This window comes from Arthrobacter sp. Soil_N43 (genome assembly GCF_057655195.1).
This window is the reverse complement of record NZ_JBDGML010000048.1, coordinates 1-40,788: the sequence shown is the minus strand read 5'-3', so window position 1 is coordinate 40,788 and position 40,788 is coordinate 1. Positions and strand designations below refer to the sequence as shown.

The 40,788-nt window shown below is 66.3% G+C and carries 39 protein-coding genes and 3 tRNA genes; 12 read left to right on the top strand and 30 right to left on the bottom strand.

What is annotated here, in order from left to right:
* The 3 genes from AC3A3W_RS03565 to AC3A3W_RS03555 form a co-directional block, all read right to left on the bottom strand.
* The coding region (locus AC3A3W_RS03565) for an NAD(P)-binding domain-containing protein (protein WP_487440503.1) at nt 1-403 on the bottom strand (403 nt) is incomplete at its 3' end.
* A gap of 97 nt (nt 404-500) precedes the next feature.
* Complete coding sequence (locus tag AC3A3W_RS03560; protein WP_487440498.1) at nt 501-1,574, bottom strand: enoyl-CoA hydratase/isomerase family protein; 1,074 nt, start codon at nt 1,572-1,574, stop codon at nt 501-503.
* The gene (locus AC3A3W_RS03555) at nt 1,574-3,073 is read right to left on the bottom strand and encodes a CoA-acylating methylmalonate-semialdehyde dehydrogenase (RefSeq protein ID WP_487440497.1); all 1,500 of its coding nucleotides are present in this window, start codon (nt 3,071-3,073) and stop codon (nt 1,574-1,576) included. Before AC3A3W_RS03555 ends, AC3A3W_RS03560 begins: the two co-directional genes overlap by 1 nt.
* 166 nt (nt 3,074-3,239) lie before the next feature.
* Here AC3A3W_RS03555 and AC3A3W_RS03550 point away from each other — a divergent pair, with 166 nt between their 5' ends.
* Nucleotides 3,240-4,046, top strand: coding sequence for an exodeoxyribonuclease III (locus AC3A3W_RS03550; RefSeq protein ID WP_487440496.1), 807 nt, complete (start codon nt 3,240-3,242; stop codon nt 4,044-4,046).
* 16 nt (nt 4,047-4,062) lie between these two features.
* Nucleotides 4,063-4,959 carry a DUF8083 family protein gene (locus AC3A3W_RS03545; RefSeq protein WP_487440495.1) on the top strand — a complete coding sequence of 299 codons (897 nt, stop codon included), beginning with the start codon at nt 4,063-4,065 and terminating at the stop codon, nt 4,957-4,959.
* 30 nt (nt 4,960-4,989) lie between these two features.
* Here AC3A3W_RS03545 and AC3A3W_RS03540 read toward each other — a convergent pair whose 3' ends face one another.
* From AC3A3W_RS03540 to AC3A3W_RS03520, 5 genes are all read right to left on the bottom strand, one after another.
* Nucleotides 4,990-6,042, bottom strand: a complete 1,053-nt coding sequence (locus AC3A3W_RS03540) for a LacI family DNA-binding transcriptional regulator (protein WP_487440494.1) — start codon at nt 6,040-6,042, stop codon at nt 4,990-4,992.
* Nucleotides 6,043-6,127: 85 nt separating this feature from the next.
* Nucleotides 6,128-6,394: a hypothetical protein gene (locus AC3A3W_RS03535; protein WP_205653815.1), complete on the bottom strand. Its 267-nt coding sequence runs from the start codon at nt 6,392-6,394 to the stop codon at nt 6,128-6,130.
* The gene (locus AC3A3W_RS03530; RefSeq protein WP_487440493.1) at nt 6,391-7,278 is read right to left on the bottom strand and encodes a carbohydrate ABC transporter permease; all 888 of its coding nucleotides are present in this window, start codon (nt 7,276-7,278) and stop codon (nt 6,391-6,393) included. The genes AC3A3W_RS03535 and AC3A3W_RS03530 overlap by 4 nt, the downstream gene beginning before the upstream one ends.
* Nucleotides 7,275-8,312, bottom strand: coding sequence for a carbohydrate ABC transporter permease (locus tag AC3A3W_RS03525; RefSeq protein WP_487440492.1), 1,038 nt, complete (start codon nt 8,310-8,312; stop codon nt 7,275-7,277). The genes AC3A3W_RS03530 and AC3A3W_RS03525 overlap by 4 nt, the downstream gene beginning before the upstream one ends.
* A 7-nt stretch (nt 8,313-8,319) precedes the next feature.
* Nucleotides 8,320-9,606 carry an ABC transporter substrate-binding protein gene (locus AC3A3W_RS03520; RefSeq protein WP_487440491.1) on the bottom strand — a complete coding sequence of 429 codons (1,287 nt, stop codon included), beginning with the start codon at nt 9,604-9,606 and terminating at the stop codon, nt 8,320-8,322.
* Nucleotides 9,607-9,735: 129 nt separating this feature from the next.
* On the opposite strand from AC3A3W_RS03520, the gene AC3A3W_RS03515 reads away from it, so the two are divergent.
* Nucleotides 9,736-11,661, top strand: coding sequence for a glycoside hydrolase family 13 protein (locus tag AC3A3W_RS03515; RefSeq protein WP_487440490.1), 1,926 nt, complete (start codon nt 9,736-9,738; stop codon nt 11,659-11,661).
* Nucleotides 11,662-11,751: 90 nt separating this feature from the next.
* Here the strand turns inward: AC3A3W_RS03515 and AC3A3W_RS03510 are convergent, their stop codons facing one another.
* The 11 genes from AC3A3W_RS03510 to AC3A3W_RS03460 all read right to left on the bottom strand — a co-directional run bounded on the left by AC3A3W_RS03510 (nt 11,752) and on the right by AC3A3W_RS03460 (nt 17,948).
* Complete coding sequence (locus AC3A3W_RS03510) at nt 11,752-12,066, bottom strand: hypothetical protein (protein ID WP_487440489.1); 315 nt, start codon at nt 12,064-12,066, stop codon at nt 11,752-11,754.
* Nucleotides 12,067-12,219: 153 nt separating this feature from the next.
* Nucleotides 12,220-12,831, bottom strand: a complete 612-nt coding sequence (locus AC3A3W_RS03505) for a hypothetical protein (protein ID WP_487440488.1) — start codon at nt 12,829-12,831, stop codon at nt 12,220-12,222.
* Entirely contained in the window at nt 12,828-13,475 is a 648-nt protein-coding gene (locus AC3A3W_RS03500; protein ID WP_487440487.1) for a hypothetical protein, read from the bottom strand. Before AC3A3W_RS03500 ends, AC3A3W_RS03505 begins: the two co-directional genes overlap by 4 nt.
* Entirely contained in the window at nt 13,472-13,852 is a 381-nt protein-coding gene (locus AC3A3W_RS03495; RefSeq protein WP_487440486.1) for a hypothetical protein, read from the bottom strand. Before AC3A3W_RS03495 ends, AC3A3W_RS03500 begins: the two co-directional genes overlap by 4 nt.
* The gene (locus AC3A3W_RS03490) at nt 13,849-14,040 is read right to left on the bottom strand and encodes a hypothetical protein (protein ID WP_205653806.1); all 192 of its coding nucleotides are present in this window, start codon (nt 14,038-14,040) and stop codon (nt 13,849-13,851) included. The genes AC3A3W_RS03495 and AC3A3W_RS03490 overlap by 4 nt, the downstream gene beginning before the upstream one ends.
* A complete protein-coding gene (locus AC3A3W_RS03485; protein ID WP_487440502.1) occupies nt 14,037-14,492 on the bottom strand; it encodes an Asp23/Gls24 family envelope stress response protein in 456 nt (151 codons plus the stop codon). Before AC3A3W_RS03485 ends, AC3A3W_RS03490 begins: the two co-directional genes overlap by 4 nt.
* A 99-nt stretch (nt 14,493-14,591) precedes the next feature.
* Nucleotides 14,592-15,047, bottom strand: a complete 456-nt coding sequence (locus tag AC3A3W_RS03480; protein ID WP_487440485.1) for a hypothetical protein — start codon at nt 15,045-15,047, stop codon at nt 14,592-14,594.
* Between the two features lie 294 nt (nt 15,048-15,341).
* A complete protein-coding gene (locus AC3A3W_RS03475; RefSeq protein WP_487440484.1) occupies nt 15,342-16,937 on the bottom strand; it encodes a glycoside hydrolase family 68 protein in 1,596 nt (531 codons plus the stop codon).
* Nucleotides 16,938-17,573: 636 nt separating this feature from the next.
* Nucleotides 17,574-17,649 (bottom strand) — tRNA-Phe (locus AC3A3W_RS03470).
* A 48-nt stretch (nt 17,650-17,697) separates the two neighbouring features.
* Nucleotides 17,698-17,771, bottom strand: a tRNA-Asp gene (locus AC3A3W_RS03465).
* A 104-nt stretch (nt 17,772-17,875) separates the two neighbouring features.
* Nucleotides 17,876-17,948: transfer RNA gene (locus AC3A3W_RS03460), tRNA-Glu, on the bottom strand.
* Between the two features lie 238 nt (nt 17,949-18,186).
* Between AC3A3W_RS03460 and AC3A3W_RS03455 the strand changes: the two genes are divergently transcribed.
* From AC3A3W_RS03455 to AC3A3W_RS03440, 4 genes are all read left to right on the top strand, one after another.
* Nucleotides 18,187-19,230, top strand: a complete 1,044-nt coding sequence (locus tag AC3A3W_RS03455) for a DMT family transporter (RefSeq protein WP_487440483.1) — start codon at nt 18,187-18,189, stop codon at nt 19,228-19,230.
* A 10-nt stretch (nt 19,231-19,240) separates the two neighbouring features.
* Nucleotides 19,241-19,669: a metallopeptidase family protein gene (locus tag AC3A3W_RS03450; RefSeq protein ID WP_487440482.1), complete on the top strand. Its 429-nt coding sequence runs from the start codon at nt 19,241-19,243 to the stop codon at nt 19,667-19,669.
* Between the two features lie 9 nt (nt 19,670-19,678).
* A complete protein-coding gene (locus tag AC3A3W_RS03445; RefSeq protein ID WP_487440481.1) occupies nt 19,679-20,599 on the top strand; it encodes a cation diffusion facilitator family transporter in 921 nt (306 codons plus the stop codon).
* Between the two features lie 228 nt (nt 20,600-20,827).
* Nucleotides 20,828-22,360, top strand: coding sequence for a C40 family peptidase (locus AC3A3W_RS03440; RefSeq protein ID WP_487440480.1), 1,533 nt, complete (start codon nt 20,828-20,830; stop codon nt 22,358-22,360).
* A gap of 37 nt (nt 22,361-22,397) precedes the next feature.
* Here the strand turns inward: AC3A3W_RS03440 and AC3A3W_RS03435 are convergent, their stop codons facing one another.
* The 3 genes from AC3A3W_RS03435 to AC3A3W_RS03425 are packed head-to-tail and all read right to left on the bottom strand — an operon-like array spanning nt 22,398 to nt 25,433.
* On the bottom strand, nt 22,398-23,264 hold the full coding sequence (locus AC3A3W_RS03435) for an ABC transporter permease (protein ID WP_487440479.1): 867 nt from the start codon (nt 23,262-23,264) through the stop codon (nt 22,398-22,400).
* The gene (locus AC3A3W_RS03430) at nt 23,251-24,285 is read right to left on the bottom strand and encodes an ABC transporter ATP-binding protein (RefSeq protein WP_487440478.1); all 1,035 of its coding nucleotides are present in this window, start codon (nt 24,283-24,285) and stop codon (nt 23,251-23,253) included. The genes AC3A3W_RS03435 and AC3A3W_RS03430 overlap by 14 nt, the downstream gene beginning before the upstream one ends.
* Nucleotides 24,282-25,433 carry a LolA family protein gene (locus AC3A3W_RS03425; protein WP_487440477.1) on the bottom strand — a complete coding sequence of 384 codons (1,152 nt, stop codon included), beginning with the start codon at nt 25,431-25,433 and terminating at the stop codon, nt 24,282-24,284. Before AC3A3W_RS03425 ends, AC3A3W_RS03430 begins: the two co-directional genes overlap by 4 nt.
* A gap of 158 nt (nt 25,434-25,591) precedes the next feature.
* Here AC3A3W_RS03425 and AC3A3W_RS03420 point away from each other — a divergent pair, with 158 nt between their 5' ends.
* A complete protein-coding gene (locus AC3A3W_RS03420) occupies nt 25,592-26,242 on the top strand; it encodes a DedA family protein (RefSeq protein ID WP_487440476.1) in 651 nt (216 codons plus the stop codon).
* 35 nt (nt 26,243-26,277) lie between these two features.
* Here AC3A3W_RS03420 and AC3A3W_RS03415 read toward each other — a convergent pair whose 3' ends face one another.
* Nucleotides 26,278-28,977: a PEP/pyruvate-binding domain-containing protein gene (locus tag AC3A3W_RS03415; protein ID WP_487440475.1), complete on the bottom strand. Its 2,700-nt coding sequence runs from the start codon at nt 28,975-28,977 to the stop codon at nt 26,278-26,280.
* 3 nt (nt 28,978-28,980) lie between these two features.
* Complete coding sequence (locus AC3A3W_RS03410) at nt 28,981-30,018, bottom strand: universal stress protein (RefSeq protein ID WP_487440474.1); 1,038 nt, start codon at nt 30,016-30,018, stop codon at nt 28,981-28,983.
* A gap of 452 nt (nt 30,019-30,470) precedes the next feature.
* Between AC3A3W_RS03410 and AC3A3W_RS03405 the strand changes: the two genes are divergently transcribed.
* The gene (locus AC3A3W_RS03405) at nt 30,471-31,100 is read left to right on the top strand and encodes an FAD-binding protein (RefSeq protein ID WP_487440501.1); all 630 of its coding nucleotides are present in this window, start codon (nt 30,471-30,473) and stop codon (nt 31,098-31,100) included.
* 25 nt (nt 31,101-31,125) lie between these two features.
* Here the strand turns inward: AC3A3W_RS03405 and AC3A3W_RS03400 are convergent, their stop codons facing one another.
* Nucleotides 31,126-31,752: a copper resistance CopC family protein gene (locus AC3A3W_RS03400; RefSeq protein ID WP_487440473.1), complete on the bottom strand. Its 627-nt coding sequence runs from the start codon at nt 31,750-31,752 to the stop codon at nt 31,126-31,128.
* 107 nt (nt 31,753-31,859) lie between these two features.
* On the opposite strand from AC3A3W_RS03400, the gene AC3A3W_RS03395 reads away from it, so the two are divergent.
* The gene (locus AC3A3W_RS03395) at nt 31,860-33,302 is read left to right on the top strand and encodes an NCS2 family permease (protein ID WP_487440472.1); all 1,443 of its coding nucleotides are present in this window, start codon (nt 31,860-31,862) and stop codon (nt 33,300-33,302) included.
* Between the two features lie 112 nt (nt 33,303-33,414).
* Nucleotides 33,415-34,443 (top strand): formimidoylglutamase, encoded by a 1,029-nt coding sequence (gene hutG / locus AC3A3W_RS03390; RefSeq protein WP_487440471.1) that lies wholly within the window; start codon nt 33,415-33,417, stop codon nt 34,441-34,443.
* Here hutG and AC3A3W_RS03385 read toward each other — a convergent pair.
* A complete protein-coding gene (locus AC3A3W_RS03385) occupies nt 34,440-36,608 on the bottom strand; it encodes a transglycosylase domain-containing protein (protein ID WP_487440500.1) in 2,169 nt (722 codons plus the stop codon). The two genes, hutG and AC3A3W_RS03385, sit on opposite strands and share 4 nt — an antisense overlap.
* Before the next feature lie 169 nt (nt 36,609-36,777).
* Nucleotides 36,778-38,082, bottom strand: coding sequence for a cation:proton antiporter (locus tag AC3A3W_RS03380; RefSeq protein ID WP_487440470.1), 1,305 nt, complete (start codon nt 38,080-38,082; stop codon nt 36,778-36,780).
* A 194-nt stretch (nt 38,083-38,276) separates the two neighbouring features.
* Between AC3A3W_RS03380 and AC3A3W_RS03375 the strand changes: the two genes are divergently transcribed.
* On the top strand, nt 38,277-38,537 hold the full coding sequence (locus AC3A3W_RS03375; protein ID WP_487440469.1) for a hypothetical protein: 261 nt from the start codon (nt 38,277-38,279) through the stop codon (nt 38,535-38,537).
* Between the two features lie 106 nt (nt 38,538-38,643).
* On the opposite strand, the gene AC3A3W_RS03370 is transcribed toward AC3A3W_RS03375, so the two are convergent.
* The 3 genes from AC3A3W_RS03370 to AC3A3W_RS03360 all read right to left on the bottom strand — a co-directional run.
* Nucleotides 38,644-38,880 (bottom strand): hypothetical protein, encoded by a 237-nt coding sequence (locus tag AC3A3W_RS03370; RefSeq protein ID WP_487440468.1) that lies wholly within the window; start codon nt 38,878-38,880, stop codon nt 38,644-38,646.
* 163 nt (nt 38,881-39,043) lie between these two features.
* Nucleotides 39,044-40,636: a histidine ammonia-lyase gene (hutH, locus tag AC3A3W_RS03365; protein WP_487440467.1), complete on the bottom strand. Its 1,593-nt coding sequence runs from the start codon at nt 40,634-40,636 to the stop codon at nt 39,044-39,046.
* Nucleotides 40,637-40,638: 2 nt separating this feature from the next.
* Nucleotides 40,639-40,788: hypothetical protein (locus tag AC3A3W_RS03360; protein ID WP_487440499.1), on the bottom strand; the 150-nt coding region annotated here is incomplete at its 5' end.

The following is a 40,788-nucleotide window of genomic DNA, read 5'->3' as shown; positions in this document are numbered from 1 at the left end:
CCTCGGGCAGCCCTCCCACCATGAAAGTCAGCGTGCCTGCCTCGGCTCCCACCACGCCGCCGGAGACCGGCGCGTCCACCGAGCGGTGCCCGGCGTCGAGGGCCAGCCTGGCCGCTTCCCTGGCCTCATCGACGTTGATGGTGGAGCAGTCAAGGAACATGGTGTTCGGGCCTGCAGCTGCCAGCAGTCCGGGCTGTCCCTCCGCGCCCCGGTAGGCGTCCAACACGTGCTGTCCGCTGGGGAACATGGTGAGGACCACGTCCGCTCCCGCCACGGCCTCGGCGGCGCTGCCGACAGTGGGCACGCCGTGCTCACGGGCGGCGTCCAGGGCCGCGGGCACGACGTCGAATCCTGCCACGGTGTAGCCGGCCTTGACGAGGTTGACCGCCATGGGTCCGCCCATGTGCCCCAGCCCCAGGAACGCAATGTGCTCCTTCCTGGCCTCTGCACTGCTGGCCGCAGAATCGTCTGCGGCTCCCGCAACGTCCGGTGTCGCTTCGTCAGGCATGATCGGTCTCCCTTTCCAACAGAACCAGTTCCCTGTCCCCCAGCGGGGCGAAGTACCGCTCGACGTCGTCCGCGTGCACTTCCGGCAGCGTGGGCGGCCGCCACTGCGGCGAGCGGTCCTTGTCCACCACTTGGGCGCGGATCCCTTCACGGAAGTCATGTCCGCTCAGGCAACGCAGGCCCACCCGGTATTCCTGCGCCAGGGCCTCGTCCAGGCTCAGCTCCCCGGCCCGGCGCAGCGATGCCAGGGCCACCTTCACCGCCGTGGGCGATTTCGCCTCGATGGTATCCGCGGCCTCGGCCGCCTCACCTCCGGCGGCCCGGAGCCTCCGGAGGATTTCGCTGGCGTCGTCGGCCGCGTAGCAGGCGTCGATCCAGTCCCGCTGCGCCTCCAAAGCGGATACGGGCGGCTTCTCTGCGAAGCGCCCGACGGCGGCTTCCGCGGTTTCGCTTTCCAGCGCCGCCGCCAGCTCAGCGAGCCTGCCGGACGGAACAAAGTGGTCCGCAAGGCCCAGGAACAGCGCGTCGGCTCCGCTCAGATGTGCTCCGGTCAGGGCCGCATGCGTGCCGGCCTCCCCCGGTGACCGCGCGAGCAGCAGAGTGCCGCCGACGTCGGGCACAAATCCGATGGTGGTTTCCGGCATTCCGGTCCTGGTCCGCTCGGTGACGACGCGCACGGAACCATGGGCGGAGATGCCCACGCCGCCGCCCAGGACCAGCCCGTCCATGAACGCCACATACGGCTTGGGGTAGCGGGAAATGAGTGAGTTCAGCCGGTATTCCGCCTGCCAAAAATCGGCGGTCTCCTGCCCGCCCGCGAGGATGTCGCGGTAAATGGCCACGATATCCCCGCCGGCGCACAAGCCCCGCTCACCGGAACCCTGCACCAGAACGGTTGCCACGCCGTCGTCGTCCGCCCAGGCGGCGAGCCGCTCCAACATGGCGGCCACCATGCCGGCGTTGAGCGCGTTGACCGCCTTTGGGCGGTTCAGCGTGATGACGCCGACGCGGCCGCGCTGCTCGAACAGCACCTCATCCGTGGGACCCTCTATCGTTTCAGCAGTCATCAGCTTCCTTCCGGCATGATGAAGCTGGCGCCCTGGCGGATACCGGAGGGCCAGCGGGTGGTCACGGTCTTGGTCTTGGTATAGAAGCGGAAGGCATCGGCGCCGTGCTGGTTGAGGTCGCCAAAGCCTGACGCCTTCCACCCGCCGAACGTGTAGTAGGCAATGGGCACCGGGATGGGCACGTTGATTCCCACCATGCCCGCCTGGACCCGGCTGGCGAAGTCGCGGGCCGCGTCCCCGTCGCGGGTGAAGATGGCCACGCCGTTGCCATACTGGTGCTCGCTGCAGAGACGGAGGGCTTCGCCGTAGTCCGAAGCGCGAAGGACACTGAGCACCGGGCCGAAGATCTCCTCCTTGTAGATCTTCATGTCCTTGGTGACGTTGTCGAAGAGGGTGGGCCCGATCCAGAAGCCGCCCTCGTAGCCGTCGACGGTGAGCCCGCGGCCGTCGGCCACCAGCGTCGCGCCGTCGTCGACGCCGGACTGGATGTAGTTTTCGATCCGCTCCTTGGCAGCTCCCGCTACCACCGGCCCGAAGTCCGAGTCCTTGTCCAGGCTGTGGCCGACCTTCAGGTGCTTGACCCGGTCTTCCAGCTTGGCAACCAGGGCGTCGGCGGTGTTCTTGCCCACGGGAACCGCCACGGAGATGGCCATGCAGCGTTCCCCGGCGGATCCGTACCCGGCGCCGATGAGGGCGTCGGCAGCCATGTCCAGATCGGCGTCAGGCATGATCACCATGTGGTTCTTGGCGCCGCCGAAGCACTGGGCACGCTTGCCGTGGGCGGCGGCGGTTGCGTAGATGTACTGGGCGATGGGTGTGGAGCCCACAAAGCCGATGGCCTTGACGCGCGGGTCCTCAAGGAGCGCATCCACGGCTTCCTTGTCGCCGTTGACCACGTTGAAGACGCCGTCCGGCACGCCGGCCTCCGTATAGAGCTCGGCCAGCCGGAGGGGCACTGACGGGTCACGTTCGGAGGGCTTGAGGATGAAGGCGTTGCCTGCGGCAAGCGCCGGTCCGGACTTCCACAGCGGAATCATGGCAGGGAAGTTGAACGGCGTGATCCCGGCAACCACGCCCAGCGGCTGGCGCAGGGAATGGACGTCAATGCCGGAGCCGGCGCTGTCAGAGAACTCGCCCTTGAGCAGGTGCGGCGCCCCGGCGGCGAATTCCACCACTTCAATGCCGCGCTGAATGTCCCCCTTTGAATCCGCGACGGTCTTGCCGTGCTCCGAGGACAGCAGCCTGGCAAGCTCGTCCAGGTTCTCGTTCACCAGGTCCACGAACTTGAGCAGGATGCGCCCGCGCCGCTGGGTGGTCATGGCCCCCCACTCCGGCTGGGCCTTCTCTGCGCTGCCAATGATGTTGCGGACTTCCTCCGCGCTCGCGAGCGGAAGCCTGGCCTGCACCTCCCCGGTACAGGGGTCATAAACGTCGCTGAACCGGCCGGAGGTACCGTCAATCCTGTGGCCGTCAACGTAGTGGGACAGTTCGCGCACCATGATGGAATGCTCCTTTGCATGTGACCCAGGTCATCTTGGAGCTGAATATACTCGGACTTCCTACTAAATTCCAGAGTCCGAAGTCCGCACCAAGTGACCCTGGTCTGCGGGCACTGCCCCGTTGCGCCCCGTTCATCCCGGGCCCAAGTTCGGTAAGTTAGGAACTGTGAAGATAGCTACCTGGAATGTGAACTCGCTGCGTGCCCGTGCCGACCGTGTGGAGGCTTGGCTGCAGCGCTCTGACTGCGATGTCCTTGCCATCCAGGAAACCAAGTGCAAGGACGACAACTTCCCGTGGGAGCTGTTCGAACGGATGGGCTACGAGGTGGCCCATTACGGCCTCAACCAGTGGAACGGCGTGGCGATTGCCTCCCGGGTTGGACTCGAGGACGTCGAACGCGCCTTTGTGGACCAGCCCGTATTCGGCAAGGCAGGTTCGGACCCCATTCAGGAAGCCCGTGCCATGGCCGCCACATGCGGCGGCGTCCGGGTCTGGAGCCTGTATGTCCCCAACGGCCGGGCCCTGGACGACGAGCACATGCCCTACAAGCTCAAGTGGCTGGACGGCCTAAAGAACCAGGCCGCCGGCTGGATCGCCGAAAACCCCGAGGCGCAGATCGCCCTGATGGGTGACTGGAACATCGCACCCACGGACGACGACGTCTGGGACATCGACTTGTTCCTGACGCAGGGCCTGACCCACGTCAGCGAACCGGAACGCGCCGCCTTCCGCGCCTTCGAGCAGGTCGGATTCTCGGACGTGGTGCGCCAATACACCCCGGGTCCCGGCGTCTACACGTATTGGGACTACACGCAGCTGCGCTTTCCCAAGAAGGAAGGCATGCGGATTGACTTCATCCTGGCTTCGCCTGCCCTTGCCACCCGGGTCACCGGCGCCTCCATTGACCGTGAGGAACGCAAAGGCAAAGGTGCCTCCGACCACGCGCCCGTGCTCTTGGAGCTGGCCGACTGATGAGGGCTGAACACTCATGACGGGCAGCCTCTACCGCGGGCAGGCCGGGTTGCCGTTCTCGTCCACGCTGCGGGTCTACGAGCCCCTGGACGCTTTCCCCGAGGACCAGCGTCCGGCGCTCAAGGCTGCCGGTGAGCGGGCGGTGTCCCGCGCTGCCGTCGAGAACGCCGAGCTGCTGGCTTCCCTGGGGCGGATCACCCGGCCCGGCGGCGATCCGTTCCCGACCGGCCGGACCGATCTGGTGCGGGTCATGCGCCACCTTGGGCTGCCGGCCCCGGACGAATCCAAGGATTCGGACGCTGCGGATGCCGACGGCGACGCCCTCCTCTATTGCCCCAGCCAGCTAGTGCTGCGGGCCGGGCTGGCCGCCAATGCGCTGATGGAGGGCATCCACGGACCGCTGGCTGAACTGCTGATTCCGGAAGAGCAGCGGGACCGGCACCAGGAGCGGATCGACCTCGTCAGCGCCCGCGAAGGTGCCACCCGGGTCCACACCCGGGCATCCACCTGGGGCATCCCGTTCAGCTGGTTCTCGCTGTTCTTGGAGTCGGACCCCCAGGAAGTGGTCGAGGCCGGGGGCCGGATCCTCACTGTCCGGGTTCTGGCGCCGATTACCGAGGCCCTCGACCGGGTGCGCTACGCCGTGGCCAACCTCGCGCTGGCCGCGCCGGATCTCGACATGCTTGACGACCTCACCCAGCTCACCGAGTGGCTGGAACTGTTCCACGCGGAGTCCATGGTGGAGCTGGATTACGGTGCCGTGGCGGACAAGGTGTATCCGGATGACTCCCCCATGGATGTCCGCCTTGGCATCGAGTGCCTCGCCGAGGGTGACATGACCGGCGCAGCCGCCGCCTACCGCCGGCTCGCGTCGCGGTGGATTCCCATCCGCCAACTGGCCCGGGCATCCTGATCCCTTGACCCGCGCTGCGTTTCGTTCCCGCTAAGACCTGGGCGGCGCCGTGGTGCGCCGCACGATCAGGCGGTGGGGCGCGACGGCGGACTGCACCGAGCCGGTGATGCCGAGGAGTTCATCCAGGAGCATCTTCGTCCCCAGTTCCGCCTGTTCGTCCGGGCGCTGGCCCACGGTGGTCAAGCCCATGGCGTCGGAAAAGTCGTGGTCGTCGATGCCGATCACCGACAGGTCCTCGGGCACCCGGACCCCCACCCGTTGTGCTTCGAAAATGACGCCCATGGCCATCTCGTCGGAGGCACAGAAGATCGCGGTCGGCTTCGGGCCGGGCTGGCCCCACAGCCGGCGGAACGCTTCCTGGCCGCTGCGGAGTGTGAAATCGCCCCATTCGTCCCACTCCGGGCGGACCTCAAGCCCCGCCGCCGCCATCACGTCCTGGAACGCCAGGATACGGACGCGCGGGACGTCGAAGTTGAGGTCGGTTTCGTCGTCCCCGTGGAGCAGTGCGATGTCGCGGTGGCCCAGGTCGATCAGGTGCTTAACGGCGGTGGAGGCGGCCGCATAGTCGTCAATGCCGATATAGGCGCATTCCTCGACATGGCCACCCACCACCACCAGCGGAATGTCGATCTTCTGCAGGTGGTCAAGCTCGTCGTGGGACAACGCCATACACAGGACAAGGAGCGCATCGATCTGCTTGTAGACCATGGTCTTGCTGAAGAGCCGCTCACGGTGGCTGCCGTGACCGCCCAGGTTGAACAGGGACAGGTTGTACTGCCGGGCATGAAGCTCGCGGTCGGCCCCTTCAATGGCCTTGGAAAAAAACCAGCGGCTCACGAACGGCGCCAGCACGCCGATGGTCTTGGTACGGCCGGTTGCCAGGCCAGAGGCCGACGAGGACGCCACATAGCCCAGGGCGCCGGCAACTTCGAGGATTTTTGCCCGTGTTGCCGGCGAGACGCGCGGCAGGCCCCGCACGGCGCGTGACACCGTGGCAGTGGAAACCCCTGCGGCTGCCGCCACGTCCTCGATGCTCACACCGGAGTGGCCGCCGCGCTGAGCCCGGTCAGTTGTGCGCGCCACGGTGTCCCTTCAGAGGCCTGCTGCAGATTTCCGCCATCTCATTCTCCCAACGGCAAGAAACCATTTTAGTCTGGGCCTGCGTGTGTCAGTTGCGCCGCGTGGCGGTGCGTGCCGGAAGGCGCCTGCGGAGCCTGATCATCCCGTAGAGCGCCAGCAGGATGGCCAGCAGACCGAGCGCCCAGCCCAAGGCAGGCTGGGCGGTCAGCTCCATCCAGACGGTGACGACGAGCAGCACCACAGCCCAAAAGCCCAGGAATCCGATGATGATGTCGAAGTCCTCGCCGGAACGGACATGCTTATGCCCGAGCCCTGCTGCCGGCTTCTTGCCCTGCGGTGCTGCTCCGTCCGTCACTTGACTGCACCCGCCGTCAGGCCGGCCACAATCTTGCGCTGGAACACCAGCACCAGAATCACCAGTGGAATGGTGACAATGGTGCCTGCCGCCATGATGGCCGTGTAGGGGATCTGCTGGGGCTGTGCACCGGCGAAGTTGGCAATGGCCACCGTTACCGGCTGCGTTGCGTCGCTGGACAGCTGGCTGGCGATCAGGAACTCGTTCCAGGAGGAGATGAACGCCAGGATAGCCGTGGTGAAGATGGCCGGAGCCGCCAGCGGCATGATGACTTTCCGGAACGCCTGCCCCTGCGTGCAGCCGTCAACACGTGCCGATTCCTCGAGCTCCCACGGCATTTCGCGGAAGAAGGACGTCATCGTGTACACGGTCAGCGGCAGCACGAACGAGATGTTCGGGATGATCAGCGCCTGGTAAGTGCCCATCCACCCGATGTTGGTGAACAGCTGGAACAGCGGCGTGATCAGGGCCACGCCGGGGAACATGGAGGCGCCAAGGATGAAGCCGAGGACAAGGAACTTGAACCTGAAGTTCAGCCGGGCCAGGGCGTAGGCGGCGAAAACGCCGATCAGCAGCGAGATGGCCGTGACCACCACGCCGATGAAGATGCTGTTCAGGAGCGCCTGTCCAAACCTGTTGCCGAAGGACGTATCGAACGCTGTGATGAAGTTATCCAGCGTGACATGCGTTGGGAGAATCGACGTGTCGTACGTGAAACCGACCTCGCGGAACGCGACGACGACCATCCAGTACGCCGGTGCCAGGCACCAGATCAGGATGACGGCCGCACTGATGTACGTACGGCCCTGCGCCCATTTTTCCTTGTTCTGCGCCGCGCGGCGGCCCCTGTCCTGCTCTGCGCGGAGGGCTGTGCCGGTGCTCATTTCTTCCCCTTACCGGTGGCGCCGCTTTGCTCCACAACGTTCGCCCCAAGGAAGCGGACAAAGATGAAAGCGACCAAAAAGATGATGATGAAGGTAATGGTGGACAACGCCGCCGCCGAGTTGAACCCTTGCCGGATCTGGTTGATGACAAGGATGGACAACGTGGTGGTGTTGTTCGCACCGCCGGTGAGGATGTACGGCAGGTCGAACATGCGCAGCGCATCCAGTGTGCGGAAGAGGATGGCCACCATCAGGGCCGGTTTCACCAGCGGCAGGGTAATCATGCGGAACCGTTGCCAGGCGCTGGCCCCATCCACCTTGGCTGCCTCATAGACTTCGGCCGGGATCATCTGCAGGCCTGCCAGGATCAGCAGCGCCATGAAGGGCGTCGTCTTCCACGTGTCGGCGATGATGACCGCCCACTTGGCCGGCCACTCGCTTCCGGTCCACAGGATGGAAGCGTTGAAGATCTTGTTGGCAATGCCCTGGAAGTCGAAAATGAACAGCCACAGCTGGGCCGTCACGGCGGTGGGGATGGCCCACGGCACCAGGACGGCGGCGCGAACGAGGCTCCGGCCCTTGAAGCTCCGGGCCATGATCATGGCCATCCAGAAACCAAGGACGGTCTCCAGAGCGACCGTGATGATCGTGAAGATGAAGGTGGTCTGGGTCGCGGACCAGAACTGCGCTCCCAAGGTTCCGGGAGGACAGGCAACGGTCCCGCCGTCGGGCGTACCGCACTGCTGCGCGATCCAGTTGACGTAGTTCTGGATGCCTGCCGGGCCGCCTGCAGTGAAGAGGCCGGTGGCAGGATCGAGCCCTGCGTCCTTCTGGAAGGACATCACGATGGCGCTGATGATCGGGTAAACGATCACCACGGCCAGCGCGATGATGGTTGGGGCAAGCAGCCAGGAGGCCCATTTGCCCTGGCTGAGGATCTGGTTGTCCTCACCCACGCCCTTGGGCCCGTGGTGGATCGGGGTACCGCCCGACGCCGGTGTCTTGACCGGCGTCGGGCCTACTTCGGTTGCCATGGCTGGACTACGATCCCGCACCGGCGGTTTCGATGGACTTCTGCATGTCAGACAATGCCTGGTCCACCGACTTCTCACCCTTGAGTGCTGCGTAGGAGTTCTCTTGGATGGCCTGCGTGACGGCCGGGTAGAAGGGCGTCACTGGGCGCGGCACGGCGTTCTCGATGGCAGTCTTGAGCGTAGGCAGGTACGGAAGCTGCTTCACCAGTGCGGCGTCATCGTAGAGGTTAGCCAGCACGGGCGCGAGCGAACCCTTGACGGCATAGAACTTCTGGTTTTCCTCCGAAGCGATGTATTTGATGAAGTCGATTGCCGTGGCCTTGTTCTTGGAGTAGACGCTGATGGCTGCGCTGTGGCCGCCCAGCGAGGAGGCGCCGGGGCCGTCCGTCCCCGGAAGAGGGGCCACACCGAACTTGTCCTTCACCTTCGACGAGCCTTCGGTTGACATGAGGCTGTATGCGTAGGGCCAGTTCCGGTGGAACAGCAGGTTGCCGGACTGGAAAGCACGGCGGCCCTCCTCTTCCTGGTACGTGATGGCTTCCTTCGGGATATTGCCGTCCGCGAACGCCTTCACAAGGTTCTCAAGACCGGCCTTGGCCTCGGGTGTGTTCAGGCTCGGCTTGCCGTCCTTGTCGAGAACGGAGCCGCCGGCAGAGTTGATGGCCTCGGCAGCGTTGACCGTGAGGCCTTCGTATTGCTTGTACTGGCCGGCGAAGCAGCCGATCTTGTTCTCCTTGGCGATGGAGCACATCTGGATCATTTCGTCCCAGGTCTTGGGCGGGGTCGGCACGAGATCCTTGCGGTAGTAAAGCATGCCGCCGTCAGATTCTTTAGGGGTCGCGTAGAGGGTTCCCTTGTACGTCGCAGCATCCACTGTCGGCTTGAGCATGGCGGACGTGTCGATTGCCATCTTGTCCTTCAGCGGCTGCAGCCAGCCCTTCGCGGCAAACTCTGCCGTCCAGACGACGTCCACGCTTACGACGTCGTAGTTGGCGTCCTTGGCCTGGAAATGCTGGACCAGGTCATCGTGCTGCTGGTCTGCTTGGTCGGTCTGCTCCTTGAAGGTCACTTTCTCGTTGGGGTGGGCGGCGTTCCACTTTTCGATCATGGGACGGACCACGCTGTTGTTGTCCTTGCCCTGCACGTACGTGATGGGACCGCGGCCGTCGAGACCGTTGGCTGCGTCACCGCCACCGGCTGTGGTACCGCCCCCGCCACCGCCGCCACAGGCGGACAGCGTCAGGGCGAGAACGCCGGCGGTAGCGACCGGCAGTAAGAATTTGCGGGTTTTCATTGGCAAAGAACTCCTCGCTGAGTGACAAAGAAAAGTCGTTAGGTGCGGTTGTTGTGGTGACAGTCACACTAGTAACGTTGCGGAAAGAAATGCAAGCGTTTACACCTAATTGTTACCGGAGAGGCAACCATGAGCCATCGCCCCATTTCAACGCCCGGTTCTGACATAGAGGCGTGGTGGGCCAGCGCCGTCGTCTATCAGATCTACCCGCGCTCCTTCGCGGACGCCAACGGAGACGGCATGGGCGATCTGCGCGGTGTGACCGCGCGGCTGCCCTATCTGAAGAAACTCGGCGTCGACGCCGTCTGGCTGTCACCGTTCTACAAGTCCCCGCAGGCGGACGCAGGGTATGACGTCGCCGACTACCGCCAGGTGGACCCGATGTTCGGCAGCCTGGACGACTTTGACGAGATGTTGCGGAAAGCTCACGGCCTCGGCGTAAAAGTGATTGTGGACCTGGTGCCGAACCACACCTCCGACGAACATGTGTGGTTCCGCGAGGCTCTGGCCGCGGACCCGGGATCGGCTGCCCGGGAACGTTACATCTTCAGGCCCGGGAAGGACGAAGTGGAGGGCTCCGGTGACGGGAACATCGCCCCGAACAACTGGAAGTCCATCTTTGGCGGCCCGGCCTGGACCCGGACCACCAACGCGGACGGCACGCCGGGCCACTGGTACCTGCACCTGTTCGATACCAAACAGCCGGACCTCAACTGGGAGAACCCCGAGGTGTGGGAGGAGATGCGGTCCGTGATCCGGTTCTGGCTGGACCGCGGCGTGGACGGCTTCAGGGTGGACGTGGCGCACGGAATGGTCAAGGAGGCCGGGCTGCCGGACTGGGACGGCGTGGCTGCCATGGTGGAAGGCTCAGCGGACGCCCGGCACCTCCCGGATGCCCCCGGCGCCCACCCGGAATCAGTCGAGCCGCACACAGCCCACCACGCCAGCCTTGCGGCCGGAAGCGCCGGCGCAGATGACGCCGCCCGGGGCAAAGTCTCCGTGCTGGACGCTCCGGAAGAGGGCACTCAGCATCAACCGGTGTCTCCGCTGTATCCGCCGTCGCCCTTCTTTGACCAGGACGGTGTCCATGACGTCTACCGGGACTGGAACCGTGTACTGGCGGAGTACGACGGAGACCGCATGCTCGTGGCTGAAGCCTGGGTGGAACCCGCGGAACGGCTGGCACGGTACATCCGCAAGGACGAAATGCACCAGGCGTTCAACTTTGACTTCCTGCTCGCCGGCTGGGACGCCGGGCGCATGGCGGTGGCCATCGAGGAGTCGCTCGAGGCTGCCGCTTCGGTTGGCGCCCCGACAACGTGGGTGCTGAGCAACCATGACACCGTCCGCCACCCGACCCGTTTCGGGTTGTCCGATCCCACGACCTTCCCGAAGGGCATTGCCGCGGAGGACGAGCAGCCGGACGCGGCCCTGGGCCTCGCCCGTGCGCGGGCGGCCACCCTCGTATCGCTTGCCCTCCCCGGCTCGGCCTACCTCTACCAAGGGGAGGAACTGGGCCTTCCGGAACACACCACTGTGCCCGCGGATGCGCGCCAGGACCCCACATTCTTCCGCACAAATGGCGTGGAACGCGGGCGCGACGGCTGCCGCGTCCCCCTGCCGTGGAAGTCAGACGAACCCGGCTTCGGATTCGCCGAGGCATACACAGCCACGGGGTCGACAACTGCCGGCGCACCGGCCAGGCCGTGGCTTCCCCAGCCGGACTCGTTCGGCGGGCTCGCGGCGGACAGGCAGGAAGGTGTCGAAGGTTCCACGCTCGAGCTGTACCGCTCGGCGCTGTCCCTGCGACGGAGCCACGGACTGGGCTCGGGCACGTTCTGCTGGGCCGACATGCACGATCCGGAACTGGGTGTGCTGGCCTTTCAGAACCGGGACGTCCTCGTAATGGCGAACATGGGGACCGGGCCTACGCCCGTCCCGGACGGCTACCGGGTGGTTCTGTCGAGTGCCGCGGAAACAGGGTCAGGAGCCGGGTCAAACGCGGACGGGGCCGTCATTGCACCGAACAGCGCGGCCTACCTGTTGGCCGGGTAGGCCCAACCAAGAGGTGTGCCGCCAAAACCGACAGAGCGCCGCGTGCCCTAAGGACGCAGCACTCTGTCGGTGATGGGACGGGCCGTAGGACTACTTGCCACCCTTGAGGAGTCCGGCAAGCTTGGCCCAGAAGCCCTTGACCTTATCGGTAAAACCGCCGGCGAGTTCCTTGGCGTTGCCGGCTGCGTCGCTCGCCGCTTCCTTTACATTGGCGGCAACGTCCCCTGACAGGATTTCCTTGACGTTCCCGGCTGCCTGTCCGGCAAACTCCTTGACGTGTTCTGCTGTCCCGCCCGCCAAGACTTTAACGTTTTCGGCGGCGCCGCCTGCAAATTGCTTGGCGTGGCCCACAGCGTTCTCGAGTCCGTCCTTCGCAGCGTGGTTTCCTGTTACTTCTTCGCGCACAGTGTTCTCCCTTGTCGACGGCTTGGCCGGGTTGTTGGCCTCGGCGGCGGGCCGTGGTGACCTGCGGCCACAACGTGCCCTCGCCTTCAAACTAGGCGCCGGGATGACCCGAAGGCAAAGGCCCACGCCGGGCAGGACATGCAGAGGTCACAATCAGCGGACGCGCTCCGCACGGCTGAAGCGGGTGCGGGCCCCGGCAGCGATGTGCACGAGCACGGGTGTTTTTTGGCCGACAACCTCATCCAGGGCGCCGACAAGGGCAGCCGCGTCCTCCGCGAGAAGGTGCGGCGCCACACCAGACCGCGGGTGAAGGCGGATCTTAAGCGCAGGCTGCCCGCGGACTTCGTAGGTGCTGACCGTGGCACTGGCGAGGTCGGGACGTTCGGCAAGCGCGTTCTTGAGAGACTGCTCCGCCACACCGCTGCCGATGCGGACGTCCCCCGGTACGCCGCCGGGGTCCTCGGCGGCCAGCAACAGCCCTGACCGCCCCTTTCCCTGCTGGGCGACCCACGCCACCATGAGCCCTATCAGCAGGACGAGGACCAGTGAGAGGACGATCCAGAGCCAGCTCTCTTGCCGGCCCGGGAACGTTGTCCCGTCGAAAAGCCGGTTGACGCCGTCCCTGACACCCCCGGACCAGGACTGCCACCACGAACCCACAGCGGGAACGGTGGCCAGCAGCACGAGCAGGACACCCACAGCCATGAGCTTGAGGCCGAGGATCCCGATGAGGATCCTGTTGAGCAGGCGCGGAGTGCTGTTCATGCCCCGATCACCCCGGACTCCGCCAGGTTGACCCGGACTGCGGGGAGGGGAATGGGCGCCATGGCACGGAGTTCGTCCTCGACGGCCTCACGGACCGCATTCTCACTGACCGGAACACCGGACGTGGGGCGCACGTTCACCACCGCCTGGCGCTGGGAAACCACCACCATGACCTGCTCCGGTGTGACGTTGGCCGCCAGGCGTGCCCGGCGGGCGAGGGCGGACGCTATGACTTCGTCGTCCACCACCACAGCGATGCGGGGCTCTTCGAGCAAATGCCTCGCCCTGCGTCCGGGCAGTATGGCACTGAGGAAGAAGAACAGGCCGGCCGCCGTCACGACCGCACCCGTGACGCCCAGCAGGAGCGGCGGGACGCCATTCGGCAGCGCAGCGATCCGTTCGGCCGCCGTTTGGGGGTCAATGAGCCAGGGAGGCTGGCCGATCGCCCGGACTGCCGATTCAAGGAGGGCATATAGGGAGACGAGGACCACGAGGACGGCGGCAAGGCTGGCCGCTGCGGCACGCGAGGAGTGGGTTTCCCGGTGGAGGACGCGGCGCATGTCGAATGATCCGGCATTCACGGGACCGGCGGCATCGCCCGGGTCTCCATCCGCCGGATTCTGCCGTTCGATGACTGAGCTCAACGTACCCGGCCCCTTTCCGTGACGTGCGCGCCGCTGATGCGGATATCCACCCTGCTCAGACGTGCGCCGCTAAGTTCCGTGACGGTGGTGAGGATTTCGGACCTGGCTGCAATGGCCCGCTCCCGGATGGAGCCGCCAAAAGCCGGCACCCTGCCAGGATCGCGCACGACGGCCGTCAGGGAAGGGATTTTGATTGGAGTGACGAGGGACAACGCCAGCAGGCCGTCGTCGTCCGACCAATCCGCACGGACGTCGTGCGGAGGAATCCCCAGGGCCGCACCGGCCGCCGCCTTCGCCAGGCTCGTCAGGGCCTGGGTGCTGATCCTGTTGTGACCGCTGTAGAGCCGGCTGGGAGTCGCTTCGGCTTCCGCGCTCATGACGAGGAGCGCCGGCCGCTCAGGGCATCGATGACGCTGCGCAGGTCCAGTTTCCCTTCTGCGGCGCGGCCCAGGAGGGCGCCAACGCCCATGAAGAGCAGGGCCACCAGGAATCCCCACAGACCGAACTGGAGCGACATGAAGGCCACGAACGCGCCGATTCCGATTCCCACGACCGTCAGGCTCACAGGATCGCCTCCCTCTCAGGTGCTGCCGCCGGCCCCGCTGGCTTCACCGGCGGCGCGATGTAGACATCATTGATTTCGACGTTCACTTCGATGACCTGGAGTCCGACAAGCTTCTCAACTGCCGAATAGACGGCAGCCCGAACCTGGTTGGCCAGAGAGTGCAGCGGGGTGCCGTAGGTTGCGACGAGGGTGATATCAACAGCAACCTGGGTCTCGCCCACCTCGGCATGCACGCCGGCGGCGTGGTCGGAGCTGCCCACCGCGTCCCGGATGGCCCCCAAAGCCCTGGATGAGCCCGTCCCCAGGGAGTAGACGCCCGGCACAGCCCGGGCCGCGATTCCGGCCACCTTGGCGACCGCTGTTTCAGAAATGACTGTGCGTCCGCCGCCGGCAGCCTGGCCGAGGGCCGTTTGCGTGCGGATGCCGGCAGGATCCGGATTCTCGTATTCCATCAGGCGCTCCCCTTCTGTTGAACTCAACCCTATCCCCTAGGTCGGACAACGTCAGGGGTGGCGCGGGCACGATTCGCCTATCGGATCCCCGCGCCGGGCCTAGGCGCAGTTAGTGGCCAGCCATTGGTTCACGGGGGCGATGGCCTCCTGGAACTTGCCGCTCGAATAGACGGTCTGGTCGCTCAGACCCGCCACCGCCACCTCATTCAGCCTGGCGAAGTCTGCCTTGATCGAGTCAGGAACGCGCTCCGCCGTTTCGCTGAGCTCGGCCTTCTTTTGCTCAAGCTCCGCGGTCTTCCCCTGGGCCGCGGACATTGGCAGCAGCGAGGCGCCGGTGGCCTGCTCTGCGATGGTCTTGCATGCTTCGGCTGCTGTGGCGAAGCCGCCAAAAGCGCCGGACGGCGTGCTTGTCTCCGGTGCTGCAGCCGGGCTGCTCGCGGCGCCGGAATCGGTGGAGGACGACGGCGCACTGCCGGCCGAAGGGGCGCTGCAGGCGGTAAGTGCCACTGCGGCGAAGAGAGTGGTGGCGGTCAGCGTGCGGGCAAAGTGTTTCACAGTTCACATTTCCTGGATCGGTTCGCCGCCAACAGGCGGCCTTGATTGGCCGGAGTAAAGCCGGCCGTATCCCCCGGCGTGCGAGTCTAGCCGCCACCGCGACATGCATTCCAAGTTGACAGGGCACGGTCCGCCGGTCCGGGGCGTGCGTCCATCGTGTGCCTATATAAGGAACGGCGGTCACATGCCCGCCGGCGCCACCAACGCAGCAGAGGCGCCCGGACGTGGTCCGGGCGCCTCCGCCGGTGTACTGCTATGCCGGCCTAATCACTGGCCTGCAGGTAAAACCTGGCTTTACTTGTAGAGGCCGTTGCCGCCAACGCTGACGTTGGTAGGCAGGTAGCCGAACGGGCCGAGGCCGTTCTTGCCGAAGCTGCGGTCAACCTGGGACACGCCGTCACGGAAGTTGATCTTCACGGTGGGCGAGAGGGATCCGCCGCGGACGCCGTTCACGTTGTCGATGAAGGACTGGACCAGGCCGCCCGGCTGCACGTAGTGCGAGTAGGCCTGGAACTGGCGGCCGTTCTGGTTGGGGGTCGGGGCCTCCGGAGACTCGGACGGCAGGTTCAGGTCCGTCGGGGAGCCCAGTGCCAGGCCGCTGTTGTTCATCGGCTGGTAGTCGGAGCGGACGCCGTCGCCCACGAAGCCGTAGACGCCGTCGGGACCGCGCATGCCGGCTGCATAGGTGAACTGGTGGCTGATGGTGAACAGGTAGTACTTGTTCTTGCCGCCCTCATTCTGGATGAAGATCTGCGGGCGCTCGGTCTGGTCGTTGACGCAGTTTCCGGAGAGGATCGGGGGCAGGAACTTCCACTTGGTCAGGTCCTTGTTTTCAGCCACTGCCAGGCCGACGTTTGCGGTCTGGTAGTAGGCGCCGCTGTTGTTGACCTCGTCGAGGCTTTCAGCGTTGGGGTCGCCCTTACGGTAACCCAGGTCCTCGTTCTTGCAGCGGTAGTCGCCGCGCTTGGCGCCGGTGTTGCCTTCGAAGACCATGAAGGTCTTGCCCGGGTGTGCCGGGTCAGCAAAGGTGTACGGGTCACGGAAGGCGAAGCCCGGGTTCTGCTCCTTGGTCTGGTACATCTTGCCGTCCGGTTCGAGCAGCTTGTGGTGCTTGAAGCCGTCGAAGGTCACGCCGTTCTCGTCGGCGTGGATCTTGCCGAGAGCCTTGGCAATGGCCGCGTCAGGGGCAATTCCGCCACCGCCGGCGTTGCGCTCCTTGACGTCGTAGAACGTGGTGGCCGTGTAGAACACGTTCACCTGGTTGCCCTTCATGAGGCGCGTGGACCCGGACCATTCGGTGTTGCCGATGGAGGTGTTGTCCAGGAAGAGGTGTCCGCCGTAGTTCCACTTGTCCTTGGCCGGGTCGGCGTTGGTCTTGCGGAAGAAGTAGCCGATGCGGGCGTTCCAGTGGCGCTGGTCGAAGCCGTATCCCGCGTGCCGGTCGGCGACGAGGGAGAAGATGACGTCGTAGCCCTTGTAGCTGATCTGGTTGGCGTGCTCGTCGGTCAGCGACCAGGTGTCCCACACCCACACGTCGTCGTTCATGGTGGGGAAGTCCTCGGGGATTTCCGGCATGGTGACGTCGGGGCTCATGGAGTTCTCGCCGGGCTTTACCGTGGAGTCGCTCTGCGCCATGATCTGCTTCGCGTCCGCACGGGTCCACTTCGCGGTGAAGTCGGACGCCGGGTCGTAGGCCTTCTGCGTGTGCTTTGTGGGCAGGGGGAAGCCCGGGGCGGGAGCCGGCATCTGCTGCTGGGCCGGCGGATCGGCCGGTTCGTTTGCCTGCGCCGAAGGCGTGGCAAGGAACGTCGAAGCTGCGACAGCCGCCGCCAGAGCTGCGGCGGCGGGGCGCCACCGCAGCATCCGGAGGGTGTTGGGGTGCTTGTGCATGTTTTTGCTCTTCTCGCGGAGTTACGTTCGTGGAAGATGGGCTGATGCCCTGTCCCCCGCACTCCGGAATCCCCGCTGACACGACATGCGTCATCGAGGACGCCGTTGTGTCGAGGGAGAACGGGGTTTGGGTAGGACCCCGTCAAGGTGGCCCGAGATGTCATACATTTCTCGGCACACCCCCCACGGTAGACAACGTTGTCAGTCGAGTTCAACCCGGTTTTCAGGGGGCGCGGCCTGGGGCCGCAACCTAATGCAAGCGCTTACATCTACGTTTCCGCGCGCGTGCCACAGTGCAGGAAATTGATCAACCGGAACGTAACAATGACGTCACCTGCGCTCACGCGTTCGGCAGGGCGGCAAAAGAGTGATATCTGTCATGGCCCGGCCTGCTCCCGAACCTGGCTGACTGTGACCAATGGCACTGCCGGGAGAATGGAGGAGCCCCTCCCGGCGGTTGGGCCTGCTTACGCCCAGCGCATGAGTTTCAAAAAGCCGAACCGGCAATCCGGGCACGAGAAATGCCGGCGCTCCCGTGTCGGTGCCGTTGTGCGTATGGGCCGGGGAACGCCGGCTAACCGGGGAACGCCGGTTAAAGAAGAAAAGCACCAGTTCCGAAGAACTGATGCTTCCCAGTGGTGGCTCCGACCGGCGTCGATCCGGTGACCTTTCGATTTTCAGTCGAACGCTCTACCAACTGAGCTACAGAGCCTAGGTGACATGTCACCATGAGAGCCGGAATTTCTTCTGGCAATCAGAGCGACCCTGACGGGACTTGAACCCGCGACCTCCGCCGTGACAGGGCGGCGCGCTAACCAACTGCGCTACAGGGCCTTGCTTGTACTGCGTGTTTCTTGCTGTCTGCAGTATCGCTACTGCAATTTTTCAAGGCCTTTAGCCTACCAGACTTTTCGGTCTGGTTTGACCACTTCCTTGCGTACCCCCAACGGGATTCGAACCCGTGCCGCCGCCGTGAAAGGGCGGTGTCCTAGGCCGCTAGACGATGGGGGCCTGAACTCAGTACGGGTTGTTCCGGGCAAAAATAAAGGGCCGAAGCCTTTCGTTTTTGTCCCTTCGAGTTGCTCCGAACTGGACCTCTAAAACTATAGAGCCTCCTCCGGGAATTTCCAAAATCGGCGGTGGCGCCGTCCCAAAGCCCAGCAGCCGCCCGGAGATTTTGGCAGTTTCTCGCCTAGACGTGACCGATTTCCGCCAGCCCAGGAACCCGTCACAGGACTAGATTGGCACCATGGCAACCACCGCCCGCACCGGCCCGATCCAGCCAGCAGATCCCCACAACGGAACTTCCCACGCCGCAAAACCCGCAGGCTCCTCTCCCGGCAGCGACACCGCCCCACCCGACGCCCCGGCCCCTCCGGATACCCGTGCACCGCTGGGTCCCTCCGCACCAGTCGGCCCGGCCGGTCCGGCCATCAGCAGACTGGGCGTCGCCGCCGTCGTCATCACGGTGGTGCTTTGGGCGTCCGCTTTTGTGGGGATCCGCGCCGTCGGCCCCAGCTTCTCCCCCGGCTCCCTGACACTGGGGCGGCTGGCAATTGCCGCCGTCGCGCTTGGCATTGTGGTCCTGCCCAAACTGCGCATGCTGCCGCGGGGACGTGAATGGTGGCCCATCCTGGCATTCGGGGTGATGTGGTTCGGCGGCTACAACATCGCCCTGAACGCCGCCGAGCACCTGCTCGACGCCGGAACTGCCGCGCTGCTGATCAACGTCAACCCCATCCTGATCGCTGTACTGGCCGGCATCGTCCTCAAGGAGGGATTCCCGCGCTGGCTCATCATCGGCAGCGCCATTGCGTTCGGCGGCGTCGCCGTCATCGCGCTTGGCTCCGGGCAGCGGTCGACGGCGGACGTCGCCGGCGTGCTGCTCTGCCTCCTGGCCGCCGGGCTCGCCGCCGTCAGCGTTATTGTCCAGAAACCGGTGCTGCGGAAGTTCTCCGCGGGGCAGGCCACCTGGTTCGGCATCATGGTGGGATTCCTGTGCTGCCTGCCGTTCAGCGGCCAGCTGTTGACGGAGCTGCAGGCCGCGCCGCTGCCGGCCACCCTGGGGCTGGTCTACCTCGGGGTCTTTCCCACCGCCATTGCGTTCACCACATGGGCCTATGCCCTCTCGCTGATCGACGCAGGCAGGCTGGCCGCCACCACCTACCTGGTGCCGGCCACCACGGTGCTGATCTCCTGGCTGGTGCTCGGAGAAATCCCCACCGTCTGGGGCCTTGTCGGGGGCGCCATCTGCCTGGTGGGCGTGGCCCTCACACGGAGGAGATCCCGCTAAGGTTTGGGGTATGCCCGCAAACCTGCCACCCGGACTTCCCATCGTGCCGGACGGCGCCGGTGATTCCTCCGGATTCGACATGTCCGAAGCCGATTTCGAGGCCGCGGTCAGCGACGCGCTGGACATGATCCCCCCAGACATTGCGCGCGCCATGGACAACGTGGCCGTCTTCATCGAGGACGATTACACACCCCAGCCGGGCGAGGACCCGGACACGGTCCTCCTAGGACTATATGAGGGCGTACCGCTGACCGAACGCGACTCGTGGTGGGACGCGGGCTCACTGCCGGACCGCATCACCATTTACCGCCAACCCATCCTGGACATCTGTTCCTCCCGCGAGGACGTGGTGGAGGAAGTCGCCGTGACAGTGGTCCACGAAATTGCCCACCACTTCGGAATCGACGATGACCGGCTCCACGAACTCGGGTGGGATTAGCCTAGAGGCATGGGACACGACCACAACCATGCCCCGGGCATCACAGCGACCGGCAAGCACCGCCGCCGTCTAATCACCGTCCTGGCCATCACGATGGCCGTGGTTCTCATTCAGGTGGCGGGGGCCGCCCTGTCGGGATCCCTGGCACTGCTCGCGGACGCCGGGCACATGCTCTCCGACGCCGCGGGCGTCTTCATCGCGCTCCTGGCCGCATGGATCGCTTCCCGGCCGGCCAGCGATCTGCGGACCTACGGCTACCAGCGTGCCGAGGTCCTGGCCGCCCTCGCCAACGCCCTGATCCTCGTGGCGATCGCAGTGGTGATCTTCACCGAGGCCATCCGCCGGATCGGCGCCGCTCCGGAGGTGCAGACGGACATCATGCTGTACGCCGCCATCCTCGGCGCGGCCGCGAACCTCATCTCGCTGCTGATCCTGCAGGGCGCCCAGAAGGAAAGCCTCAACGTCCGCGGGGCCTACCTCGAGGTGCTGGGTGACCTCCTGGGCTCCATGGCGGTCATCGCCGCGGCCGTGGTGATCATGCTCACGGGATTCCTTGCCGCGGACACCATCGCCTCCGTCCTTATCGCCATCATGATCCTGCCGCGGGCATGGCACCTGCTGCGGGACGTTGTGGACGTGCTGCTCGAAGCCGCCCCGAAAGGTGTGGAGGTCCAGATGATCCGCGAGCACATCCTGTCGGTGGCAGGGGTGGTGGCGGTTCACGACATCCACATCTGGACCATAACGTCGGGTGTGCCGGTGTTCTCCGCCCACGTGGTGGTGGAGGACGGCGTACTCAGCGCCCGCGGTGCGGACCAGGTCCTGGACAAGCTCACCACCTGCCTCGGCTCGCACTTCGACACCGAACACTGCACCTTCCAACTCGAACCTGCCAGCCACTCCGAGCACGAATCGCACCAGCACGCCTAAGCACGCCGGCTGAGCAACGCCTGCCGAGAAAACAGTCCGGACGCCTGCAGTGGGACACGCCCGTCAGAATGCCATTGAATGACACTGGTGTTGTTTATGTTAAAGATGAGACTCTTGTTGCCAAAGTGAAAATTGGCACGTAGCCTCAGTGCTGCTGGGCATCCCGAGGGGCACTTCCGTGCCCCTCCAGACCCGTTCGTCCCGGCCCGAGCGCTGCGAGGTTTTCGAATGAGTTTGACCGGTCCCGGCCGCAAGGCTGCCGCCCTCTGCGCAACCGCCGTCCTCCTTGGATTCCTCGCCGGCCCGGCGCAGGCCGACAGGCCGGCTGGCGCCTATCCGGCGGCTACCTACACGGTGGGCGCCTTCCCGGCCGCCGTCACGGTTCCCGCCGCGCCGCAGGTCCCCTCCCCCGACGACATCGCCGCTGCCAAATCCAGTGAAAGCGCGACGGCGGCCAAGGTCACCGACATCGAGCGCCTCCTGGCGGAGGCAGCCGACGCCCAGTCGAGCACCTTCGCGCGGAGCCTGGAAGCGAACAACGCCTACAGCGATGCCTTGGTGGAACTCCGGGTCCGGACGGATGCCGCCGACGCAGCGGCCGCCAGGGCCAGCGCCGCGGACAAAGAGCAGGAAAAAAGCCGCAAGGAGATCGGCCAACTGGCCGGCGACCTGTACCGCAGCGGAGGGCTGAACCCGGCACTCAGCAGCTTCGTGACCGGCAACGGTGATGTCCTGGACCAGGCAGCCACCTTGCAGGCCCTCTCCGCCGGCCGCAGCCGCGCCTTCGAAACGGCAGAGGCCACAGCCTCCGCGGCGGAGTCCCTGACCGCAGCCGCTGCAGACGCCCGGCGGGCAGCCGACGATGCCGCCAAGACCGCCGAGTCGCTCAGGGCCGCGGCCGAGCAGGCGAACGCGGCACAACTGCAGGCAGTGTCCGACGCCACGGCACAGAGGTCGATCCTGGTCCGCCAACTGGCCTCGCTGAGGCGCACCACCGTTGCACTCGAATCGGCAAGAGTCGACGGGCTTGAACGGCAGCGGCAACAGGCGCTGCTCGCCGCCGTTTCGGCTGCCACGGAAACGGCCGCGGATCAGGGAACGCAGTCAAGCGGCGCGGTCCGCCCCGCGGCACCGGGTGCTGTGGTTCCGGCGGCTTCTTCCCAATCCCCTGCCGCTCAGGCTCCTGCCACTCAGGCTCCGGCCGTTCGTTCACCCCGAGCCCAAGCGCCGGCGCCTGTTGCACCCGCGGCGCCGGTGCCGACACGGCCGGCGGCTCCCGCGCCAGCCGCCACCCCTGTCCAGCCCGCTCCGCCGGCACCTGCCCCGGTGGTTCCCGTGCCCGCTCCCAGGCCTGTCCAGCCCCTGCCCGCGCCGTCGCCGTCGCCGGGAGGCTCCAACCAGACGGCCATTTCCGTTGCCCTGGGCAAGGTGGGAAAGCCGTATCTCTATGAGTACGGCGGTACCGGCGCCTACGGTTTTGACTGCTCAGGACTCGTGCAGAACGCCTTCGCGGCGGCCGGGAAATACTTGCCGCGTACGGCCGCAGCGCAATTCTCGCAAGCGCCCGTTCATGTTCCGCTGTCCCAGGCGCAGCCCGGGGATCTCCTGGTGTGGGGATCGGCTCCCGGCTTCTATCACGTGGCAATTTACCTGGGCGGCGGCAGGGTGGTGCAGGCCCTGAACCCGTCCGCCGGGATCACGGTGACCGAACTGGGCATGATGGCCGGCATGCAGCTCCACCCGGTGGCGGCCCGTTACTAGGCGCGCTATCAGAAGCACCGCCAGCCCGTCCCGGCGCCTACGACAGCACGTCCTTGCTGACGAACCTGCCATAGGCCAAGGCACCGAAAAGGGCGATATAGCCGCCCTGCAGCACGGCGTTGCTCGTGAAGGACTCCCATCCGATGGGCTGACGCAGCAGGTCCGCGAATCCGAACCAATAATGGCTGAACAGCCACGGATGCAGCCACTCCAGCTGCGGCAGCTGGTCCAGCACCTGCGATGCCACGGACAGGACGATCGTGGCTGCCATGGCTCCCACCGGCACATCCGTCAGGGTGGACAGGAAGAGCCCAATCGCCGAAAGTCCCAGCAGCGAGACGGTCTGGTAGGCGGCGATCAGCAGCATTCTGCTGAATGCTTCGCCCGGCTCCACCACGTCGCCCGAGAGCAGTGTCACCGGACCCACGGGGAAAAGCGCCGCACCAATACCGGCCCCGGCGAGTGCCACCGCCAGCGGCGCCGCGATGCAGAAAACGACGGCCCCAACATATTTCACGAGAAGCAGCCGCACGCGTCCCGCAGGGGCCACGAGCAAGTATCTGAGGGTGCCGTGGCCTGCCTCGCCGGCGATGGTGTCGCCCGCCACGACGCCGATGGTCAGCGGCAGGAACAGCGGCACAGCAACAATCAGGGCCGTCACCCCAACGAACAGTCCGTTTTGGGTGATGCGGTCCAGGAACGCCGGCCCCCGGCCCGGCGGGACAGTGGAGGAAACCCGGACCACGACGGCGATCATCACCGGGATGGCGGCCAGCGCCAGCAGCAGGGCCTGGGTCCTGCGCCGCCGGAACAGCAGCGTCAGCTCCGAGGCCAACAGCGGGCCGCTGGAGGGCGACCGCCGGGCTTCACCGGTGGTGTTGGCTGTCCGCTCACTGTGCGACATCGAAGCCCTCCCCCGTCAGTGCCACAAAGCGGTCTTCCAGGCTGCCGCGCTCCACGGTGAAGCCGCGAACCCGCACGCCGTCGGCCACCAACGCCGCGACGATTGACTCCGGTTCTATTGACTCCAGCGCTTTTGGCTCCAGGGCCGGCGGCTTCCCGGCCCCCTCAGGCACTCCCCTCTCAGGCAATCCCTCAGGCAATACTGCGGTGATGACGGCGCCCTGGCCGTCCGGATGCCCGACGACCGGAGTCATCCCAAACCGGGCCAAAACGCCCGAGGCAGCGCCGGCATCGGGCGTGAGAAGCCGAAGCTGCGCCGAGCCGGCCTGGCGGAGCTCCGGCAGCGGGCCCTGGGCCACGAGGCGTCCGGCGCTCATGATCGCCGCGTGCGTGCAGATCTGCTCCACTTCCGCGAGCAGATGGCTGGAAACGAAGACGGTGGCGCCGTCGGCCGCCAGCGACCGGACCAAATTGCGCACCTCCCGGGTGCCCTGCGGGTCCAGGCCGTTGGTCGGTTCGTCAAGCACCAGCAGTTCCCTGTCGGCGAGCAGCGCATTGGCTATTCCCAGCCGCTGCTTCATGCCCAGCGAATAGGCGCGGACCTTCTTGCGGGCGGCGTGTGACAGGCCCACCCGTTCGAGGGCTTCCGCCACCCGGGCACGCCGCGTGCCGGGAACCGAATGCCGGTCCGCAGCATCAAAGCGGTGCAGATTTGCCGCTCCCGAGAGGAACGGATAAAAAGCCGGTCCCTCAACCAGGGCGCCCACCCTGGGCAGCACCTCGTCGAGCCGGCGGGGCATGTCCAGCCCGAGCACGCTGACGGAGCCGGCCGTCGCCGCCGCGAGGCCGAGCATTATTCGGATGGTGGTGGTTTTCCCTGAACCGTTGGGGCCAAGGAACCCGAACACGGATCCCCGCGGTACGGCCAAGTCGATGCTGTCCACGGCCACCTGATGGCCAAAACGCTTGGTCAGCCCCCGGGTCTCGATGGCGAGCCCGGGGCCGCGGTCAGCGGGCGTCACCTCGCAGCAGCGGCCTGAAGCCGCTCCAAGGGTACGGACCCGGCGAACACCCGGCCGTCGTCGGTGAGCAAGACGTTCAGCAGGGACGTCGAGATCGCCCGGCCTCCGGGAACGGTGACGGTGGCCTGCCGCAGCAGCGGGTCCATCAAGAGGTTGTCGATGGACGGCACGCCGGCGTTCGGTGCGCCGGTATTCGGAGCAGCGGTCCGTGCCGGGAAGCTGACGATGCTATCCCAGCCCGAGCCCGTCACGGACGGGGAGTTCCGCTGGGCACCCGGGGGCTGGCCCGTCCCGTGGTGCTTGCCAGGCCCGTCGTGCTTGCCAGGAACCTTGGCAGCGTGCGGCCTGCCCGGCAACACCACTTCCTTGACAGTGGCACCCGGCGGCGGCGTGAAGTTGAAGAGGCCGGCGTCCGGCGCCTTGAGCTTGATGCTGGTGAATGCGGCCCGGAATGCGGGCTCGGCCTGTCCGCGGGCACGGACTTCAACGCTGAGCGGCAGGCCCTTTTCGCCGTCCACGGCAATGGCCACAGACTCCACCAGCGTTCCGTCCGACCTCGGGGTCAGCTTCAGGCTGTACGCCGCGCGGCCAGCCACCTCCACGTCATCACCGACGGTCACTTCCGTCGTCGAATCAATCTTGGCGAGCATCCGGGCGGCCAGCTCCTCCGGAGTCAGCACGGATCCCGGCATCCGGGCGGCCGGGGGCTTGCTGCCGGCAGCCTTGTCCGGGAGCGTCACATGGGTGGCCGTGTTGTCCTTGGAGTTGTACAGCCACAGTTCGTTGCCTTGCCGCACGGCGTCGCGCTCGGCGAGCCTGTCCATGACCTGGATCCGCACGTTCGCGGGTCCGTCCACGAAGACCCGTGCGCTGTGCGGCCCCGTCAGCAGTTCGGCGATCGAGCCTGTTCCTGGCCCGGCGCTCGGGCCAATCTGGGGAACGTCCGGCAGTCCAAGCTCGGAGGTCTGCTCCAGCGTTCCCGACAGCGCCTTGGTGGAGTGCTGTCCGACCATGGCAAGCACCTGCGCGGGCGTCTTGTCCGGCAGCGGGTCGCGGGCGCTGGCGGGTACGGATCCTGCCAGTACCCCGGCAGCGATTACAGCAGGTACGGCCACGGCGGGCATCCACCGCAGCCACTTGGAGGTCATCTCTAACTCCGCTCCGACGTCGCAGCTTTATATCCTCAGGGTACGCCTCGGCCATTCTCCTGACAGCCCCGGATTATCCCCTCCCCCAACTTTCCTCAGTGCGCTTACTGAGCCAGACTGGACGGGACGCCGTTATCCAGCTTCAGGAGCCCTGAGCAATGCGCACCCCCGCTAGTCCCGCAGATGAGATGACAGGCATAGTCGGTTTTGCGGCGCAGTCCTTGGACGCGCTGGGGGAATGGGGCGTCGGGCTGTTTACCCTGGCCGAGACAGTGTTCCCGCCGATCCCCAGCGAGGTCATCCTTCCCCTCGCCGGTTTCCTGACACGTCAGGGGACCATGAACCTGGGCCTGGTCCTGGTCACCAGCACACTTGGCGCCTACCTGGGCGCCCTGGCGCTGTATTTCCTGGGGGCCAAGGTGGGGCTTGAACGGTCAATCCGTTTGCTCTCCAAGCTCCCCCTCATGGACCGTGAGGATTTCGAAACCGCGAATGACTGGCTCCGGCGCCATGGCAAATCCGCCATATTCTTTGGCCGGCTGCTTCCGGGCGTGCGCAGCCTCATCTCGCTGCCGGCAGGGGCCCAGCGGATGCATCTGGGCACGTTCAGCGTCTTCACCATCGCAGGAAGCGGCATCTGGAACGGTGCGCTGATCGGTCTGGGATCCGTCCTGGGACGCCAAAACTCTATGGTCGAGCAGTACTCCCGCTACCTGAATTACGCCGTCTACACCGGCTTGGCGCTTTTCGTTGCCTGGCTCCTCGTCCGCTATGTCCGGAGGAGGAGGGCGGCCGAACGCCCGCAGTAGCATCCGCCTGCGGGAGCTTCCAGCTGCGGGAACTGCTAGCTGCCGGGCACCACGGTGCCGGCACCGCCGTCGACCGTTATCTGCTGGCCCGTCCGGAGGCGGGATGTGGCGTCCGGAACGCCGACGACGGCCGGGATGCCGTACTCCCTGGCCACCACGGCGCCGTGCGAATTGGGGCCGCCCATTTCCATCACGAGGCCGCCCGCCGTGAGGAACAGCGGGGTCCATCCGGGATCCGTCGATGGCGCCACGAGGATTTCACCCGGTTCCAGGTGCGCCCCCACCGGGTCCAGGACGACGCGCGCCGGGGCGGTCACGGTTCCGGCCGACGCCGGACTTCCCGCCAGGGCGCCGTCCGCCGCGGCACCCGCTGAAAGCACAGTTTCAGGTTCGGTGCCGTCGGACAGCAGCATCCGCGGGATGTGGCGCCGGTCCAGCTCAAGGTAGTAGGCGCCCTGCCGCCGTGCCACGAGGTCCTGCATGTCGGTTCCGCCCAAGGCCTGCCGCACTTCGGCAAAGTCCAGGAAGAAGACGTCGCCGTCCCTCGCAATCCGTCCCTGGCGTGCCAGCTCGGCCCCGGCGGCTGCCACTTGCCTGCGGGCTTCCGCGAGTGCCAGGACGATCTGGTACTTGGGACGTTCACGCAGGCCGATGAATAGCCTCGCCCTCCTCAGTGCAGCCCGGACAATGGCGCCGCGGATGCGGCCCCTTGAGCTGGCCTCCGCGACGAGCCGGGCGATCTGGGCCTCGGCCTCTGCCTCTGCCCGGCGGAACTGGCGGTCCGGGGCCAGTGCGGGGTCCTCGAGCCGGAGGTAGTTGGCCAGGACGCCGAGGATGTGGGTGGGGTCATCGCTCCACCGCGGCATGCCGACGTCGATTTCGGCAACCGCACGGTGCCCGTACTGTTCCAGGAAGCCGTCCAGGCCCTGCTGCGCGACGGCAGGCAGTTCCCGTGCACTGTAGCGCTGTGCAAGTACGGTGAGGGGCTGGTCCTCAAACATCCGGCGGGCTTCACCGTCCGAGCGGATCGCAGTGGCCAGCCGCCACAGCTCCAGATCCATCTCGGTGGTGACGTTGTTGGGCAGCCCTCGAAGAATGGGCTGCAGATCCGTGCGCCGGTGGGGTCCGCCCAGCAGTTTTCCGGACAGGGCCAGCAGGGCAAAACCTAGCGCCGGCAACGGAAGGATGGCCGGCACAATGGGAAAGGCCCCCGCGAGCACGCGTTCCGCGTGGTCAAGCCGCTGCAGCGAAGCCGCCCCGGGCGGAAGCTTCAGGGCTTCGCTGAAGTCCCTGGTGAAACGGTCGACGCGTCGGAGCGCGGCTTCGGGCCGGAGCAGGGCACGCAGCAGGGACTCCGGCACCCGCCCGCGCAGGGCCACCGGGATCACCCTCCGGAGTATGCCCCAGGGAGTACGGCGGGTTATTGAAAACCGCGGATCGGTGAACACGCTGCGCAGCACGGCCGCGGAGCGCGCCTCCATGATGTCAAACGCCCGGGGGACGATGAAGCGTCCCACGGTACTCCGCACCACGCCGGTCAGGTCGATGAAAATGCGCTGTCCTGCTTCGGCGAAGGGCGGAGGGCCGGTCCTGGCGTCGGGCACGTCGAAGGATGCCGCCCGGGCCACCGAGGAACCGAGGATCCGGAAGGCCGCGATCCCCATCGGGGTAAGGGGCCTCGTGAGTCCCTGGGCAAGGCTGAAACAGAGAAAGATCCGGGTTCCCTCGCTGCCTGCCGGATGTCCGGCCTCCGGGATGTTCCTTGGCACGGGATAGAGGGTGGTGATGGGGCGTGACTGCGTCAGCCAGAGCTTGCCCGCGGGGTCGATCGCCCACTCCGTGTCCTGCGGAGCGCCATAGTGGGCTTCGGCCCGGCCTCCGAGTGCGGCCAGGCCGCGGATCTGAGCGTCCGTGAGGCAGGGTTTCCCTCCGGAGGCGGGCTGGTCCACGTGTTCGGTGCCGCCCCCTGGGGTGGAGCGGATGACCAGCCGTTTGTCTCCCAGCCTCCGCTCAAGGATCTTCCCGGACTCGGTATCCACCACAAAGTGGTCGGGATTGACGGCGCCGGACACCACGGCTTCGCCCAAACCCGGGCTGGCATCGATCACCGACTCGCGGCGGCGGCCGGTCACGGGGTTGGCCGTGAACATGACGCCGGCTGTTGCCGAGTCCACCATGCGCTGGATGACGACGGCGAGCGCCACGGTGGACGGATCGATGCCGCGGCTGGCGCGGTAGGCCACCGCGCGGTCCGTCCAGAGCGATGCCCAGCAGTTCCGCACAGCTGCCAGCAGGGAGTCCGCGCCGACGACGTTCAGGTAGGTGTCCTGCTGCCCGGCGAAACTGGCAAACGGCAGGTCCTCGGCCGTGGCCGAGGACCTGACCGCCACCGGAGCGTCAGGCTGCCCGGCGGCGGTTCCCAGTGCGCCGTAGGCCGACTGCACAGCGGCAGCGATCCCGGGCGGCAGCGCAGCCGACGTGATCAGGCTTCGGGCCCGGCCGGCCAGCCCTGCAAGGGCTTCGAGGTCGTCGGCGGGCGTGGCCTTCAGGGCGCGGTGCACTTCATCGAGTCCGATCGGCGCCGTGGCCTGGAGGTACGCAGCGGTAGTAAGGCAGAAGCCCTCCGGGACCGGCAACCCGGCGGCCAGCAGCTCGCCGAGGTTCGCGGCCTTGCCGCCCACCTCGGGCAGCATGTCGGCGTTGACAGCGCCCAGGCCGAGAACCAGCGCGCCCATGGGTTATGAGGCGCCGAGCATGGGCCCGAAGCTAGCGCGGTCAGCCAGCCGCGGATCCTCCCTGTCGGGCACCACCATGACGGGGCTCTTTGCATGGTGCAGGACACCGTCCGACGTGGAACCCAGGAGCATGCCGGTGAAACCGCCACGGCCGCGGGTACCCACGACCACCAGCTCAACGTGGCGGCTCGCCTCCACCAGCACGTCGACGGGAGAGCCGTCCAGAAGCCTGGTTTCGATGGTGAGCGCGGGGTAGTGACTCTGCAGCCAGGCGACACCGGCCTTCAGCTGGACCTGGATGTCGGCGAACAGGGCTTCCCGGTCCATGGGCGCGGGAACCCATGCCAGCGAGCCGCTGTACTGGGGCACGGCGCAGACCACGCGGAGCGGCGCGGCGAGCCGTTCGGCCTGTGCCGCGGCTTCCAGCACCGCCACCCTGGCCTGTTCGGAGCCGTCCACGCCCACCACAACGACGTTCTCCACCGGGCTGCGGCCGGCCTTGGCCTGCTCCGCCCTGACGTGCTTGTCCTGCGTGGTCTCACCCAGCCGGTCTGCACAGATCAGGGGAACGGTGACGGTGACGCATTTGGCGTGCGCCGGCATCGCGCTGCTGACGGAGCCCAGAAGCCGCCCCACGAACCCGCCGCGTCCGCGCGTTCCAACGACCAGGAGTTCGGCGGATTCCGACAAGTCCAGCAGGACGCCGGAAGCGTCCCCGTTCTCGACGGAGGCGGAGACGTCTATGTTGTAGGCGGCCACCTTGTCCACCGCATGCTGCAGGATGGCCTCGGCACCCTCACGGATCACGGAGTCGTCGACGGTGGCGTACCCGCCGTCGAGGCCTGACGCCGCGAAAATGGGAACCGAGTAGGCGGTGACTATGTGGAGGGGACGACGGCGGCGCTCGGCTTCACGGGCCGCCCACACCAGGGCGCACTGCCCATGGTCCGAGCCGTCGACGCCAACCACTATTCCCTCGGGCCTGGCAGACCTGCCGCCGCCATCCCGTGCCGGGTCCGGATGCAACTCATGTGCGCCCATTTGTGGGTCCGCCTCCTCGCGTACTGCCCTGATGATGCGGCTATTCTGCCAGAAGGAGGCACCATCGCCGTCACCCGGCAGGTCTTCTTTGCCGGATTGTAAAAGACCTGCTCTTGGTCATAACTATTCTCGGTCGCAGTGCAGTTAGCAAGCAGCCCGGAGGGCCCGCTGCGGCACGTCCAACACCGGCTTTTTCGGCACTGTGCGGGCCCTCTCCAGGGACGCCCTCCTGGGCTTCTTACTGCTTCCGTGGAGCTTCTCCCGCAATGTGCCGTGTGGGCTATCCAGAGGCCGAAAAAGTCTGTATCCTTCGAGACACTGTTGATCCGAGATCTGTGTTTCAGAACACACTCGGACAACATGTGGTGTCTGCTTGCTGGGGCAGCGGACGGTGCGGGGCGCGGACGCCCTGCACCTCGAAAATTTTCGAGGAGGAAGCTGTAGTGTCAAGCATGCCTGGTCTCAGCAGGGCTGAACGTACCACCGCCGTGGTCATAGGCGCGGGCCTTCCCGGCCTGGCCGTCGCCACCGAACTCCGTCGCCGCGGCGTCGACTCGATCATCGTCAGCGGGCTGGACTCCCCCGGCTCATCCCAAGCATCCCAAGCGGCGCCCCCGCAACGGTGCGGCGCCCCCGGCGCCTCATCGCGGGAGGAGCGCAACGAAATCATCCGCCACCTCCGCAACTACGCTGCGAGCCACCAGCTGGACATCCGGAACGACACCTCCGCGGTGCTGCTGGAGATGGGGACTGCGGTTGCCGGCGATTCCCCTCACCGCTGGGCGGTCCATACCCCCGACGGCGTGCTGATCGCAGACCACATCATCCTCACGCGGTGTGCCAACGGGCAGTTGCGCCGCATGATCACCGATCTGGGCATCTCCGTTGGCCAGAACCTGGTGGCAGCCATGCGCGCCATCGGCATTTACCTCGTGGGGGTGGGCGAACTCATCACCCCCACCCCGAAGGAGGTACTGCGGCAGGCCAAGGTGGTGGGCCGGGCAATTTCGGCGAAGGTGAACCCCGACAGCGTCCCGTCCGTCCTGACAGGAAGCTTCGCGGCCCTCCCCGCCCCGGTCTGAAGCACCCGCGGGTTAGAGGCTGGGGTTAGTGGCTTCGGCCGCCGCCTGCGGCAGTTTCCCCGGAATCAGCGTCCTCTTCGTCGTTCCCCATCACGAGCTTCCGGCGCGCCAGGATTCCAAGGGCCACGAGCAGCCCCACGGCCACGGCAGCGAACACCACGAGGCTCCACGGGAAAGGCTCCGCAGCGTTGGGCGCGTTCTCCGGGGCCGGGGTGACCCCCGGCTGTTGGGTGCCCACGGTGGGAACCGGCGCGGCCGCCGTCGAGCCTTCCGCCCCGGCGGTGGCCGTAAACGTGAACGTCCCCTCGATGGGATGCGAATCCGAACTGACGACGCGCCACAGCACCGTGTACTTGCCCGCCGGGGCGCCCTCGCGCAGCTTCTGGGTGGCCACGTTGTCCACGATCTCCACCTTGCCGTCGGCCCAGTCAGCGCCGGCGGCATCGTTGACCCTCACCTGCGAACCCAGCCCGAGCGGGGTGTTGTTGAAGGTGATGGACACCTCCGCGGGAGGCGCAGCGACGGTGGCGCCGTCGGCCGGGCTGCTGGACTCGGCGGCGTCGTGGGCGCAGGCCGGACCAGCGGCGAAAAGCAGGGCGGCGAATGTGACGGCGCCCACGACGGCGGTCAGCAGCTGGCGAATGGTGCGCATGGGCGGATTTCTCCTCGTGTTGGCTTCCTTACAGACTAGGCGAATTTGCCGGGGGACATCCCGGCAACCGAATAGGATTCAAGCGACCCCAAAACTCCGGAGGACTAATGCTTAAGCAGGGCTCTGCACTGGATCGGTATTTCAAGATTTCCGAACGGGGGTCGAACTACTCCCGCGAGATCCGCGGCGGTTTTGCCACGTTCTTCGCCATGAGCTACATCGTGGTGCTGAATCCCCTGATTCTTTCCGGCCCGGACTCCACCGGCGCCACGCTCGGCTTCCCCGCTGTGGCGGCCGTCACCGCGTTCGTCGCGGGCATCCTGACGATCCTCATGGGCGCATGGGCCAAGCACCCATTCGCGATAGCGACGGGACTGGGCGTCAACGCATTCGTAGCAGTCACGGTGGCCACCAACCCGGGCCTGACCTGGCCGGACGTCATGGGCCTGGTGGTCCTCTCCGGAACCACCATGCTGATCCTGGTCCTGACCGGCTTCCGGACCGCGGTGTTCAGGGCAGTCCCGGACGGGCTCAAGACGGCGATTGTGGTGGGTATCGGCCTGTTCATCGCCCTGATCGGGCTGGTGAACGCCGGCTTTGTGCGCCGGATCCCTGACGCTGCCGGCACCACCGTCCCGGTCGGCCTGGGGTTTGACGGCAGGCTCCTGGGGTGGCCGACGCTGGTGTTCGTGTTCGGCCTGATCCTGACCATCGCACTGCTGGTGCGCAACATCAAGGGCGCCATTTTGATCGGCATCGTCGCCTCCACCATCCTGTCCGTGATCCTGGAGTTCACGCTGCACATCGGACCGAGCTTCGACGGCACGAACCACAACCCGCAGGGCTGGTCCCTGGTTGCCCCCACGTTCACGGAATGGGCCGCCCCGGACCTCTCGCTCATTGGCAAGGCCAACCCGATCGGCGCCTTCGAGCACCTCGGTTTCGTGGCCGCCACGCTCCTCGCGTTCGTGATCCTGCTCAGCATCTTCTTCGACGCGATGGGAACCATGGTGGGCCTGGCCAACGAGGCAGGAACCGTGGACAAGGACGGCAACATCCCCAACGTTGACCGTGTGCTGCAGGTGGATGCCCTCGGCGCGATTGTCGGCGGCGGCGCTTCCGTGTCCTCCAACCAGATCTACGTCGAATCCGGCGCAGGCATCGGCGAAGGCGCACGGACCGGCCTAGCCTCGATCGTGACCGGCCTGCTGTTCCTGGTGGCCATGTTCTTCACCCCGCTCATCAACCTGGTGCCCTTCGAGGCCGTGGCACCCGCCCTCGTGGTGGTGGGCTTCATGATGGCGGCACAGGTGGGCAAGATCGACTGGACGGACTGGGGCATCGCCCTTCCCGCCTTCCTGACCTTCACGCTGATGCCCTTCACCTACTCGATCGCCAACGGCCTCGGCGCGGGCTTCATCTCCTACGTCCTCATCCGCATGTTCCAGGGCCGTACCCGGGAGGTCCACCCGCTCATGTGGGCAGTGGCCGGGGCCTTCGTGCTGTTCTTCTGCATCGGCCCTATCGAGCAGGCCCTCGGCATGGCTTAGGGTCCTCCCACCCGCCGTCCCGCGGATTGCAGGTTTGCGGGTTTCCGGGATTCCAGACATCACGACGGCGGCGCTGCTGGCTTTCGCTTCCCCGGTGCGGTGAGCTTGGAGCATGGATTTTCCCGCGCTCTCGGTCGATGTTCAGCCCCACCCGTGGACGGGCCGTTTTGACGGTCACGGTGCAGCCCACCTCCGGTGGTGGCAGGCCGTGACCCCTTACGCAGAAGCCCGGCAGGACCGCAGTCCCCTGCGGTCCGACCCGCCCGTCAGGGCCGCTTCCCCTGCTGCTTCCCTTGCCGGCATTCCGGCTGGGGCTTCGCGTCCCGCCGTCATCCTGGGATTCTGCAGCGACGAGGGCGTGCGGCGCAACAAGGGACGGACTGGCGCCGCGAAAGCGCCAGCCGCCATCCGGAGTGCGCTGGGCCCGCTGGCCTTCCATCTGGACAGACCCGTCCTCGACGCCGGCGACGTAGCAGTCCGGGACGGCCACCTCGAAGCCGGCCAGGCGCGCGCCGGCGTGGCGGTCTCGTCCCTCCTTGACACAGGCAACCTGACCGTATTGCTGGGCGGCGGCCACGAGACCGCCTTCGCGAGCTATCTCGGTGTCGCCGGTTCCGAGGCCGTCCGCACCGGGCAGCGGCTCGGGGTCCTCAACCTGGACGCGCATTTCGACCTCCGCGACGAACCTGCCCCCAGCTCCGGCACCCCGTTCCTCCAGATGGCCCAGGCGGAAGCCGCCGCGGGCCGCGAACTGAAGTACGCCGTCGTCGGCATTTCCCAGCCGAGCAACACGCGGGCGCTGTTCACCACCGCTGACCGCCTGGGAGTGAAGTATCTCCTGGACGAGGAATGCACGCCGGACGCCGTGCAGGCATTCGTCACGGGCTTCCTGGCGGAAATCGACGTCCTGTACCTGACCATCGACCTCGATGTGCTGCCCGCGGCGGTGGCTCCGGGGGTCAGCGCCCCGGCGGCACTCGGTGTCCCGCTGCCTTTGGTTGCCGCCGTCTGCCGCCAGGCAGCTGCCAGCGGGAAGCTGCTGCACGCGGACGTGGCAGAACTGAATCCGGCCTTCGACATCGACAACCGCACCGCCCGGGTGGCGGCGCGGCTCGTCAACACCCTGTTGGCCTCCCGCTAGTCAGAGGAGCCGGACCGGCCCTTGGTTCTGGATGAAGAGGCCGGCGGCTTCGGGGCGGCCTTCTTCTTGACCATGGAGGCCGGCGGCTTCGGGAACGAGGCCGCCGGATACAGTCCGGCCACCTTGTTCGTGTACTGCGCCCACTGCGGTCCGGCGATCATGTAGCCGTCGATGCGTGAATAGAACTTGCCGTTGATGGTGAGGTCCCGGCCGGGACGTTTCTGGCCTTCGAGGGCGTCACCGAAGAAGGAGGCCGTGGCCAGTCCCGTGGTGTATCCCACCACCCAGCTGGCACCGTTGCTGTTGTTCGTGCCCGTCTTAGCCGCCACCGGCAGCTTGCTGGAGATCTTGGGGTTGATGTGGACACCCGACCCCACCTTGAGAACGTCCTGGAGTACCGAATTCACGCCGCGTGCCACGTCCCGGTCCACGGCGTCCCGGCACTTGGAGGTTTGCGCGGGAAGCGGCTTCCCGGCACGGTCCGCCACCCGCAGGATGGCAATCGGGGCGCAGTATTGGCCATCGGCGGCAAAGGTGGCAAAGGAGTTGGCCATGTGCAGGGGGGCCACGCCGGTGCCGCCCAGCACGTTGCCCAGCTGGTGCATGTTGATGGGACTTCCGTCCAACCCGCTGTGGAGGCCGACGGTGTTGACCATCTTCTGGATGCCGCAGAAATCCAGCTGTGCCGCCGAGGCGAACGTTGCCGTGTTGATGGAGTTGTACAGCCCGTAGTTGACCGGCATCTTCCGGTAGTAGCCTTCGGAGGCATTCTGCAAATCATCGGCCGCCTCGAGGCCAGCCCTGCGCTGCTTCGTGCTGTACGCGCCGGCCACCTTGCCGCAGGAGGACCGCCAGCGGAAGCCGAGCGGGTATTCCCGCCGGGACGCATCCACGGTTTCCGTAATGGTCTTGCCCTGGTTGAGCCATTCCGCAAAGGTGAACGGCTTCATCGTCGACCCTGGCTGGAACCCGCCGGCGCCATTGAGGTCGTTGCCGTTGGGGTCCCTGGAGTCGACGTTGAAGTTGAGCTGCGTATCGAACTTCCCGCGCTGCGGCAGGAACACCGTGTTCTGAGCCATGGAGAGGATCTTGCCTGTTCCCGGCTGCACCGAGACCAGGGAGGCACCCCATTTGCCCGGATTCGGCCCGGCCGTCGCGTTCACCTGTGCCTGGGCAGCCGTCTGCAGCCGGCTGTCCAGGGTAGTGGTGATGGTCAGGCCGCCGCGGTACAGCTTTTGCTCCCGGGCCTTGGTATCGGCACCGTACGCGGGATCGTTCAGGATCAGGTGGCTCACGTAGTCGCAGAAGTAGGGGGCCATCGTCGCGGCGGCGCAGCCCTGCCTCGACGGCCGGAGCTTGAGCCCAATGCCCGAGGCCTTGGCGGCGGCGTGCTGCTTCTTGGTGATCATGCCTTCGCCCAGCATCGCGTCCAGGACCTGGTTTCGACGCTGGATGGAGTTCTTCGGGTTAGCCACGGGATCGTAGAAGCTGGGGCTGTTGACCAGTCCGGCGAGCAGGGCAGACTGGGGCAGGCTGAGTTTGCTGGCAGGAATACTGAAGTAGTACTGGGCGGCCGCCTCGATACCGTACGCACTGCGGTTAAAGAAGACGATATTCAGATACCCCTCAAGGATCTGGTCCTTGGTGTACTTCTTTTCCAGCGCGATGGCGAGACGCATTTCGCGCAGCTTGTCCCCCACGCTTTTTTGCCCGCTGAGGACCACCTGGTCTTCACGGCCGGCGGAGATCATCGCTTCGTTAACGATGTTGGTGACGTACTGCTGGGTAAGTGTGGACGCCCCCTGCCGTTCGCCGCGGGTGAGGTTGCTGGTCAGCGCCCTGAGAACGCCCTGGGCGTCCACGCCCTTGTGCTCATAAAAGCGTGAGTCCTCGATGGCCACAACCGCGTTCCTGATGAACGGCGACATCCTGCTGAGTGGGATCCGCACCCGGTTTTCGGCGTAGAACGTGGCGATCGGCTTCCCGTCCGCCGTGACCATCCTGGTGGTCTGCGACGGCGGCTGCACGGTCAATTCTGTGGGAAGACTGTTGAAGTAGTCGATCGACCGGCTGACCGTCGTTCCGGCCAGGGCCGCCGCGGGCACCAGGAAACTGGCCACCAGGACACCGCAGATTCCGCTGACGAGCAAGAACCCGAGCATCATTGACAAGGCCCGTCCAGTCCGCGACACAAACCCCATGACTGCCACGCTTCCAGCTCACCACGCATCTCGATTGACTTCAGGATACGCGTTGCCCAAAGGGCAATCCACACCGCGCGCCGCGCCGCGGGCCGCCCCCGGACAGCGCCACGCCCTGCGGACTGTCCGGGCCTCAAACAGGAGTGTGCGGCGCCTTCCCCTCGTCGCCGAATTTTTCGGCTGCCCGGCGCTCGCGGAGCCGATCCAGCCGCTGCATCACCGGTGCGGTGGTGGCACCATGAAGCACCACGGAGGCTGCCACGACGAGCCCCACAACTGACCACAGGTAGTCCGCCTGGGCACCGAACCCGCCCTTTCCGAGCGCGTAGGCGAGGTAGTACAGCGAGCCGATGCCCCGGATGCCGAAGAAGGAGATGGCGATCCGCTCCCGCGGACCGGTCTTGCCCCGGGCCAGGGCCAGCCAACCGGACAGCGGACGGACCAATATCAGGAACGCCAGTGCGACGGCCACCTCCGCCCACCCGATTCCGGCCAGCAGCCCCCTGGCGATGGCTCCGCCGAGAAGGACCAGGATCACCACTGTCATCAGCCGCTCGAGCTGTTCCACGTATGAGTGCAGCACCTTGTGGTAGCCGTGGGTGTGCTCCGCCGCCCGGATGGTCACGGCGCACACGAAAACTGCGATGAAACCGTAGCCCTCGATCATCTCGGTCACTCCATAGGCCAGGAATGTTGCTGCCAGCGCAACGAACCCCTCGGAGTGGTTGGACAGCCTCATGCTGTCGTGCCGGGCGGAGAAGAAGAGCCTCGCCAGCATCTTGCCCGTTCCGAATCCGAGCAGCACGCCCATGCCGATGCGCCACAGGACATCCACGGCAAACCACTCCGGGAACCAGTCGGAGGGCGACGTCCCCACCACGCTCATGGCAATGGCCAGATAGACGAACGGGAAAGCGAGCCCATCGTTGAGCCCGGCCTCGGACGTCAGCCCGAACCTGACCTCGTCCTCTTTGTCGGTCTCTTCGTCCTCGTCTGCGGGCTCACCGACCTGCACCTCGGATGCCAGCACGGGGTCCGTAGGCGCCAGGACGGCCGCGACCAGCAGGGCAGCCGCCAGGCCCAGCCCCAGCACCCATAGCCCCAGCAGCGTCAGGCCGAGCATGCACAGCGGCATGGCAATCCCCAGCATCCGCCAGGTGGTGGCCCAGCGGCGGCGCCCGACGGGCCGGTCCAGGGCCAAACCGGCACCCATGAGCGAGATGATGACGCAGACTTCCGTCAGGTGCATCGTAAAGTCTGCATGCAGCACGGGATCCGGGTCCGGCAGATCGCCCAGCAGCCAGAACACGGCGAACCCGGCCGCCAGGAAGACCATGGGCATGGAGAACGGGGCATTGCGGAGCAGCTTGGGCACAATGGCAGCGACAAAGACAGCGAGACCGGCCGCGGCGAAGATAATGCTTGCGGCTTCAAACATGGTCGCCTCCAATCCGGCGCGGGCGGGTCTGACCAACACTAGCGGCCAATCAGGCCCGGCGTCCGCAGCTCGCGGCACGAGCGCAGCCTGACAGGCCCTGTCAAGGGCCGGTCAATTGCCAGTCATCTTACGTTTGGCGGGCCGGAGGGTAGACTGGTCTCTTGCCTCGGCAAGAAACACAGAAAGTTCGGTACATGAGCACAGCAACCATGGAGCGCCCAACCGCTTCTTCGCCCTCGTATGGCTCGTCGGATTCCCGGTCCATCCACCTGGCATTCACCAGCGCGGACCAGATCCACGACGGCCTGGAGAGTGCAGTTGAAGCCCTGATCGAAACAGCAGCCCAGGAGGGCACCTGCGGCATCCGTGTCACCCGGATCCAGCCCGGCCGGTACACCGTCGCCCTCGACGAGTCTGTCCCGTTCGGCGAGACTCACGAGGACACCGCAGCCTAACACGCAAAAAGCCCCCGCCTCTGGTGTCATCCGCCGCATAACTGCGCCGGATGATGCCAGGGTCGGGGGCTTTTGTGTGCGTAAACCTTTGAGGACGCCAGGCGGGCTAGGCCCGCCGGACCTGCACGCCGTCGGACTTCATGAACGGCTGCGATTCGGAATGACCGCTGCCCACGAGCCAGAGGACGTTGCCGCTCCGTGAGACCTCCTCAACCTCGCCTGCCGCGATGACATGCGCATGCTTAAGGATCTCGACCCGCTCGCCCGGCTGCAATGATCCCCAGTCGGAAACCGTAGCAGCGTGTGCGATGCGTCTGGACAGGACTGCCCCGCGTGCTTTCATTTGAACTTCTACCCCTTTGTATATGTTCTTGCGTCACAGCATCATTGATGTGACTTTTACTACACCTTCAGTTCTACTACACTCGACACGCCTGCGCCGGTCGCGTTGCAGAGTATTTCGGCGGCGCCGGAAAATGTTTCCCGGCGCCGCACATTGTTCAGCCTCAGGCGAGAATCCCGACGGCGGATTCGGCAGCCGCCCGCACCTCGCCGGATGCCACCAAAAGGTCTGCCGCTTCCAGTTCCGGCGACAGGAACCTGTCTGTGCCCGGGCCGTCGACGACGTTACGCAAGGCGGCGATGACGGCTGCCCCCGCGGGGCCCGGTGTCAGGGCTCCCCCGGAGAGCTGGGTGCGCATGTCGATGGCGCGTGCCGACGTCACCAGTTCCACTGCCAGCACGCGGCGCAGGTTCTCCACCGCTTTCCTGAGCTTGCGTGCGGCATGCCAGCCCATGGACACGTGGTCCTCCTGCATGGCCGAGCTGGGAATGGAGTCCACCGAGGCAGGAACCGCCAGCCGCTTGTTGTCCGACACCAGTCCCGCCTGGGTGTACTGGGCGATCATCAGCCCCGAGTCCACTCCCGGATCACCCGCGAGGAATGCCGGCAGCCCGTGGGAGCGGGCTGGATCAAGCATGCGGTCCGTCCGCCGCTCGGCGATCGAGCTGAGGTCCGCGACGGCGATCGCCAGGAAATCCAGCACGTACGCCACCGGCGCGCCGTGGAAGTTGCCGTTCGAAGAGACGCGACCGTCCGGCAGGACCACGGGGTTGTCGATGGCCGCAGCCAGCTCCCTGGAGGCAACAAGGGCCGCATGGTCCACGGTGTCGCGGACGGCCCCGGCCACCTGGGGAGCGCAGCGCAGCGAGTAGGCGTCCTGGACCTTGGAGTCGCCCACGCGGTGCGATGCCACGATCGGAGAGTTGGACAGGACCCGCAGCATGTTGTCGGCGCTCGCGGCCTGCCCGGGGTGGGGCCGCAGCGCGGCGTGCAGCTCGGGCAGGAACACCTGGTCCGTGCCGAGCAGCGCCTCGACGCTGAGCGCGGCGGTGATGTCCGCAGTCGTCAGCAGTTGCCGGATGTCCGCGATGGCCATCAGGAGCATGCCCAGCATGCCCTCGGTGCCGTTGACCAGCGCCAGTCCCTCCTTCTCCGCGAGGACCACCGGCTCAATACCGTGCTGGGCGAGGAGCTCTGCCACGGGGCGTCCGTCCTTGCCGCCATACAGTTCGCCGTCGGGGCCTGTTGCCTCGCCCTCGCCCATGAGCACCAGGGCACAGTGCGAGAGCGGTGCGAGGTCGCCGGAGCAGCCGAGCGAGCCGAACTCCCGGACCACCGGTGTGATGCCGGCGTTCAGCACATCGACCATGGTCTGCAGCACGACGGGCCGGACGCCGGTGCGGCCGGAGGCAAGGGTCTTCGCGCGCAGGAACATGATGCCGCGGACCACCTCGCGCTCCACCGCCGGCCCCATGCCGGCAGCATGGCTGCGGATGAGCGATTTCTGCAGCTGCGTGCGCAGTTCAGTGGGGATGTGCCGGTTGGCAAGCGCTCCGAAACCGGTGGAGATTCCGTAGGCGGGGACGTCGCTGGAGGCGAGGTCATCGATGTGCGCGCGGACCTTGGCTACTGTGTCCAGGGCTTCCTGGGAGATGGCGACCTTGGCGTCGTGGCGCGCGACGGCGACGACGTCCTCGGGGGTCACGCCGCTGGGGCCGAGGGTGACGGTGAGCGGTTCGTGGGTAATCGTTGTCATGGTTACAGACCTTCGTTCATGGGGATGCGGACGCCGCGTTCCTTGGCGACCTCGAGGGCGCGGTCGTAGCCGGCGTCGGCGTGGCGGATGACGCCCATGCCGGGGTCGTTGGTGAGGAGGCGTGCGAGTTTTTCGGCGGCGAGGTCGGTGCC

Excerpts from the sequence above, each read along its gene's own strand:
- AC3A3W_RS03415 (WP_487440475.1), bottom strand. The coding sequence starts at position 28,977 with ATGGGCGCGCTGGTTCTCGGCCTGGGCGCTGTCAACGCCGACATGCTG.
- AC3A3W_RS03385 (WP_487440500.1), bottom strand. The coding sequence starts at position 36,608 with ATGATGCTCGGGTTCTTGCTCGTCAGCGGAATCTGCGGTGTCCTGGTG.
- AC3A3W_RS03375 (WP_487440469.1), top strand. The coding sequence starts at position 38,277 with ATGAGCACAGCAACCATGGAGCGCCCAACCGCTTCTTCGCCCTCGTAT.
- AC3A3W_RS03400 (WP_487440473.1), bottom strand. The coding sequence starts at position 31,752 with ATGCGCACCATTCGCCAGCTGCTGACCGCCGTCGTGGGCGCCGTCACA.
- AC3A3W_RS03515 (WP_487440490.1), top strand. The coding sequence starts at position 9,736 with ATGAGCCATCGCCCCATTTCAACGCCCGGTTCTGACATAGAGGCGTGG.
- AC3A3W_RS03545 (WP_487440495.1), top strand. The coding sequence starts at position 4,063 with ATGACGGGCAGCCTCTACCGCGGGCAGGCCGGGTTGCCGTTCTCGTCC.
- AC3A3W_RS03560 (WP_487440498.1), bottom strand. The coding sequence starts at position 1,574 with ATGACTGCTGAAACGATAGAGGGTCCCACGGATGAGGTGCTGTTCGAG.
- AC3A3W_RS03525 (WP_487440492.1), bottom strand. The coding sequence starts at position 8,312 with ATGGCAACCGAAGTAGGCCCGACGCCGGTCAAGACACCGGCGTCGGGC.
- hutH (WP_487440467.1), bottom strand. The coding sequence starts at position 40,636 with ATGACAACGATTACCCACGAACCGCTCACCGTCACCCTCGGCCCCAGC.
- AC3A3W_RS03555 (WP_487440497.1), bottom strand. The coding sequence starts at position 3,073 with ATGGTGCGCGAACTGTCCCACTACGTTGACGGCCACAGGATTGACGGT.
- AC3A3W_RS03520 (WP_487440491.1), bottom strand. The coding sequence starts at position 9,606 with ATGAAAACCCGCAAATTCTTACTGCCGGTCGCTACCGCCGGCGTTCTC.
- AC3A3W_RS03455 (WP_487440483.1), top strand. The coding sequence starts at position 18,187 with ATGGCAACCACCGCCCGCACCGGCCCGATCCAGCCAGCAGATCCCCAC.
- AC3A3W_RS03440 (WP_487440480.1), top strand. The coding sequence starts at position 20,828 with ATGAGTTTGACCGGTCCCGGCCGCAAGGCTGCCGCCCTCTGCGCAACC.
- AC3A3W_RS03445 (WP_487440481.1), top strand. The coding sequence starts at position 19,679 with ATGGGACACGACCACAACCATGCCCCGGGCATCACAGCGACCGGCAAG.
- AC3A3W_RS03505 (WP_487440488.1), bottom strand. The coding sequence starts at position 12,831 with ATGAACAGCACTCCGCGCCTGCTCAACAGGATCCTCATCGGGATCCTC.
- AC3A3W_RS03450 (WP_487440482.1), top strand. The coding sequence starts at position 19,241 with ATGCCCGCAAACCTGCCACCCGGACTTCCCATCGTGCCGGACGGCGCC.
- AC3A3W_RS03395 (WP_487440472.1), top strand. The coding sequence starts at position 31,860 with ATGCTTAAGCAGGGCTCTGCACTGGATCGGTATTTCAAGATTTCCGAA.
- AC3A3W_RS03410 (WP_487440474.1), bottom strand. The coding sequence starts at position 30,018 with ATGGGCGCACATGAGTTGCATCCGGACCCGGCACGGGATGGCGGCGGC.
- AC3A3W_RS03380 (WP_487440470.1), bottom strand. The coding sequence starts at position 38,082 with ATGTTTGAAGCCGCAAGCATTATCTTCGCCGCGGCCGGTCTCGCTGTC.
- AC3A3W_RS03420 (WP_487440476.1), top strand. The coding sequence starts at position 25,592 with ATGCGCACCCCCGCTAGTCCCGCAGATGAGATGACAGGCATAGTCGGT.
- AC3A3W_RS03475 (WP_487440484.1), bottom strand. The coding sequence starts at position 16,937 with ATGCACAAGCACCCCAACACCCTCCGGATGCTGCGGTGGCGCCCCGCC.
- hutG (WP_487440471.1), top strand. The coding sequence starts at position 33,415 with ATGGATTTTCCCGCGCTCTCGGTCGATGTTCAGCCCCACCCGTGGACG.
- AC3A3W_RS03485 (WP_487440502.1), bottom strand. The coding sequence starts at position 14,492 with ATGGAATACGAGAATCCGGATCCTGCCGGCATCCGCACGCAAACGGCC.
- AC3A3W_RS03405 (WP_487440501.1), top strand. The coding sequence starts at position 30,471 with ATGCCTGGTCTCAGCAGGGCTGAACGTACCACCGCCGTGGTCATAGGC.
- AC3A3W_RS03425 (WP_487440477.1), bottom strand. The coding sequence starts at position 25,433 with ATGACCTCCAAGTGGCTGCGGTGGATGCCCGCCGTGGCCGTACCTGCT.
- AC3A3W_RS03435 (WP_487440479.1), bottom strand. The coding sequence starts at position 23,264 with ATGTCGCACAGTGAGCGGACAGCCAACACCACCGGTGAAGCCCGGCGG.
- AC3A3W_RS03530 (WP_487440493.1), bottom strand. The coding sequence starts at position 7,278 with ATGAGCACCGGCACAGCCCTCCGCGCAGAGCAGGACAGGGGCCGCCGC.
- AC3A3W_RS03495 (WP_487440486.1), bottom strand. The coding sequence starts at position 13,852 with ATGAGCGCGGAAGCCGAAGCGACTCCCAGCCGGCTCTACAGCGGTCAC.
- AC3A3W_RS03370 (WP_487440468.1), bottom strand. The coding sequence starts at position 38,880 with ATGAAAGCACGCGGGGCAGTCCTGTCCAGACGCATCGCACACGCTGCT.